This is a genomic window from Streptomyces sp. NPDC048483, from assembly GCF_040651455.1.
In the GTDB taxonomy this organism is placed as follows: Bacteria; Actinomycetota; Actinomycetes; order Streptomycetales; family Streptomycetaceae; genus Streptomyces.
Genome location: NZ_JBEZJZ010000047.1, coordinates 1 through 56,074 on the forward strand (window position 1 = coordinate 1; position 56,074 = coordinate 56,074).

General features: G+C 71.5%; 51 protein-coding genes and 3 tRNA genes (1 of these 54 cut by a window edge). 12 read left to right on the forward strand and 42 right to left on the reverse strand.

Annotated elements, in window-relative coordinates; all coding sequences use genetic code 11:
- The first annotated feature begins 71 nt into the window (after nt 1-71).
- Together AB0D04_RS22955 and AB0D04_RS22960 are read left to right on the forward strand one after the other, a co-directional pair.
- Nucleotides 72-143 (forward strand) — tRNA-Val (locus AB0D04_RS22955).
- Nucleotides 144-177: 34 nt separating this feature from the next.
- Nucleotides 178-249 (forward strand) — tRNA-Val (locus tag AB0D04_RS22960).
- Nucleotides 250-337: 88 nt separating this feature from the next.
- Here AB0D04_RS22960 and AB0D04_RS22965 read toward each other — a convergent pair.
- The 4 genes from AB0D04_RS22965 to AB0D04_RS22980 all read right to left on the reverse strand — a co-directional run bounded on the left by AB0D04_RS22965 (nt 338) and on the right by AB0D04_RS22980 (nt 2,527).
- Entirely contained in the window at nt 338-622 is a 285-nt protein-coding gene (locus AB0D04_RS22965) for a zf-TFIIB domain-containing protein (RefSeq protein ID WP_362706276.1), read from the reverse strand.
- Nucleotides 623-695: 73 nt separating this feature from the next.
- The gene (locus tag AB0D04_RS22970) at nt 696-1,679 is read right to left on the reverse strand and encodes a phosphotransferase (RefSeq protein ID WP_362706279.1); all 984 of its coding nucleotides are present in this window, start codon (nt 1,677-1,679) and stop codon (nt 696-698) included.
- 234 nt (nt 1,680-1,913) lie between these two features.
- Nucleotides 1,914-2,084: a hypothetical protein gene (locus AB0D04_RS22975; protein WP_362706282.1), complete on the reverse strand. Its 171-nt coding sequence runs from the start codon at nt 2,082-2,084 to the stop codon at nt 1,914-1,916.
- 185 nt (nt 2,085-2,269) lie between these two features.
- The gene (locus AB0D04_RS22980) at nt 2,270-2,527 is read right to left on the reverse strand and encodes a hypothetical protein (protein WP_362706284.1); all 258 of its coding nucleotides are present in this window, start codon (nt 2,525-2,527) and stop codon (nt 2,270-2,272) included.
- A gap of 230 nt (nt 2,528-2,757) precedes the next feature.
- Here AB0D04_RS22980 and AB0D04_RS22985 point away from each other — a divergent pair, with 230 nt between their 5' ends.
- The gene (locus tag AB0D04_RS22985) at nt 2,758-4,113 is read left to right on the forward strand and encodes a protein kinase (RefSeq protein WP_362706287.1); all 1,356 of its coding nucleotides are present in this window, start codon (nt 2,758-2,760) and stop codon (nt 4,111-4,113) included.
- Here the strand turns inward: AB0D04_RS22985 and AB0D04_RS22990 are convergent.
- The 10 genes from AB0D04_RS22990 to AB0D04_RS23035 all read right to left on the reverse strand — a co-directional run bounded on the left by AB0D04_RS22990 (nt 4,110) and on the right by AB0D04_RS23035 (nt 17,294).
- Nucleotides 4,110-4,832: a hypothetical protein gene (locus AB0D04_RS22990; RefSeq protein WP_362706290.1), complete on the reverse strand. Its 723-nt coding sequence runs from the start codon at nt 4,830-4,832 to the stop codon at nt 4,110-4,112. The genes AB0D04_RS22985 and AB0D04_RS22990 overlap by 4 nt on opposite strands.
- A gap of 62 nt (nt 4,833-4,894) precedes the next feature.
- Nucleotides 4,895-5,710: an RNA methyltransferase gene (locus AB0D04_RS22995; RefSeq protein WP_362706293.1), complete on the reverse strand. Its 816-nt coding sequence runs from the start codon at nt 5,708-5,710 to the stop codon at nt 4,895-4,897.
- A 53-nt stretch (nt 5,711-5,763) separates the two neighbouring features.
- Nucleotides 5,764-7,011 (reverse strand): uroporphyrinogen-III C-methyltransferase, encoded by a 1,248-nt coding sequence (gene cobA / locus AB0D04_RS23000; protein ID WP_362706295.1) that lies wholly within the window; start codon nt 7,009-7,011, stop codon nt 5,764-5,766.
- Nucleotides 7,012-7,192: 181 nt separating this feature from the next.
- Nucleotides 7,193-11,065, reverse strand: a complete 3,873-nt coding sequence (gene cobT / locus AB0D04_RS23005) for a nicotinate-nucleotide--dimethylbenzimidazole phosphoribosyltransferase (protein ID WP_362706298.1) — start codon at nt 11,063-11,065, stop codon at nt 7,193-7,195.
- Nucleotides 11,066-11,302: 237 nt separating this feature from the next.
- Nucleotides 11,303-12,523 (reverse strand): precorrin-6y C5,15-methyltransferase (decarboxylating) subunit CbiE, encoded by a 1,221-nt coding sequence (cbiE, locus tag AB0D04_RS23010; protein WP_362706300.1) that lies wholly within the window; start codon nt 12,521-12,523, stop codon nt 11,303-11,305.
- Between the two features lie 142 nt (nt 12,524-12,665).
- Nucleotides 12,666-13,301, reverse strand: a complete 636-nt coding sequence (locus AB0D04_RS23015; RefSeq protein ID WP_362706302.1) for a GNAT family N-acetyltransferase — start codon at nt 13,299-13,301, stop codon at nt 12,666-12,668.
- Nucleotides 13,302-13,500: 199 nt separating this feature from the next.
- Entirely contained in the window at nt 13,501-14,382 is an 882-nt protein-coding gene (locus AB0D04_RS23020; protein ID WP_362706304.1) for a MetQ/NlpA family ABC transporter substrate-binding protein, read from the reverse strand.
- Nucleotides 14,383-14,456: 74 nt separating this feature from the next.
- Complete coding sequence (locus AB0D04_RS23025; RefSeq protein WP_362706306.1) at nt 14,457-15,191, reverse strand: methionine ABC transporter permease; 735 nt, start codon at nt 15,189-15,191, stop codon at nt 14,457-14,459.
- Nucleotides 15,188-16,273: an ATP-binding cassette domain-containing protein gene (locus AB0D04_RS23030; RefSeq protein ID WP_362706309.1), complete on the reverse strand. Its 1,086-nt coding sequence runs from the start codon at nt 16,271-16,273 to the stop codon at nt 15,188-15,190. The genes AB0D04_RS23025 and AB0D04_RS23030 overlap by 4 nt, the downstream gene beginning before the upstream one ends.
- 373 nt (nt 16,274-16,646) lie before the next feature.
- Nucleotides 16,647-17,294 carry an HAD family hydrolase gene (locus tag AB0D04_RS23035; RefSeq protein ID WP_362706311.1) on the reverse strand — a complete coding sequence of 216 codons (648 nt, stop codon included), beginning with the start codon at nt 17,292-17,294 and terminating at the stop codon, nt 16,647-16,649.
- Between the two features lie 171 nt (nt 17,295-17,465).
- Here AB0D04_RS23035 and AB0D04_RS23040 point away from each other — a divergent pair, with 171 nt between their 5' ends.
- Both AB0D04_RS23040 and AB0D04_RS23045 read left to right on the forward strand, forming a co-directional pair.
- Nucleotides 17,466-17,834, forward strand: coding sequence for a hypothetical protein (locus tag AB0D04_RS23040; protein ID WP_362706314.1), 369 nt, complete (start codon nt 17,466-17,468; stop codon nt 17,832-17,834).
- Complete coding sequence (locus AB0D04_RS23045; RefSeq protein ID WP_362706317.1) at nt 17,827-18,276, forward strand: hypothetical protein; 450 nt, start codon at nt 17,827-17,829, stop codon at nt 18,274-18,276. Before AB0D04_RS23040 ends, AB0D04_RS23045 begins: the two co-directional genes overlap by 8 nt.
- A gap of 52 nt (nt 18,277-18,328) precedes the next feature.
- Here the strand turns inward: AB0D04_RS23045 and AB0D04_RS23050 are convergent, their stop codons facing one another.
- Both AB0D04_RS23050 and AB0D04_RS23055 read right to left on the reverse strand, forming a co-directional pair.
- Nucleotides 18,329-18,871: a GNAT family N-acetyltransferase gene (locus AB0D04_RS23050; protein ID WP_362706320.1), complete on the reverse strand. Its 543-nt coding sequence runs from the start codon at nt 18,869-18,871 to the stop codon at nt 18,329-18,331.
- A gap of 201 nt (nt 18,872-19,072) precedes the next feature.
- Nucleotides 19,073-20,215, reverse strand: coding sequence for a glycerophosphodiester phosphodiesterase (locus AB0D04_RS23055; protein WP_362706323.1), 1,143 nt, complete (start codon nt 20,213-20,215; stop codon nt 19,073-19,075).
- Nucleotides 20,216-20,540: 325 nt separating this feature from the next.
- Here AB0D04_RS23055 and AB0D04_RS23060 point away from each other — a divergent pair, with 325 nt between their 5' ends.
- Nucleotides 20,541-21,209: a lysophospholipid acyltransferase family protein gene (locus tag AB0D04_RS23060; RefSeq protein ID WP_362706326.1), complete on the forward strand. Its 669-nt coding sequence runs from the start codon at nt 20,541-20,543 to the stop codon at nt 21,207-21,209.
- Nucleotides 21,210-21,288: 79 nt separating this feature from the next.
- Here AB0D04_RS23060 and AB0D04_RS23065 read toward each other — a convergent pair whose 3' ends face one another.
- The 7 genes from AB0D04_RS23065 to AB0D04_RS23095 form a co-directional block, all read right to left on the reverse strand.
- Entirely contained in the window at nt 21,289-23,256 is a 1,968-nt protein-coding gene (locus AB0D04_RS23065; protein WP_362706329.1) for a bifunctional metallophosphatase/5'-nucleotidase, read from the reverse strand.
- Nucleotides 23,257-23,738: 482 nt separating this feature from the next.
- Nucleotides 23,739-24,632, reverse strand: coding sequence for a DUF1963 domain-containing protein (locus tag AB0D04_RS23070; protein ID WP_362706332.1), 894 nt, complete (start codon nt 24,630-24,632; stop codon nt 23,739-23,741).
- A gap of 58 nt (nt 24,633-24,690) precedes the next feature.
- Nucleotides 24,691-26,304 carry an MFS transporter gene (locus AB0D04_RS23075; RefSeq protein WP_362706335.1) on the reverse strand — a complete coding sequence of 538 codons (1,614 nt, stop codon included), beginning with the start codon at nt 26,302-26,304 and terminating at the stop codon, nt 24,691-24,693.
- The gene (locus AB0D04_RS23080; RefSeq protein WP_362706338.1) at nt 26,301-26,852 is read right to left on the reverse strand and encodes a helix-turn-helix domain-containing protein; all 552 of its coding nucleotides are present in this window, start codon (nt 26,850-26,852) and stop codon (nt 26,301-26,303) included. The genes AB0D04_RS23075 and AB0D04_RS23080 overlap by 4 nt, the downstream gene beginning before the upstream one ends.
- 162 nt (nt 26,853-27,014) lie before the next feature.
- Entirely contained in the window at nt 27,015-28,445 is a 1,431-nt protein-coding gene (gene argH, locus AB0D04_RS23085; protein WP_362706340.1) for an argininosuccinate lyase, read from the reverse strand.
- 89 nt (nt 28,446-28,534) lie between these two features.
- The gene (locus AB0D04_RS23090; protein WP_362706343.1) at nt 28,535-29,728 is read right to left on the reverse strand and encodes an argininosuccinate synthase; all 1,194 of its coding nucleotides are present in this window, start codon (nt 29,726-29,728) and stop codon (nt 28,535-28,537) included.
- A 117-nt stretch (nt 29,729-29,845) separates the two neighbouring features.
- Complete coding sequence (locus AB0D04_RS23095; RefSeq protein WP_362706346.1) at nt 29,846-30,214, reverse strand: DUF488 family protein; 369 nt, start codon at nt 30,212-30,214, stop codon at nt 29,846-29,848.
- 163 nt (nt 30,215-30,377) lie between these two features.
- On the opposite strand from AB0D04_RS23095, the gene AB0D04_RS23100 reads away from it, so the two are divergent.
- Nucleotides 30,378-30,451 (forward strand) — tRNA-Pro (locus AB0D04_RS23100).
- Between the two features lie 131 nt (nt 30,452-30,582).
- Here AB0D04_RS23100 and AB0D04_RS23105 read toward each other — a convergent pair.
- From AB0D04_RS23105 to argC, 15 genes are all read right to left on the reverse strand, one after another.
- Nucleotides 30,583-31,131 (reverse strand): CchlQ, encoded by a 549-nt coding sequence (locus tag AB0D04_RS23105; RefSeq protein WP_362706349.1) that lies wholly within the window; start codon nt 31,129-31,131, stop codon nt 30,583-30,585.
- A 95-nt stretch (nt 31,132-31,226) separates the two neighbouring features.
- Nucleotides 31,227-31,610: a hypothetical protein gene (locus tag AB0D04_RS23110; protein WP_362706351.1), complete on the reverse strand. Its 384-nt coding sequence runs from the start codon at nt 31,608-31,610 to the stop codon at nt 31,227-31,229.
- Nucleotides 31,611-31,646: 36 nt separating this feature from the next.
- Complete coding sequence (locus tag AB0D04_RS23115) at nt 31,647-33,647, reverse strand: TOMM precursor leader peptide-binding protein (protein ID WP_362706354.1); 2,001 nt, start codon at nt 33,645-33,647, stop codon at nt 31,647-31,649.
- Nucleotides 33,640-35,562: a hypothetical protein gene (locus AB0D04_RS23120; RefSeq protein ID WP_362706357.1), complete on the reverse strand. Its 1,923-nt coding sequence runs from the start codon at nt 35,560-35,562 to the stop codon at nt 33,640-33,642. The genes AB0D04_RS23115 and AB0D04_RS23120 overlap by 8 nt, the downstream gene beginning before the upstream one ends.
- 8 nt (nt 35,563-35,570) lie before the next feature.
- Nucleotides 35,571-36,953 (reverse strand): SagB family peptide dehydrogenase, encoded by a 1,383-nt coding sequence (locus AB0D04_RS23125; RefSeq protein ID WP_362706360.1) that lies wholly within the window; start codon nt 36,951-36,953, stop codon nt 35,571-35,573.
- On the reverse strand, nt 36,950-38,020 hold the full coding sequence (locus AB0D04_RS23130; RefSeq protein WP_362706363.1) for a thiopeptide maturation pyridine synthase: 1,071 nt from the start codon (nt 38,018-38,020) through the stop codon (nt 36,950-36,952). Before AB0D04_RS23130 ends, AB0D04_RS23125 begins: the two co-directional genes overlap by 4 nt.
- Before the next feature lie 5 nt (nt 38,021-38,025).
- Complete coding sequence (locus tag AB0D04_RS23135; protein WP_362706365.1) at nt 38,026-38,922, reverse strand: thiopeptide-type bacteriocin biosynthesis protein; 897 nt, start codon at nt 38,920-38,922, stop codon at nt 38,026-38,028.
- Nucleotides 38,915-41,563 carry a lantibiotic dehydratase gene (locus tag AB0D04_RS23140; RefSeq protein WP_362706368.1) on the reverse strand — a complete coding sequence of 883 codons (2,649 nt, stop codon included), beginning with the start codon at nt 41,561-41,563 and terminating at the stop codon, nt 38,915-38,917. The genes AB0D04_RS23135 and AB0D04_RS23140 overlap by 8 nt, the downstream gene beginning before the upstream one ends.
- 222 nt (nt 41,564-41,785) lie before the next feature.
- Nucleotides 41,786-41,965, reverse strand: a complete 180-nt coding sequence (locus AB0D04_RS23145) for a thiomuracin/GE37468 family thiazolyl RiPP peptide (protein WP_362706371.1) — start codon at nt 41,963-41,965, stop codon at nt 41,786-41,788.
- Between the two features lie 197 nt (nt 41,966-42,162).
- On the reverse strand, nt 42,163-43,299 hold the full coding sequence (gene pstS / locus AB0D04_RS23150; protein ID WP_362706373.1) for a phosphate ABC transporter substrate-binding protein PstS: 1,137 nt from the start codon (nt 43,297-43,299) through the stop codon (nt 42,163-42,165).
- Nucleotides 43,300-43,548: 249 nt separating this feature from the next.
- A complete protein-coding gene (locus AB0D04_RS23155) occupies nt 43,549-44,091 on the reverse strand; it encodes an arginine repressor (protein ID WP_362706375.1) in 543 nt (180 codons plus the stop codon).
- An 8-nt stretch (nt 44,092-44,099) separates the two neighbouring features.
- Complete coding sequence (locus AB0D04_RS23160) at nt 44,100-45,338, reverse strand: acetylornithine transaminase (protein WP_362706378.1); 1,239 nt, start codon at nt 45,336-45,338, stop codon at nt 44,100-44,102.
- Nucleotides 45,335-46,264 carry an acetylglutamate kinase gene (argB, locus tag AB0D04_RS23165; protein ID WP_362706380.1) on the reverse strand — a complete coding sequence of 310 codons (930 nt, stop codon included), beginning with the start codon at nt 46,262-46,264 and terminating at the stop codon, nt 45,335-45,337. The genes AB0D04_RS23160 and argB overlap by 4 nt, the downstream gene beginning before the upstream one ends.
- Entirely contained in the window at nt 46,261-47,433 is a 1,173-nt protein-coding gene (argJ, locus tag AB0D04_RS23170; RefSeq protein ID WP_362706383.1) for a bifunctional glutamate N-acetyltransferase/amino-acid acetyltransferase ArgJ, read from the reverse strand. The genes argB and argJ overlap by 4 nt, the downstream gene beginning before the upstream one ends.
- A gap of 76 nt (nt 47,434-47,509) precedes the next feature.
- A complete protein-coding gene (argC, locus tag AB0D04_RS23175) occupies nt 47,510-48,538 on the reverse strand; it encodes an N-acetyl-gamma-glutamyl-phosphate reductase (protein WP_362706386.1) in 1,029 nt (342 codons plus the stop codon).
- Nucleotides 48,539-48,803: 265 nt separating this feature from the next.
- Between argC and AB0D04_RS23180 the strand changes: the two genes are divergently transcribed.
- From AB0D04_RS23180 to AB0D04_RS23190, 3 genes are all read left to right on the forward strand, one after another.
- Nucleotides 48,804-49,907 (forward strand): methyltransferase domain-containing protein, encoded by a 1,104-nt coding sequence (locus AB0D04_RS23180; protein WP_362706389.1) that lies wholly within the window; start codon nt 48,804-48,806, stop codon nt 49,905-49,907.
- 85 nt (nt 49,908-49,992) lie between these two features.
- Nucleotides 49,993-50,742, forward strand: coding sequence for a LuxR C-terminal-related transcriptional regulator (locus tag AB0D04_RS23185; RefSeq protein WP_362706391.1), 750 nt, complete (start codon nt 49,993-49,995; stop codon nt 50,740-50,742).
- A 110-nt stretch (nt 50,743-50,852) separates the two neighbouring features.
- Nucleotides 50,853-51,326, forward strand: a complete 474-nt coding sequence (locus AB0D04_RS23190; protein ID WP_362706393.1) for a nuclear transport factor 2 family protein — start codon at nt 50,853-50,855, stop codon at nt 51,324-51,326.
- A 6-nt stretch (nt 51,327-51,332) separates the two neighbouring features.
- On the opposite strand, the gene AB0D04_RS23195 is transcribed toward AB0D04_RS23190, so the two are convergent.
- From AB0D04_RS23195 to AB0D04_RS23210, 4 genes are all read right to left on the reverse strand, one after another.
- Entirely contained in the window at nt 51,333-52,079 is a 747-nt protein-coding gene (locus tag AB0D04_RS23195; protein WP_362706396.1) for a hypothetical protein, read from the reverse strand.
- A 92-nt stretch (nt 52,080-52,171) separates the two neighbouring features.
- Nucleotides 52,172-52,741, reverse strand: a complete 570-nt coding sequence (locus AB0D04_RS23200) for a histidine phosphatase family protein (RefSeq protein WP_362706398.1) — start codon at nt 52,739-52,741, stop codon at nt 52,172-52,174.
- A 43-nt stretch (nt 52,742-52,784) separates the two neighbouring features.
- Nucleotides 52,785-53,237: a GNAT family N-acetyltransferase gene (locus AB0D04_RS23205; protein ID WP_362706401.1), complete on the reverse strand. Its 453-nt coding sequence runs from the start codon at nt 53,235-53,237 to the stop codon at nt 52,785-52,787.
- 111 nt (nt 53,238-53,348) lie between these two features.
- Nucleotides 53,349-54,809 (reverse strand): PLP-dependent aminotransferase family protein, encoded by a 1,461-nt coding sequence (locus tag AB0D04_RS23210; protein WP_362706403.1) that lies wholly within the window; start codon nt 54,807-54,809, stop codon nt 53,349-53,351.
- Between AB0D04_RS23210 and AB0D04_RS23215 the strand changes: the two genes are divergently transcribed.
- Together AB0D04_RS23215 and AB0D04_RS23220 are read left to right on the forward strand one after the other, a co-directional pair.
- Nucleotides 54,808-55,791: a DMT family transporter gene (locus AB0D04_RS23215; protein WP_362706406.1), complete on the forward strand. Its 984-nt coding sequence runs from the start codon at nt 54,808-54,810 to the stop codon at nt 55,789-55,791. The genes AB0D04_RS23210 and AB0D04_RS23215 overlap by 2 nt on opposite strands.
- Nucleotides 55,792-55,983: 192 nt before the next feature.
- A protein-coding gene (locus AB0D04_RS23220) for a DUF1918 domain-containing protein (protein ID WP_362706409.1) crosses the window boundary here: on the forward strand, nt 55,984-56,074 show its 5' portion. 116 nt of this gene lie beyond the right edge of the window; 91 of the gene's 207 nt are visible here — the first part of the coding sequence; it begins with the start codon at nt 55,984-55,986; its stop codon lies off the right edge, out of view.

The window sequence follows — 56,074 nt, forward strand, 5'->3', positions numbered from 1 at the left end:
CTTCCCTGACACGGAAGAGGTCACTGGTTCAATCCCAGTATCGTCCACTGGCCCGGTTTCAACGGGCCCCCGCGCGATTAGCTCAGCGGGAGAGCGCTTCCCTGACACGGAAGAGGTCACTGGTTCAATCCCAGTATCGCGCACGCAGCACGCCGCGGCTTCTTGCCGCGGTCCCGAGGACGATTAGCTCAGCGGGAGAGCGCTTCCCTGACACGGAAGAGGTCACTGGTTCAATCCCAGTATCGTCCACACATGAAGCCGAGGGCCGGAGCGATTGCTCCGGCCCTCGGTCGTTGTGCAGGCCGTTGTGCACGTTCTGGTGCCGGCGGTCGTTGTATCAGGAAGAGAACAGCATGCGGCCGAAGCTGCGCTGGTGATGGCCGTGGTGTCCGTGATGACCGTGCTGTCCCTGGTGCGGGGCGCCCCAGGCGGGGGCGGCGGGGTAGGCCTGCGGGGCGGGCGGCGGGGGCGGGGCCTGCTGCAGCCACTGCGACTCGAGGCGGCTCAGCGACTCCAGCTCACCGTAGTCCAGGAAGATCCCCCGGCAGCCGGCGCACTGCTCGATCTGGACGCCGTTGCGGTTGTAGGTATGCATCGGTGCATGGCACTTGGGGCACTGCATCGTCGGCTCAGCTCCTGTCACTGACGGCTGTTCGCTGCGGTGCCGCCGGAACGCGCTCCCGGCGGCGAGGTGTTCACCCTACGACGGGGACGGCGGGCGCCAACTGGGGTGGCAGGGACGTCATCCGGGCGCAGGCGTCGATGACCGCGGTCTCGATCTCGTCCAGCGGGCGGGATGCGGTGGCGGCCTTGGCGACGGCGAGGGCGGCGGTCTGTACGGTCAGGGCGCGGGCGGGGATCTCGAGGCGGGCCCACGGGTCGCCGTCGGGGTGTAGGGCGCGGCCGTCGGCGGCGCGGTAGGCGGCCAGGAAACGCCCCCAGATGTCCGGGGCGAGCAGGCCGGTGGCGAACCAGGCGGCGGGGCGGGCCAGATCCCAGGCACCGTCGCCCAGGCCGAGGTCGTCGATGTCGATCAGGAGCCATCGGCCGTCGGGGGCCGGGTGGCGGACGAGCTGGCCGAGGTGCAGATCGCCGTGGCAGAGGAGGTCCGTACGGGGCGGCGGGGCGGCGGCGCGGGCCCAGGGCGGGAGCAGGGTCCAGGCGCGGGCGACGGCGTCGGCGGCCGCGGAAAGGGACGCGGAGTGGCTGCCGGGGGCGAGTGCGGTGCGCATACGGGACAGCGCGCGGGCGGCCTTGGCGGGGCCGCGCATCGGCGGGACGGGGCCGGGGAGTTGGCGCACCTCCACGGAGTGCAGCCGGGCCAGCAGGCGGGCGGCGTCTTCCCAGGGCGCGGCATCGGGGTCGTCGGGGGCGACCGGGGTGCCGTAGGGCCAGCGCGTGAGGGCGCGGCCGTCCTCGGTGCGGGTGAGCAGGCCGTCGGGGGCGGTGACCGGGAGCGGGGGCAGCAGGGTGCCGTTCAGGAGGGGGTGGGCGGCGATACGGAGCCGGACGGCCAGGTCGTGCGGGTCGCAGTCGGGGGCGTGGGCCTTGGCGACCGTACGGCCGCTGCGGACGACCGTGCTGTCGGGGCGGTCGGCGAGGACCTCGGGGGCGGGCCCCGGGGAGGCCGGCGCGGAGAGGGCGGCGAGGCGGCGCAGCAGTGGTGTCGTGGTGGTCATGCGGCCCCCGAGTCCTGCGTGCGCGTGATGCCGGCGGTACGGGCCGTGGGCGGCCCGGCCTGGGATCGTACGCCCGGTTCCGCCCCGTACGGGAGTGACCTGCGCGGAAAAGCTTGATGGCCGGGCATCTCCCCAGATGCCCGGCCATTCCTGCCGTCCGCCGCACCCCCGTCCCCACGGGGTTTTGGCCGGAGGTCCCCGTCCCGGACCGCTCTCCCGGGACCGGGGCGCCGCTCAGCGCCCCAGAATTCCGACCACGGACGACGCCTGTGTGACGACGGCTTCCCAGCCGCCGAAGACCACGGTCAGGAGTATCGCCAGCGGCAGCACCATGGCCACGGCGACCAGGGGATGGCGGGTACCGGAGGACCGGCCCTCGGCCGTCCGTCCTGGGGTGTCCGCCATCGAGCCGCTCCTGTCGTGTGGGGCGGCGGGCGTCTGACCTCGGGGGACGAGTGCTGCGCCCGCCGCTTGGAGACCACAGTAGGCACGCGGCGGGCGCCCGGCGTCATGCCGTCGTACCGATTCCTGGCCTCCAGGAGGATGACGGGAGGGCGCCCGGCGTACTCCTCTGGGTGGAGAGCGCGGGACTAGGACCTGGGGACATCCCCGAGAGGACGCTCGGATTCGTCCGCCCGTGCCACCGGATGCTCGACCAGTGCGAGGACCCTGTTGGCCATGAACCGGGCCGTACGCACCACCGATCCCGCTCGGGTGACTTCGCTCACTTCGACCACTCCTCTGCGCACCGCCGTCTCCACCCTGCGCCCCGCCCGGCTCGCCACCACCTCGTAGGCCTTGGTGGTGTCCACGGCATCCACGACTATCTCGACCCGATCACCTTTCATGGCGTCAAACCCCCTTATGCGACGGATCATTGAGATCTCGCACGGGAAGTCGGGCCGCGCCGCGGCCGGTTCCCTCCCGCACTTGAAGGATCGCACCCGCCACTGACAATCCGGTTGCCGACGCATGCGCGGCCTCTGCGCACAGCGAGCCGTCAATCCGTAAGCTGTGCCACGTCAGACGGTTGGCAGCGGAGTGGGGCCTCCCCCACCGCAGGTAGGGGACGACGGACATGGCGATGATGCGGCTCCGACGCGAGGACCCGCGTGTCGTCGGGACGTTCCGGCTGCACCGCCGGCTCGGCGCGGGCGGGATGGGCGTGGTCTATCTGGGCTCGGACAAGCGCGGGCAGCGGGTGGCGCTGAAGGTGATCCGGCCGGATCTGGCGGAGGATCAGGAGTTCCGGTCGCGGTTCGCGCGCGAGGTGTCGGCGGCCCGGCGGATCCGCGGCGGCTGTACGGCACGGCTGGTGGCGGCCGATCTGGACGCGGACCGCCCCTGGTTCGCCACGCAGTACGTACCGGGGCCCTCGCTGCACGACAAGGTCAATGAGGAGGGGCCGCTGTCCCCGGCGCAGGTCGCCTCCGTGGGCGCGGCGCTGTCCGAGGGACTGCTGGCCGTCCATGACGCGGGCGTGGTGCACCGCGATCTGAAGCCGTCCAACATTCTGCTGTCGCCCAAGGGCCCCCGGATCATCGACTTCGGTATCGCCTGGGCGACCGGCGCCAGCACGCTGACGCATGTCGGTACGGCCGTCGGCTCGCCGGGCTTTCTGGCGCCGGAGCAGGTGCGCGGCGCCGCGGTGACGCCCGCGACGGACATCTTCGCGCTGGGCGCCACCCTCGCGTACGCCTGCACCGCGGACTCGCCCTTCGGGCAGGGCAGTTCGGAGGTCATGCTCTACCGGGTGGTCCATGAGGAGGCGCAGCTGGCCGGGGTGCCGGATGCGCTGGCGCCGCTGCTGGCGACCTGCCTCGCCAAGGACCCGGCGGACCGCCCGAGCACCCTGTCGCTGTCGCTGCGGCTCAAGGAGATCGCGGCCCGCGAGGCGCACGGGCTGTCGGGCGATCCCGCGGACAGCGGGGCGGGCTGGGAGCGGATGGAGCGCCGTCCGGCGGGGCGGCCCACGGGAGCGCGCGCCGAGGAGTACGCGCGGCAGCGCACCGAGCGGCGGACGGCGGGCACTCCCCCGCCGCATCCGCATGCCTCCCGGCCTCCGGCACCGCGCGAGTCGACGTCCCGGTCCTCCGGAACGGGACCGGCATCGGGCACGAAGGGCACCAAGGGCACGAACCCGCGGACCGGCGGACGCGGTGCGGGGCGGGTCCCGGCGGCGCGGCCCACGGGGCGAAACGGTTCACGCACCCCGGTCCGTACGGCGTCGGGCCGCCGCCCCGGTCCCGACCGCCGGCTGCTGCGGCAGCGGGTCATTGTGTTCGTGGTGGTGACGCTGCTGGTGGCGCTGGGTATCGCGGCGGCGCAGGGGTGCCAGGGGCCGGCCCGAGGCCTGGGCGGGGGACGGCAGGTGGCGGTGGCCACGTACGGGGACGCGGACGCTCCCCCGGGGTCGGTCGCACGGAACCGTTAGGGGAGCGCGGTCTCCCCGCCCTGGGCCGGCGCGGTCGGGGATCCGTCCGTCGGGGCGGATGCGACCGGCGCGGCGCGGTGCGGCAGGCGGCGGGCAAGCGGCAGGACCGCCGCGCCGAGCAGGGAGCCGTAGACGACCACCAGGCCGTGACCGTTGTCCTGGGCCAGCCACATCGCCAGACCGGCTGCGGGCACGCTCAGCGCCAGCAGGCGCTCCTTGGTCTTGTCGCTGGTCAGCAGGAGTGCCGCCGCGAGTGTGGCGGCCAGGAAGTACGTCGCGCCGGAGCTGCCGGCGAAGTTGCGCGGGTCGGTGCTGCGGGCGGTTTCGCCGAACAGCGCGTCGATGTGCTGGGGAAGCAGGATCCCGGCGGCGAAGAGTGCCAGCATGGACGGGCCGCGCCAGAACCACTGCGCCAGCGCGGCGACGACCGCGAGGGTGACGATGTTCCAGGCGGCGCCGAAGAGTCCGCCGTTCTGCAGGAAGACCGAGGTCGCCACCCGCCACCAGCCGGTCTTGCGCGGGTCGCCGTCGAGCGCGTCCATCGCCCCGGACCAGGTGTGCTGAAGCACCACCCCGCCGACCGCCACGGCCGTGAGGGCGACGGCCGCCCAGGGGACCGGCCGCCGGCGGACGGTGCCCTCACCGATGAGCGCCAGGCCACTCTTGAACATCAGCACCATCAACGCTGCGGTCGTCAGGTTGAACAGTATTGCGGCCACGCCGATCGGTCCCCCGTTGAATGGTCATCTTTCCAGGTCGGCGAGCACCATAGCGCCACCGCCTATGCGGCCCGGCCGGCCGCCACCGCGTAGAAGGCGACCGCGGCGGCCGCTCCGACGTTCAGTGAGTCCACGCCGTGTGCCATCGGGATGCGCACCCATTCGTCGGCGGCCCGCAGGGCGCCCGTCGTGAGGCCGCCGCCCTCCGCGCCGAGCATCAGGGCGGCCCGCTCCAGGGTGTGCGGGGCGGCCTCGTCGATGGCGGTGGCCTTGTCGGACGGGGTGAGCGCGAGGAGCTTGAAGCCGGCTCCCCGGACGGTGGCGAGGTCGCGGGGCCAGCTCTCGAGGCGGGCGTAGGGGACGGAGAACACCGCGCCCATGGAGACCTTCACCGAGCGGCGGTAGAGCGGATCGGCGCAGTCCGGGGAGAGCAGCACCGCGTCCATGCCGAGCGCCGCGGCGCTGCGGAAGATCGCGCCGATGTTGGTGTGGTCGTTGACGGCTTCCATGACCACGATGCGGCGCGCCCCGGCGAGGAGTTCGGCGGGCGCGGGCAGCGGCTTGCGCTGCATGGAGGCCAGGGCGCCGCGGTGGACGTGATAGCCCGTCACCCGCTCGGCGAGGTCGGGGCTCACGGCGTAGACCGGGGCCGGGACTTCGTCGATGACATCCCGCATGACGTCGACCCACTTGGCCGACAGCAGCATGGACCGCATCTCGTACCCGGCGTGCTTGGCGCGCCGGATGACCTTCTCGCCCTCGGCGATGAAGAGCCCTTCGGCGGGCTCGCGCCGGCGCCGCAGCTCGACATCGGTCAGGCCGGTGTAGTCGGCCAGCCGCGGGTCGTCCGGGTCATCGACGGTGATGATTTCTGCCACGGGGAGATAGTGCCTTGTCGGTGTGGAGGTGCCAATGCCGGGGAGAGAGTCTGTTACCCGGGGTTACCTGCGGTGGGTGCGGTGCCCACGGTGACGACGTCGCCGATGACGATCACCGCCGGGGGGCGTACGCCTTCGGCCCGTACGGTCTCGCCGAGGGTGGCCAGGGTGGCGTCGACGCGGCGCTGGGTTGCGGTGGTGCCCTCCTGGATGACGGCCGCGGGGGTGTCGGCGGGGCGGCCGTGGGCGATGAGCTTGGCGGCAATGGCGCCGCTGTTCTCCACGCCCATCAGGACGACGAGGGTGCCGCGCAGCTTCGCGAGCGAGGGCCAGTCGACCAGCGAGCGCTCGTCGTCGGGGGCGACATGGCCGCTGACGACGGTGAATTCATGGGCGACGCCCCGGTGGGTGACGGGGATGCCGGCGGCGCCGGGGACCGAGATGGTGCTGGAGATGCCGGGCACGACCGTGCAGGGGATGCCGGCCGCGGCGAGCGCCTGGGCCTCTTCCATGCCGCGGCCGAAGACGAACGGGTCGCCGCCCTTGAGGCGGACCACGGCCTTGCCGGCCTTGGCGTGCTCGATCAGGGCGTGGTTGATCGCTTCCTGGGCCATGAAGCGGCCGTAGGGGATCTTGGCGGCGTCGATGACCTCGACATGTGGCGGCAGCTCGGCGAGGAGGTCGCGGGGGCCGAGGCGGTCGGCGATGACGACATCGGCCTCGGCGAGGAGGCGGCGGCCGCGGACGGTGATCAGGTCGGGGTCGCCGGGCCCGCCGCCGACCAGGGCGACGCCGGGGGTGTGCGGGCGACGGTGGTGCGGGGCGGCGAGGCTGCCGTCGCGCAGGCCCTCGACGATGGCGTCGCGTACGGCGGCCGAGCGGCGCGGGTCCTGGCCGGTGAGGACCGCGACGGTGACGCCCTCGCTGCGGCCGGTGGCCGGGGTCCAGGCGGTGGCGGCCGCGGCGTCGTCGGAGCGTACGCACCACACCCGGCGGGCCTCGGCCTCCTGGGAGGCGGCGGCGTTGGCCTCGGGGTCGTCGGTGGAGATCAGCGCGTACCAGGCGTCGGCGAGGTCGCCGTCCTGGTAGCGGCGGCGCTCCCAGCGGATCTCGCCGGTGTCGGCCATCGCCTCGACGGAGGGGGTGGCGGACGGGGAGATCAGGACGATGTCCGCACCCGCGGCGATCAGCGAGGGGAGGCGGCGCTGGGCGACCTGGCCGGCCCCCAGGACAACCACACGGCGGCCGGACAGCCGCAGTCCGACGGGGTAGGCGGCGTGTTCGGCGACATGCTCAGCCATGGTGATACGGCTCCTTGTGCGGGTGGTGCGTATTCGGCGACGAGCTGCCGCTGCGGCTCTGGAGCGGCTGGTGGTACGGCCAGGGGCACCGGGTGAGGGGTAGTGCCCCGGCCCACAGCCTATGGGGCTGCGGGCCGGGGGTCATGCGGAGGTCGTGCCCTGATCAGGTCTTCTCCGTCACTCAGCTCTTCTCCGTGACTCCGGCGGAGTCGAAGGTGGCGACCTCGTGCATGGCGCGGGCGGCGCTCTGCACCAGCGGGAGCGCGAGCAGGGCGCCGGTGCCCTCGCCGAGGCGCAGGTCCAGGTCGACCAGCGGGCGCAGGCCGAGCTTGGTCAGGGCCGCGACATGGCCGGGCTCGGCGCTGCGGTGGCCGGCGATGCAGGCGGCCAGCGCCTCGGGGGCGATGGCGCGGGCCACCAGGGCGGCGGCGCCGGCGCTGACACCGTCCAGGATCACCGGCGTACGCAGGGAGGCGCCACCGAGGATCAGGCCGACGAGGGCGGCGTGCTCCAGGCCGCCGACCGCGGTGAGGACGCCGATGGGGTCGGCCGGGTCGGGCTGGTGGAGTTCCAGCGCGCGGCGGACGACATCGACCTTGCGGGCGTGCGTCTCGTCGTTGATGCCGGTGCCGCGGCCGGTGACCTCGACCGGGTCGGCGCCGGTGTAGACGGAGATCAGGGCGGCCGAGGTGGTGGTGTTGGCGATGCCCATCTCGCCGGTCAGCAGCGCCTTGTTGCCCGCCGCGACGAGGTCGCGGGCGGTCTCGATGCCGACCTCGATGGCCTTGAAGACGTCCTCCTGGGTCATCGCCGGGCCCGCGGTGAAGTCGGCGGTGCCGGGCCGCACCTTGCGCGGCAGCAGGCCCGGGGTGGCGGGGAGTTCCCCGGCCACGCCGACGTCCACGACGCAGACCTCGGCGCCGACCTGGTTGGCGAAGGCGTTGCAGACCGCGCCGCCGCCCAGGAAGTTGGCGACCATCTGGCCGGTGACCTCCTGGGGCCAGGGGGTCACGCCCTGGGCGTGCACGCCGTGGTCGCCCGCGAAGACCGCCACGGCGGCGGGCTCGGGGATCGGCGGCGGGCACTTGCGGGACAGCCCGCACAGCTGGGCGGAGATGATCTCCAGCATGCCCAGCGCCCCGGCGGGCTTGGTCATCCGCTTCTGCCGCTCCCAGGCCTCGCCGAGCGCCTTGGCGTCCAGCGGGCGGATGCCCTGCAGGGTCTCCTGGAGGAGGTCGTGCGGGTCCTCGCCGGGCAGCGCACGGCGGCCGTACGTCTCCTCGTGGACGACCCAGGACAGCGGGCGGCGCTTGGACCAGCCGGCCTGCAGCAGCTCGGGCTCGTCGGGGAACTCGTCGACGAAACCGACGCAGAGGTAGGCGACGACCTCGAGGTGCTCGGGCAGGCCCAGTTCGCGGACCATCTCGCGCTCGTCGAAGAAGCTGACCCAGCCCACGCCCAGGCCCTCGGCGCGGGCGGCGAGCCAGAGGTTCTCGACGGCGAGCGCGGAGGAGTACGGGGCCATCTGCGGCTGGGTGTGCCGGCCGAGGGTGTGCCGGCCGCCGCGGGTCGGGTCGGCGGTGACGACGATGTTCACCGGCGTCTCGAGGATCGCCTCGATCTTCAGCTCGCGGAACTGCTTGGCGCGGGCCTTGGGCAGCGACTTGGCGTAGGCGTCGCGCTGCGCCGTCGCGAGCTGGTGCATCCGCTCGCGGGTCTCGTCCGAGCGGATGACGACGAAGTCCCAGGGCTGGGAGTGGCCGACGCTGGGGGCGGTGTGGGCCGCCTCCAGGACGCGCAGCAGGACGTCGTTGGGGATCGGGTCGCTGCGGAAGCCGTTGCGGATGTCGCGGCGCTCGCGCATCACGCGGTGGACCGCGGCGCGCTCGGAGTCGTCGTATCCGGCGGCGGGGGCGCCCTGGGGTGCCGGGTCGGCGTCGGCCTCGGGGGCCTCGGGCGCGGCCTCGGCTTCGTCCGCCGCAACCTGCGGCTGGTCGTCCTCCTGGCCCTCGCCGAGCTGTACGAGTTCGGCGGCGTCCTGCTGGTGGGGACGGCCCTCGGAGGGCTCGGCCGCGGCCGGCTGGGTGTCCGGGGCCGGTTCGACGGCGGCCTGGGCCGGGATGTGGACGGCGGCGGGCTGCAGTTCGACGGGCTCGGGCCCGGTGTCCGCGACAGGCTCGGCGGGCTCGGTGGCCTGTGCCGCCGCGGCCGTGTCCGTGCCCTCGGCGCCGGGGTCGTTCGCCATGCCGAGGTCGTCGGCGGCGGGCGGTGCGGGCTGCGCTGCCGGGGTGTCGGCGGCGGGCTCGGCGGGAGTTTCCTGGCCCTGCGGCGCGGCCTGTTCGCCGGCCGGGGGCTCCTCGGCCTCGGCGGGCTGCGGGAGTCCGGCGGCCGGGAGCTGCTCCTCGGGCTGCTCTATGAGGGGCTCCTCCGGGGGCGTGGCGCTCGCCGGGGCGGGCAGGGCGATCGGGCCCTGCGGAGCGTCGACGGGCATCGGGGCGGCGTCGGCCACGGGAGCCGCCTCGGGCCCGGGCTCGGCTGCCTCAGCGGGCTGCGGCTGTTCGACGGGCTCGGGCCGGGCCTCGGCCTGCGGCGCCTGGTCGGCTTCGGGGGCGTCCGCTTCGGGAGCGGCAGGCGCTTCCGGGACATCCGCTACCGGAACGTCCGCTTCGGGGGCGGCGTCCGCTTCCGTTACGGCTTCGCTCACGGCTTCCGCTTCGGGGGCGGCGACCGGCTGTGCCTCGACAGGGACTTCCGCAGGGGCTTCGACGGGCGCTTCGGCCGGGGTCTCCTGGACGGCCTCCACGGCCTCCACGGCAGCCACGGCGTCCGCCGTGACCTCGACCGCCTCGGCAGGCTCCGCAGCCTGGACGGCCTCGACCTGCTCGGCCGGTGCCACGGCCTCCTGCGGCTCCTCGGCGGGCGCCTCGGCCTGCGGGGTCTGCTGGACGGGCTCGAAAGCCTCCGGAGCTGCCTCGGTCGTCCCGACCTCGGGTCCCGGCGCCTCGGCTGTCGCCGCGTCAGCCACCGGACCGTCAGCTGCCGCAGACTCGTCCGCCGCCACGTCCTGCGCCGTCACCTGGACAGCATCGGCATCAGCAGCGGCATCGGCAGGGGTGTCCAGCGCGACGGCAGCGTCCGCGACGACCGCCACCGGCTCCGGGGCCTCCTGCTCCGCGACCGGCATCGGCAGCGGCTGGGCCGGCGGCTGTTCGACGGGCAGCGGGGCCTCCTGGGCGGACGCCACGGGCTCGGCCGGTGCGGCAACCGGGGCCGCGGCGGCCTGCGCCGAAGCCTCGTTCCACGGCGGCATCTGCGACGGGATCTCGCCCAGCTGGGGACCCGGCAGCGGGCCCTGGCCGGCGGCGCCGTACGACTGCTCGGCGTAGAGCTGGCCGTCGTAGGGCTGCTCACCGTACGGGGGCATCGCGACGGACTGCGCCGCCTGCGCTGCCTCCACCAACGGCTGCTCGGCGACGGGAGTCGCCGGCTGGGCGTCGGGGTGTTCGGGCCCGGTGGCCGGCGGTCCCGCATGGCGGCCGACGGTCTGTGACGGTGTGTCGGCGGGGCCGCGGTCGGCGAGCGAGCGGACCACTCCGCCGGTCGGCGGGTCCGGGACGGGCGGGCCCATGTGCAGCGGGCGGCGCGCGGGCTGCGCGGCCGCAGGCGCCTGCTCCTGCTGGGGTGCGGCGGGCTGCGGGATGCGTACGGCGCTGACGTCGACCGCACCGGAGTCCCGGCCGCCGCTCTCATGGTCACCGGCCGGTACGGGCATCGGCGCGCTCTGGCCGGGTGCGGCCTGCTGCTGCGGCATCGGCTGTGCCTGCTGCTCGCTCCAGGCGCCCTGGGCGCCCGGCATCAGCAGCAGATCGTCGTCCTCGACGGCGGCGTCGGCCCCTTCGAGGTAGGAGTACGCGTCGGGCTGCGGGGCGATGCCCTGCTGCTGCGTCGGTCCGGCGTCGGCAGGGGAAGGAACGGCCGCCGGCTGCGGCTGCCCGGGATGTCCGCCTGCGTTCTCCGGCTGTCCCTCGCCCGGGACCTGGCCGGTGTCGGTCATGCGTACCCCTCGCCCATTTGCTAGTGCTCCTTCCAACCGCTCGTGCGACGCGCTCGACCGGGACGCGCCGACGCCCCGATAGCTAGAACGAGCGAGCGCGCCGCGCGGCACGTCCGCCCCCTAGAGCTGTATTTTCCGCCAAAACCACGGCATTTTCCGGATATTGGCGTACTAACCCGAACGCGGAACAGCGGCGCAACGATCCGCCAGCCTACCTTCTGCGGGTTGCCTTCCAGGTCATGGGTGAGGAACGCGATACCCACTGAGCAGAAAGACCACGGAACGTTCACGTTCGACCCAGGCCATGGTGTCGAGGTCGACGGACTGCAGGAGGGCGCACTCGACTTCATAGCCGCCGTCGGCCAGTGCCCGGCCGAGCGCTTCGGCCTCGTCTCGGGTGGCGGCGTGGGTGACGATCCGTTCGGGGCGGCGGTCCGCGCAGGCGGTGACGACGGCCGCTCCCCCGCCGCCGATGCGCACCACGTCCGGCTCGGGCAGGTCCTCCAGGATCTGCGGCGCGCGGCCCTGGACGACCTGGAGTTGGACTCCGTGGCGGCGGGCGACGGCGGCGGCGCGCCCGCAGGCGTCCGGGTCGGCGTCCACCGCGATGACGGCGGCGCCGAAGCGCGCGGCCTCCACCGCGGCCGCGCCGCTGCCCGTACCGATGTCCCAGACCAGGTCGCCCACCCGGGGCCCGAGGCGGGCCAGTTGGGCGGTGCGCAGCTGGATGGACTCCCCTTCGTCGAGGGCGCCGCCGTAGGCGCCGTCCGGGAGTCCCCAGCCGCGCGGTCCGGCCGGGTGCCCGACCTCGTGGGCGGCGATCCAGCCGGTGCCCTGGGCGGCGGCGCCGGCGGGTGAGCCGCCGACGACGATGACGACATTGGGGTCGCGCCAGACATGGTCGGCGACCTTGTCGGATGTGAGGACCGTCACCCGCTCCCGGTCGGTTCCCAGGGCCTCGCAGATGACGAAGGTGCGGTGGACGCCGGCGAGGAGCAGGGCGAGTTCGGCGGGCCCGGCGCCGGGTGAGGTGAGGACGGCGACCTTGGTGTGGGCGCGGCAGACGTTGACGGCGCGGCGCAGGTCGCGGCTGTGGGCGACCACGACCTGGGCGTCGTCCCAGGGCATGCCGGCCCGGGCGAAGGCGGTCGCGACGGAGGAGACGGCGGGCACCACCTCGACCTCGAGGCCGTGCTCGGGGGCGCGGAGGGTGCGGACGACGCCGAAGAAGCCGGGGTCACCGTCGGCGAGGACGACGGCGGTGCCGCGGTGCTGGGCGATGCGTCGGGCGGCGAGGGTGACACTGCCGAGCCGGATGCGTTCGGCGGTCGGCGGGACCTCGGGCAGTGCGAGGTGGTGGGCGGCGCCGGCCACGAGCGTCGCGGCGCCGAGGGCGGAGCGGGCGGGGGCGGTCAGCGCGGAGCCGTCCCATCCGATCACCGTGACCCGGTCGGCCATGCTCGTCAGTCTCCTGGGGCTGCTGTGGGTTGGCGGGCGGGGCGGCGGGGGTGCCGGGCCGTGGTGGGGTCCTCGCTGGTGGCGAGGGCTGCGGCAGGCCGAGGGTACCCCGCCGGGTGGGAACCGCGGCGCGGGTGCCGGGTCAGTTCCACTCGGGGTAGGCGAATCCGTTGGCGTCGGCCATCCGGCCGGGGAGTCCTTCGAGGTCCTCGGGCAGCAGGCTCCATACGATCAGGTCGGTGCGGATGTCCGTCCAGCCGCCGTCCTCCGTGCGGCTGCGGGCTATCCAGGCGTTGCGCAGCACTCCCTCGCTGATGCAGCCGACCTTCTGGGCGACCTGCTGGGAGGCGGTGTTGTCGGCGGCGGTGCGCAGCTCGATGCGTTCGAATCTCTGGTCCCGGAAGAGCCATTGCGCGAGGGCGAGGACGGACTCGCAGGCGTAGCCCTCGCCGCGGGCCCAGGGGGCGGTGACACAGCCGATCTCGGTGCTGCGGATGCGCCAGTCGGTGCGGTCGAGGTGGACGGCACCGACCAGGCGCTGGGTGAGGAATTCGGTGACGGCCAGGGCGATGCCGCGGCCTTCGGTGCGTACGGCGGCGGCCTTGCCGGTGGCCCAGGCGTGGGCGTCGGCGCGGGTGTAGGGGTGGGGCAGGGCGGTCCAGGCGGTGACGAGTTCGTCGGTCATCATGTCGGCGAGGGCGGGTACGTCGCCCTCCTCGAAGGGGCGCAGCACCAACCGTTCCGTGCTGATGGAGATGTCCGGAAAGGTCGATGTCATGCCGCTGCTCCAACGCCGTTGACTTGTCGTGCCCGGGGACGTCACGGGCCGTTCCTGCATGAGATCACGTGAGGTCACGGGCCGTCTTGACCGTCTTTGAGTGCACCAGCATGCAGCATCTGCCTGGGAATGTGCCACGCACGTGGGCCCCGGCCCGCACGCTGCGCGGATCCGGGGCCCATCGGCACGTGGACGGGTGTCAGCTCTTGGCGGGGCCGAAGGCCGGGATGACCGAGCCGTCCGTGTACTTGTCCTCGATGAACTTCTTGACCTCGGGGGCGTTCAGGAGCTTGGCGAGCTTCTTGACCCGCGGGTCGTTCTCGTTGCCCTTCTTGACGGCGAGGAAGTTGGCGTAGGGGTTGCCCTTCGCCGTCTCCAGGGCCAGCGCGTCCTTGGACGGCTTGAGGTGGGCGCCGATGGCGAAGTTGCCGTTGATGATCGCGGCGTCGACGTCGTCGATGCGCGGCGCGGTCTGGGCGGCCTCCAGCTCGGTGATCTTGATGCCCTTGTCGTCCTTGACGTCGGTCAGCTTGGCCTCCGAGCCGACGCCGGGCTTGAGGGTGATCACGCCGTTGTCGGCGAGCAGCTTGAGCGCACGGCCCTCGTTGGACGGGTCGTTGGGGACCGAGACGGTGCTGCCGGACTTGAGGTCCGAGAGCTTGTCGAGCTTCTTGGAGTAGACGCCCAGCGGCTCGATCAGCACGTTCTGGACGGGCACGATGTGCGTGCCGTTCTCCTTGTTGAAGGTGTCCAGGAACGGCTTGTGCTGGAAGAAGTTGGCGTCGACCTGGCCGTCGTCGGTGACCTTGTTGGGGATCTTGTAGTCGTTGAACGGCTTGACGACCAGCTTGAGCCCGGCCTTCTCGGCCAGCTTGTTCTTGACGAAGTCGAGGATGGCGCCGTGCGGGGTGGGGCTGGCGGCGACGACGAGCGGGGCGTTCTTGTCGCTCTTGTCGGTGCTGGCCGTGGTGTCGGAGGGCGCGCTGCAGGCGGAGGCCCCGAGGGCGACGGCGGAGGCGGCGGCGACGGCCGCGGTGATCTTGAAGGTGTTGCGCACGAAGAGTGCCTCTTTCTTGTTCACGGGCCGGTGGCGCGTGGTGGTCCGCCCGGCAAAGGGTCCGGGCTCACGGGGGTGATGCAGGGTGGTGCGGGTGGTCAGGCAGCCTCGCCCACGGCGGCGGGCTCCTGGGTACGGGCGCGGCGCAGGCCGAGGCGTACGGAGGAGGCGCGGGTGCCGCGGCCGGCGAGGCGGCGGACGACGAGGTCGCCCAGCAGCTGCACGAGGGTGACCAGGACGATCAGCTCCACGACGGTGGCGATCATCAGGGCGGTCTCGTACTGCTGGTAGCCATAGGTGTAGGCGAGATTGCCGAGGCCGCCGCCGCCGACCGCGCCGGCGATCGCGGAGTAGCCGATCAGCGTGATGACGGTGGTGGTGACCGCCGCGACCAGCGCGGGCAGTGCCTGCGGGAGCAGCACCTTGAGGACGATGGTCCAGGTGCCGCCGCCCATGGCCTGGGCGGCCTCGACCAGGCCCTTGTCCACCTCGCGCAGTGCGGCCTCGACGAGGCGGGCGAAGAAGGGGATGGCGGCGATGGCGAGCGGGACGACCGCGCCGGTGGGGCCGATGGAGACGCCGACGAGGAGACGGGTGAAGGGGATCAGGACGACGATCAGGATCAGGAACGGGAAGGACCGTCCGATGTTCACGACCGCGCCGAGGACCTTGTTCACCACGGCGTTCTGCAGCAGGGCGCCGCGTTCGGTCAGATGCAGCAGCACGCCGGCGGGTATGCCGATGAGCACGGCGTAGAACGTCGCCCACCACACCATGAAGAGGGTGTCGAGCGTGTTGTCGTAGAGCAGCGGCTGCATCTCGTTCCAGCTCACTTGGCACCTTCCTTCTGGAGCGGGGCGGCGGGCGCCGGGATCGCCGGGTCGGGTACGGGGTCGGCCTCGGCGGCATCGACGGTGTCTGCGACATCGACCTGCAGCCCCTGCTCGCGCAGGAAGCCGATGGGGACGACGTTCTCCTCGAAGCGGCCGGGCAGTTCGATCCGCATCCGGCCGATCTGCTTGCCGCCGACGGTGTCCATGGCGGCACCGAGGATGGAGATGTCGACGTTGTAGGTGCGGGCCAGCTCGGAGATCACCGGGCGGGTGGCGGCCGAGCCGTGGAAGGTGATGTCGACGACGGTCCGGTCCTCGCCGGAGGGCTCGCCGCCGACCGGGAACAGCTCGCGGGCGAGCTCGGAGCCGGGCGTGGCCAGCAGTTCGGCGACCGTGCCCTGCTCAACGACGCGGCCGTTCTTCATCAGCGCGGCGGAGTCGCAGATCGTCTTGACGACGTCCATCTCGTGCGTGATGAGCACGATGGTCAGGCCCAGCTGGCGGTTGAGGTCGCGCAGCAGCTGGAGGATGGAGCGGGTGGTCTCGGGGTCCAGGGCGCTGGTGGCCTCGTCGGAGAGCAGCACCTTGGGGTCGCCGGCCAGGGCGCGGGCGATGCCGACGCGCTGCTTCTGGCCGCCGGAGAGCTGGGCGGGGTAGGCCTGGGCCTTATCGGCGAGGCCGACCAGGTCCAGCAGTTCGAGGGCCTTGCGGGAGCGCTCACGGCGGTCGACCTTGAGGATTTCCAGGGGCAGTTCGACGTTGTCCTGGACGGTGCGCGAGGACAGCAGGTTGAAGTGCTGGAAGACCATGCCGATGTGGCTGCGGGCGGCCCGCAGCGCGGCGTTGGCGCGCTGTCCGCGCCCGGCGAGCGCGGTCAGGTCCTGGCCGGCGACGGTGACCGTGCCGGAGGTGGGGCGCTCGAGGAGGTTCAGGCAGCGGATGAGGGTGGATTTACCGGCGCCGCTCTGGCCGATGACGCCGTACACCTCGCCCTCGCGGACGTGCAGATCGACGCCGTCCAGGGCGGTGACTTCGCGGTCTCCTGAACGGTAGACCTTGGTCAGGCCCGTTGTGGTGATCACAGGGAATTCCGTCACTGTCGAGTGCCCGGCGGCTCGCCCACCGGGTACGGGGCATTCTTGCGAGTGCGGCAGAGAGGAACCCGGGGGCATGGGGACCGGCTTCGGGTTCCGGTGACGCGGGGCGGCCGGTGCGTCGTCGATGACGTACGGCTCGTGGCACAGCAGGGTCTCGCTTCGGGGCGCGAGGCTCAGGCGGGGGCCCTCAGCGGTCACACATTCGACACACGCAACGAGCACCGGGCGTCGTGATCGCCTCGGTCGCAGGGGTGCGGTAGCTCGTCGTGGTCATGGCGGCAAGTAAACCAGACAGCGGTACGGCCGGATCAAGCCTGTCCGGATACCGGACAGGCTTGACCGGTCCGTGGACAGCCCCTCACCCGCCGACGGTGATCTCCACCGTTGCGCCCGTGGCCTGCACGGATACCGCCGACAGATCGGCGACGACGACATCCGCGGCCAGCTCCTCCGCACGGTGTGTTGTGGTCAACGCCACGGTCGTCATCCCGGCCGCGCGGCCCGCCCTCAGCCCGGCCGGCGCGTCCTCGAAGACCACACAGCGGGCCGGGTCCACGCCGAGCCGCTCGGCAGCGAGCAGAAACGGCTCCGGGTCGGGCTTGCCGCGGCTGATGTCATCGGCGGCTATCAGGTTCTTGGGGCGTATCCCGGCCTCGGCCAGCCGGGCCTCGGCCAGCCGCCGGGTGGCGGAGGTGACCACGGCCCACTTCTCGGCGGGCAGGCCCGCCAGCAGCGCGAGCGTGCCCGGCAGCGCGACGACCCCGCCCGCGACGTCCTCGACCTCCAGCTGGTCGATACGGGCCAGCGCCTCGGGCACCCGGTCGGCAGGCAGCAGATCGGCCACGATCTCGGCCGCCGGCCGGCCGTGCAGCTCGACCCGCGCGAAGTCGGCCCGCGTGATGCCGTATTCCTGCGCCCAGCGGGTCCAGCACCTCTGCACGGACTCCAGGGAGGAGACAAGGGTGCCGTCATTGTCGAAAAGGAGCGCATCAGCGGAGATCTTCATGTTTGAGGAGCGTACGTGCCACGGTGGGGCCGGACGTGCCCGCCCGTCGCCCGCCACCACCCCGGACCGAATCGTTTCACGATGCACCTATTGGATTCCACCCGCCGCCGATTAGCATCGGCCCATGCCTCACAATCCCTCGGCGCACCACCGCGCCGCGCGGAGGTCCCGGTGATCGACGCGCTGACCCTTGTGGTCGCCGTGACCGCACTCGCACTGGCCGCCTGGTGCGGCTGGGCCACCTACCGCGACCAGCCCACCAAGGACTGGCACTTCATCGGCATGGCCGTGGTGTCGCTGCTCGGCATCGCCCAACTGGTCACAGGTTTCGCGCAGTTGGCGCGCGGCCAGTCGCCGGACGAGGGCACCGCGATCTTTGTGGCCTATCTGCTGGGGGCCGCGGCCTGCGTTCCGGCGACCGGGTTCATGTCCCTCTCGGAGCGCACCCGCTGGGGTTCGGCCACCGTCACGGCGGGCGCCATCGTGCTGGCGGTGCTGGAGGTCCGGCTGTTCGACATCTGGGGAGGCGGCAGTGCCTGAGACCACGTCCACCGCGACGACACAGGACGGCACGGCCGCCCCCGCGAGGCGCTCCCTGGGCACCGGCCCCGGCCGCCTCCTGGTGACCGTCTACGGGGTCTTCACTGTTGCCGCCGCATCCCGCTCCCTCTACCAGCTGATCGCGCAGTTCCAGGTGGCCCCGCTGGCGTACGGCCTCTCGGCGGTCTCCGCCGCCGTCTACGGCTTCATCACCTTCTCGCTGGTCCGCGGCGGCGAGGGCGCCCGCAAGGCGGCGGTCGTCTCCTGCGCGCTGGAGCTGATCGGGGTTCTGGGCATCGGCACCTGGACGCTGGCCGACCCGTCCGCCTTCCCCGACGCCACCGTGTGGTCGGACTACGGGCTGGACTACCTCTTCATCCCCGTCATCCTCCCCGTCACCGGCATGGTGTGGCTGCGCCGGTCCCGTACGACGACGGCATGAAATACGGTGCGTGGGCCCGCCCCCACAGCGGGCCCACGCACCGGTCCTTGGGCTACGCCCCGGCCACGGACACCTCGGCCGCCGCCAGGTCCTTCCCGAGCCCGCTCCCGAGCTCCTTCCCCAGGTCCTTCTCCAGGGTGATCTCGCTCAGCCTGCGGCTGAGGCTCGCGGTACCGACCGGCACATAGCCATGGCTGCGGTAGAGCCGCAGACTGCCCTCGCTGCGGTGGCCGGCGAAGAGGCGGTAGCGCTTTGCGGAGCACTCTGCGGCGAGCCGCTCCTCGACCGCGCCGAGCAGCCGGCCGCCCAGCCCGTGCCGCTGCATCCGCGGGTGCACGATGAGCTTGGCGATCCGCGCGGTGCCGTCCGCGTCGACCGTGCCGCGTACGGACCCGACGACCTCCCCGCCGAGCCGGGCCACCACCACGCACCCCTCTTGCAGTTCGGCGCGCAGGGCGTCCAGGCTCTGGGTGAGCGGCTCAATGCCGTAGTCGTCGTACAGCGCGGCCTCCGGCTGGTAGCAGAGGTACTGCAGTTTGAGGATCTGCTCGGCATCCTGGTCGGTCGCCGCAGAGATGGTCACACTCGTGCCCATGCCCGTATGCCTCCCCTTTTCGTTTGCTGCGTGCTTCCGGGTTCCCCGGAATGTGGCAGTGGCAATCTCCGCCAACGGGCATTGTGCGCGGACATATGGGATATGGGGAGCGGACCGACCCAAGCTCCTCTGTGACATTCCCAACTCAGATGAGATTCCGGGAGGTCCGGGGAGGCCGGGGCCGGTCCGACGCGACCGTTCTCAGCGCTTGCGGAACTCCGCGGCGGCGAGCAGCGCGGTGTCCGGGTTGTCGGAGAACATGCCGTCGAGGCCGGTGGCCAGGCACGCCCGGAAATAACCCAGCGCGTCCCCATAGGCGTTGGGGTCGGTGCCGCGGCGGTAGTCGGTGGGCAGGAAGGTGTTCTCGTTGCGGCCCGTGTACGGGTGCAGGACCAGGCCGGCGGCGTGCGCGTCCTTGACGAGAGAGGTGGGCGCACCGGACTTGCCCGACTCGTCCCTGGGGATGATCTGGTCCAGCGCGGGGCCGATGCCCTGGGCGAATTCCGCGATCCACTTCAGGCCGGAGGGCTTGATGAGATCGGCGACGGTGCGGGGGTCACCGGCCTCGACGAAGTCCCACGGCCGCGTGTCGGGGGCGTCCAGCAGGACGACCTTGGGGCAGCCGACGAGCTTGCCCAGCCGCTGGATACTGCCCGGCTCGAAGGACTGCAGGAAGTTCGGGGAGTTGCGTCGGTGCCGGCCGTGTGCGCGCAGCGCCTTGGCCAGCCGCTCCTCCAGCCCCAGCCCGAGCTTGCGGAAGTAGGTGGGGTGCTTGGTCTCGATGTGCAGCCAGACCGGACGGCCGCGCTTGCGGCCCTGGCGCTCGGCCCACCGGAGGACCTCCTCGAAGGTCGGCACCTCCCACTGCCCGTCGTAGAGGGTGTTGTGCTGGCGGGTGCCCGGAATGCGCTCCTTGGCCCGCAGCGTTTTGAGCTCGGCGAGCGTGAAGTCCTCGGTGAACCAGCCGGTGAGCTTGGTTCCGTCGACGGTCTTGGTGGTCTTGCGGCCGGCGAACTCGGGGTGCGCGGAGACGTCGGTGGTGGCCGTGATGTCGTTCTCGTGCCGGCAGACCAGGTGGCCGTCCTTGGTGGGGACGAGGTCCTGCTCGATGACGTCCGCGCCCATGTCGAGGGCGAGCTGGTAGGAGCCGAAGGTGTGCTCGGGACGGTATCCGCTGGCGCCGCGGTGGCCGACGATCAGCGGCACCGGCAGCTCCTGCGGCGCGCCGCCGCCGCTCACGGTGCGGGCGCTCGCCTGACCGGCGCCGCCGAACACCGCCGCTCCCACACCCAGGGCCGCGGCCCCCAGCAGTGTCCGGCGTCCTGGCTGCTGCCGCTTGTGCATGTGTGCGCGCTCCTTGGTAGGTGAGTCCGGGGTTTCCGGGAGGCGGTGGGGTCGGGGCCGGGGTGTCCGGCCTGGTCCGGGGGACTCACCTCCCCTGACCCGCACCTGCCAAACCACCCGCCGATCGTAAACATGTACGGGCGGCTTGGGGCAGACACACGTCAACATCGGAGGGAACACGGCGGTAACACACATCAACTGTGCGTCAACTCTCCGTATCGACCTTGTGAACCCGATGTGCGTGCGCAGGTGACCCGCGAGTATCGTCCTGGGCTGCAGAGTTCCCTGCTGTCTCGACGTTGACCGCCACAACCCGGAGGACCCGTTGTCCCGCATTGTGCTGAAGGCGATTCTCGGATTCGTCATGCGTGTCCTTTACCGCCCGAAGGTCGAGGGCATGGAGCGCATTCCGGAGACCGGGCCCGTGATTCTGGCCGGCAACCACGTCACCTTCATCGACTCGCTGTTCCTGGGCCTGCTCGTCAAGCGTCCCGTCTACTTCATCGGCAAGGACGAGTACGTCACCGGCAAGGGCCTCAAGGGCCGGCTGATGGCCTGGTTCTTCACCAGCTCCGGCATGATCCCGGTGGACCGGGACGGCGGGCACGGCGGCGTGGCGGCGCTGATGACCGGCCGCCGGATCCTGGAGGAGGGCAGCGTCTTCGGCATCTACCCCGAGGGCACCCGCTCCCCCGACGGCCGCCTCTACCGCGGCCGTACCGGCATCGCCCGGCTCACCCTGATGACCGGCGCCCCCGTCGTTCCGTTCGCGATGATCGGCACCGACAAGGTGCAGCCCGGCGGCAAGGGCCTGCCGCGCATCGCGCCGGTGACGGTGCGCTTCGGCGAGGCGCTGGACTTCTCCCGCTACGACGGTATGGACCGCGACCGCTATGTGCTGCGGGCCGTCACCGACGAGGTGATGAGCGACGTCATGGAGCTGTCCGGCCAGGAGTACGTCGACATGTACGCCACCAAGGCCAGGGCCGCCTGACCCGCCCCCTGACCCGTACGAACCGTACGCCGGGCCCCGTCCGCACCTTGGACGGGGCCCGTTGCGTTCTGCCGCGCCGTCAGCACGGCACCCGGAAGCCGCCGGGCGCACGCTGGCCCTCGGGACCGCCGGTCAGCGCCGTGCGCAGCGCCGCCTCGGGCCGCGGGATCTTGCTGCCGTCGGACTGCAGCTGCGGCCGTTCGGTGACGCCGCCGATCCGGGCGCCCGGCACCCCCGCGTTCTTCACCGCGACCCGGTTCAGCGGGGCGGGCGTCAGCTGCTGCCGGGTGCGGACGAATTCCACGAAACTCTCGAAGTCGCGGGTGTGCCGTACGGGCGCGGTGAAGCCGGAGAAGGCGCTGTAGCCGTCCTGGTTGATGAGGGTGTACGAGGGGGCGGCGAGACGGTAGCTGCGGGCCGGGTCGAGTGCGGTGCCGTTGATGCGGACATCGGCGGGGTCGACGCGCCGGCCGACCGGGCCGGCGGCGTCGAAGGTGTAGCGGACGTTGGCGGAGACGGCCAGCGGCGCGAAGCCCAGGCCGCCGCCGGCAGTGGGCGCCCACTGCTCCTCCAGCGCGTCGTGGATCTGGGCGCCGGTGACGGTCACCGTCATGATCGGGTCGCCGAAGCCGACGGTGCGCCAGGCCGTACCGAGGGTGATGGTGCCGCCGGACGCCTCGTCACGTACCAGGTCGCCGGCGATGATGGCCTGCCCGACGCGCGGCGCGACCGCGATGACGGAGAGTTCGGCGGGGGTGTTGGGGTGGCCGCCGGCGTCGTCCATCGGGCCGTGCGGCTGCCCGCCCGCCCACAGCGCCCAGTCGGCGACGAGGTCGCCCATGGTGCTCTCGCCCGCGGCGTTGCGCCGGCGGGTGAAGGAGGCGGTCTGTTTGCCGAGCGGGGTGGCGGCGCGCCGGGTGCCGTAGCCGGCCCAGTAGTCGGCGATCGACCGCAGCTCGGGGTGCTGGGTCACATCGCGGGTGTTGGGGTGGTTGGTGGCCGTGGTCAGCGGCCGGATCACCTGGCCGGTGACGGGGTCGAGGCGCAGGTTGATCTCGTTGATCAGCTGGCCGTAGCAGCCCGCTTCGACGAACGGGCGGGGGTTGCCCTTGGGGTCCGGGAGCATCATGGTGAAGGCGCAGTGCCAGTGGCCGGTGACGATGGCGTCGATGTCCGAGGAGACCCGGAGCGCCAGTTCGTAGGCGGGGCCCGAGGGGTTGCTGCCACTGGAGAAGTCACCGCCGGCGACCGCGCCGTCGTGCATGCTGAGCACGATCGCGTTGACGCCGCGGGACTTCAGTTCGGCGGCGCAGCGGTTGGCGGTTTCCAGTTCGTCGAGGGTGCGCAGGCCCGGCTGGTAGGAGCCGGGGAACGATTCGGTGCCGAGGGCGGTGAGGTGGATGAAGCCGATGGGCAGTTTGTGGCCGCGGCCGGAGTCCACGTAGGCGATGTTGTAGGGCGGGAGGACGGTCTCGCCGCTCTCGTGCCACACCATGTTGGCGCTGAAGTACGAGAAGTTCGCGCCGTGGAAGCGCTTGCCGGTCGAGTCGTCGAAGGAGTCGTCGCGGCCGACGGCGGGGTAGCTGACGCCCTTTTCCATGTGCGAGGTGAGGAACGTCGCCGACTTGTCGAATTCGTGGTTTCCGGCGGAGGCGAAGTCCAGGCGCATGGCGTTCAGGGCCTCGATGGTGGGCTCGTCGGCGAAGGAGGAGGCGTCGAATTCCCAGCCGGAGAAGAGGTCTCCGGGTGCGAAGAAGAGGGAGTTGCGGCGGTCGGCCCGCAGCCGCTCCAAATGGGCCGCCATGTAGGCGACGCCGCCCACGGTGTATGCCTTGCCGCCCGCCCCCGTAATGACGGAATTGCCGCCCGGGGCGCCCTGGAGATATCCGTGCAGGTCGGTGATATTGAGCAACTGGACATCGACATATTCGTCCGCGGTGGCCGCGTCGCGGGCGTGTCCGCTGGCGTAGGCGTTGCTGCCGATGGCGGTCGCGGTGGCCATGGCCCCCGCCGCGGTGAAGAAGAACCGTCGTCCGATGTCGCGCACTGCGTCACTCTCCTGAACGGGCCGACCGTAGGGGGACGACGGGAGAGTCAAGCGAGCCGTGCGGGACGGCCGGCCATCAGGACGCATCCGGGCGTGAACGGCCGGGGACAGTCGCCCCCAGGGCGTGTCGTGTGGATCATGGCGGGTGCACGGCGCGGCGCTTCGTAGGACACGCCCGTCAGGCGCCTGTCATGACCCGGATGTCTCCGGACGGAGGCGCCGCAGGGGCGGCCCGGCCGGGTGCGAGGACCTGCTCTTCCGGCGGCACGGGTTCTGTGGATTCCGTGCATTGCCGCGGATTCGGCCTTGGCGTCGCTTCCCTTTCAGTTCGTCAATTGCCCGGTGCGTCACGGTCATGGAGCCGTCACGGTCATGGATCCGTGAGGGTTCATGGATCCGCGAGGGTTCATGGATCCATGACGGTTCATGGATACCGCCCCCACTGACCTCCGGCGGCCCCGCACCCGCACGCCGCGCCCGGGTCAGTGGACGCCGTCCCCCTCGTACACCACACGGGCGAATGCGCCGTTCCGCAGCGCGCTCGTGGGGACCATGACGCGGTCGAATGCGTCCCCGTAGGGCCAGAGGACGTCCCGCGAGAGCGTGAGGAGGTGGGTGTATTCCTCTTCCCTCTCCTCCATCAGCCAGCTGTCGATGTACGGCCAGCCGAATGCCTGGTCGGAGACGGACCAGCCGTCCTCTCTCCGGAATCCCAGGTCATGCCGGCAGTAGTCCCGCCACGCCTCGCTGAAGCGGTCCCGTATGAGCCGTTCGTACGGAGGGAACAGGTCGTTCTCGTCGAACTCGGGGTCGGCGCGGTAGTCGAGGGTCTCCAGGACCGGGTCCACCAGGTCGCCGTCGAAGGAGGGCAGGGTCAGGACCGGGGCGGCGTGCAGGGGGCGCCGGCCGAAGACTGTGGCGGGGGCCGGGGCCGGTATCTCCACCGCGCGCGCCGGATCGGCGAGGACGATGCGGCGGTCCGAATCGTCGTCGTACCCGTAGAGCGCCGGGAATTTCCCCGTCTTCTGCGCGAACCGGGGATCGTCCGCGTACTGCGGATCCGGCTGCGTGATGAAGATGTTGACCAGGCCGAGCGGGGTGGGCAGTTCCTCGCCGAGCCATGGGGCGAGTTCGTCGGTGTCCAGGACCGCGATCAGGCTCAGGGGTATGCCCGTCCCGTTTTCCGGCCAGGGCGTTCCAGGCTCCAGGAGGGCCGGGCCGCCCGCCCGGCAGCGGCCGGTCGGCGGGGCGTCGTCGCTCGCGGGCTTGAGCATGAACCCGCGTCTGGCCAGCGCGGCCAGCTGCGGGCCCAGATGCTCGCCCACGTGCTCGACGGCCAGCCTGCGGAGGTCCGCGAGCGCACTCTCGTAGTCCATGGGTCCATCTCAGCAGACGCCACTGACAACGCCCCCAAGTCCGGGTCCGGGCCGGACCTCAGGCGCCCCCGCCCGTCGGTTCGGGCGCCGGCTCCGGGCGGGCCTCCGGCTCCGCACCGGGCTTGGACGGGCTGGTGCCCAGTTCCTGGCCCCGCAGGAGCACCCATGCGGCGACGGCGGCGCCCAGCAGCACCACGGCGCTGACGCCCACGGCGATGTCGAAGCCGTTGACGAAGGCCTGCTGAGCGGCCTTCATCAGGGCCGAGGCCTGGCCGGCGGGGAGGTCCTTGGCGACTTCGACGGCGCCGCCGAGTGATTCGCGGGCGGCGTGGGCGGCATCCGCGGGGATCCCGGCGGGCACCTCGAAGCCACGGTAGATGCCGGTGACGATGGAGCCGAGCAGCGCGATGCCGAGCGCGGAGCCGAGTTCGTACGCCGTCTCGGAGACCGCGGAGGCGGCGCCCGCCTCTTCCTTGGGGACGCTGGAGAGGATCACATCGGCGGTGACGGTGAAGGAGAATCCGGCGCCGACGCCGACGACGAAGAGGATCAGGCCGATCGAGGCGGTGCCGGTGTCGGCGTGCAGGGTCGTGGAGCCGACGAGCGAGAGGCCAACCACCGCGAGGCCGCCGGCCACCACGAGGCGTACGGAGAGTCTGCGGGCGACAAAGCCGGCGGCGAGGCCGGCGCCCACCGCGCCGACCGCGGCGGGCAGTTCGGTGAGTCCGGCGTTCAGCGGCGAGCGGACCTGCACCATCTGCAGGAACTGGGAGAGGAAGAACACCAGCCCGGACAGACCGAGGATGGTCAGCAGATCGGCCAGTACCGCCCCGGAGAAGCCCCTGTGGTGGAAGAGCTTCATGTTGAGCAGGGGTGAGGCGAGGGTGAGCTGGCGGCGGACGAAGACGATGAGCGCGAGTGCGCCGATGAGGCCGGCGGCCAGGATGTCCCAGCGGTAGCCGTGTACCGCCGCTTCCTTGATGGCGTAGACGAGGCCGACGATGCCCACCAGGGACAGCGCGACGCTGGGGATGTCCCAGGGGCCGGGATCCGGATTACGTGATTCCGGGATCACCTTGATGCCGATGACCACCAGGAGCGCCATCACGGGCAGGTTGATGAGGAAGACCGAGCCCCACCAGAAGTGGCCGAGCAGAAAACCGCCGAGGACCGGGCCGACGGCGGTGCCCGCCGAGGCCATCGCGCCCCATATGCCGACCGCGAGACTGCGTTCCTTGGGGTCGTGGAACAGGTTGCGGATCAGCGCCAGGGTGGACGGCATCAGCGTCGCACCGGCCACGCCGAGCAGGGCGCGGGCGGCGATCATCATCTCCGGACTGGTGGAGTACGCGCAGACCGCCGACATCGCGCCGAACGCGAGGGAGCCGATCAGCAGGAGCTTCTTGCGGCCGATGCGGTCGCCGAGGCTGCCCATGGACACCAGCAGACCGGCGATGACGAAGGAGTAGATGTCACCGATCCACAGCAGCTGCGTGCCGGAGGGGCGCAGGTCCTCGCTGAGGAAGGGCGTGGCCAGGCCGAGGACCGTGGCGTCGACGCCGACCAGCAGGACGGCGAGGACGAGGACGGCGAGAGCGAGCCAGCGACCCGGGCGGGGCTGGTCGTCCACATGGGCCGAACCGGCCGGTCCTGACGCTATGGTCTCGGTCATTTCTCCATGCTCCGTCGGATGCCGCCGAGCAGCAGCTCGGCGATCGAGTGGTTGAGGTCGTTGCGGGCGACGCGCCCTTCGTGGACGGCCCAGGCGCCGGCGCCCATCAGGCCGTAGAAGGCCTCGGTGAGCCAGGCGGCGCTGAGGTCGATGCGGAAGTCGCCCTGTTCCTGGCCGCGGCGGAAGAGTGCATGGATACGGGCATCCAGGCGAGCCCAGCCCGCGTTGACCTCCTCGCCCTCGAAGAGCTGGTTCTCGGTGAACAGGAAGGCCAGCACGCCGGCGACCTGTTCGGCCTCGGTGATCAGTCGGCGCAGTGCGTCGCCGGCGGCGCCGCCGTCGAGCCGGGCCGCGTCCATCGCCCGGGTGAGCTGCTCGATGCCGAGCTGTTCGAGGGCTCGGATCAGCGCGTCGCGTCCCGCGAAGTGCCGGTGCAGGGTTGCCCGGCTGATGCCGGCGGCTCGGGCGATCTCGTCCATCGACGTCGTCGCCCGGCGGCTGAGCAGCGCGGCGGCTTGGGTGAGTACCTGTTCACGATCCAGGGCCATGAGACACAGAGTACCCGAATGAGACATCAATGTCTCACGTCCTGCTCTCAGGGCGAGCCGCCGGCCGGCCGGCTGCACCTCACCGGCACCGTTGAGCGACGGAGCACGACGACGGCGGCCCCCGCCCGTTCCCGGGCAGGGGCCGCCGTTCGCGTCCGTGCGCTACTTCTGCTTGGCCGTGGCCCAGGCCTGCTGCACCGCCAGGTCGGACTTCAGCTCGGCGAGCTGCGCCGCCACCGCGGAGGGGGCGGTGCCGCCGCGGCCGCTGCGCGAGGCCAGCGCGCCGGGCACGTTGAGGACGCTGCGGACCTCGGGCGTCAGATGCGGGGAGATCTTGGCGAACTGGTCATCGGTGAGCTGGTCCAGCTCGATGCCGTGCGCCTCGCACTCCTTGACGCACTCCCCCGCGACCTCGTGCGCCACCCGGAACGGCACGCCCTGCTTGACCAGCCATTCCGCGATGTCGGTGGCCAGCGAGAACCCGGCCGGAGCCAGCTCCTCCATGCGCTCCCGGTTGACGGTCAGCGTGGCCATCATGCCGGTGAACGCCGGAAGAAGTACCTCCAGTTGGTCGCAGGAGTCGAAGACCGGCTCCTTGTCCTCCTGGAGGTCGCGGTTGTAGGCGAGCGGGAGGGCCTTGAGGGTCGCCATCAGGCCCGTCAGATTGCCGATCAGGCGTCCCGACTTGCCCCGGGCCAGTTCCGCGATGTCCGGGTTCTTCTTCTGCGGCATGATCGACGAGCCGGTGGAGAAGGCATCGTGCAGCGTCACGAAGGAGAACTCCTTCGTGTTCCAGATGATGATCTCCTCGGCGATACGGGAGAGATTCACGCCGATCATCGCCGTGATGAAGGCGAATTCGGCGACGAAGTCCCGCGAGGCCGTGCCGTCGATGGAGTTACCGGCGGAACCGTGCTCGAAGCCGAGGTCCGCGGCGACCGCCTCCGGGTCGAGGCCGAGCGAGGAGCCGGCCAGCGCGCCCGAGCCGTACGGCGACACGGCGGTGCGGTCGTCCCACTGGCGCAGCCGCTCCGCGTCCCGGGAGAGGGACTGGACGTGGGCCAGCACATGGTGCGCGAACAGCACCGGCTGCGCGTGCTGAAGGTGCGTGCGGCCCGGCATCGCCACGTCCGGGTGCGCCTCGGCCAGGCCGATCAGCGCCTCCTGGAGGTCGGCGATCAGACCGCCGATGATCCGGGCATGGTCGCGCAGATACATCCGGAAGAGCGTGGCCACCTGGTCGTTACGGGACCGGCCGGCCCGCAGCTTGCCGCCGAGGTCCGGGCCGAGCCGCTCCAGCAGCCCGCGCTCCAGGGCGGTGTGCACGTCCTCGTCGGCAACGGTGCCGGTGAACGAGCCGTCGGCGACATCGGCCTCGAGCCGGTCGAGCCCGGAGATCATCCGCTCGAGTTCGTCCGCCGTCAGCAGCCCGGCCTTGTGCAGCACCCGGGCGTGCGCGCGGGAGCCGGCGATGTCGTACGGGGCCAGCCGCCAGTCGAAGTGGACGGACGCCGACAGTTGGGCCAGGGCCTCTGCCGGGCCGGCGGCGAAACGGCCGCCCCAGAGCCGGACGTCACCGCTGTTGCTGCTCACTGCTGCTCCTCGGAGGGGTGGTGATGTGCCACCGCCTCGTCACCGAGAGGGCGAGGAGGCGGTCGTCGTACGAAGGTAACGAGAGGGGCTCAGGCCAGGTCGCGCTTGGCCGCAATCTTGCTGGACATGCCGAAGAGCTCGATGAAGCCCTTCGAGAGCGACTGGTCGAAGGTGTCGCCGGTGTCGTACGTCGCCAGGTTGAAGTCGTACAGCGACTGGTCGGACTTCCGGCCGGTGACGACCGCACGGCCACCGTGCAGGGTCATCCGGATGTCGCCGGAGACGGCCTGGTTCGCCTCGTTGATGAAGCCCTCCAGGGCCCGCTTGAGCGGGGAGAACCACAGGCCGTCGTAGACCAGCTCGCCCCAGCGCTGCTCGACCTGCCGCTTGTAGCGGGCCAGTTCGCGCTCGACGGTGACGTTCTCCAGCTCCTGGTGCGCGGTGATCAGCGCAATGGCGCCGGGCGCCTCGTACACCTCGCGGGACTTGATGCCGACGAGGCGGTCCTCGACCATGTCGATCCGGCCGATGCCCTGGGCGCCGGCCCGCTGGTTGAGCTCCTGGATGGCCTCCAGGACGGTGACCTTCTTGCCGTCGATGGCGACCGGGACACCCTGCTCGAAGCTGATGACGACCTCGTCGGCCTCGCGCTGCGTGGCCGGGTTCTGGGTGTACTCGTAGACGTCCTCGATCGGGGCGTTCCAGATGTCCTCGAGGAAGCCCGTCTCGACGGCACGCCCGAAGACGTTCTGGTCGATGGAGTACGGCGACTTCTTGGTGGTCGCGATCGGGAGGTTGTTGGCCTCGCAGAAGGCGATGGCCTTGTCCCGGGTCATGGCGTAGTCACGGACCGGAGCGATGCACTTCAGGTCGGGGGCGAGGGAGGAAATACCGGCCTCGAACCGGACCTGGTCGTTGCCCTTGCCGGTGCAGCCGTGGGCGACGGTGGTGGCGCCGTGCTTCTTGGCGGCGGCGACGAGGTGCTTGACGATCGTCGGCCGCGAGAGCGCGGAGACCAGCGGGTAGCGGTCCATGTACAGCGCATTGGCCTTGATCGCCGGGAGGCAGTACTCATCGGCGAACTCGTCCTTGGCGTCCGCGACCTCGGCTTCCACGGCACCACAGGCGAGGGCGCGCTCGCGGATGACCTCCAGGTCCTCGCCGCCCTGGCCGACGTCCACGGCAACGGCGATGACCTCGGCGCCCGTCTCCTCGGCGATCCAGCCGATGCAGACAGAGGTGTCCAGTCCCCCCGAATAGGCGAGTACGACGCGCTCGGTCACGGGATTCTCCTTACAGTGCATACGCTGATGAGCATAAGTATGCACTCCACCGTATGTTTCGTCAACGCTTCGACGAATGCCCAGGTCAGCGACGTACGGGCAAGGCGTTGCGGAAGCTCAGTCGCCCGTACGGAGGACATCGACGAGCACGGTCACATGACTCAGCCCCACCTCCTTCGTCGCGGTGAGCAGCGTCAGCGGGCCGTCCGCCGCCAGCTCCCGCAGCCGCGCCAGCGCGGCCTGCGCCGCCTCCTGCGCCAGCTCGCCCCGATAGCGCTCGGCGAACCGTTCGAAGCGCTCGCCCTCGTGGCGGTACCAGCGCCGCAGCTCCGACGAGGGGGCCGCGTCCTTGCACCACTCGGTCAGCAGCGCGTCCGCCTTGGACAGCCCGCGCGGCCACAGCCGGTCCACCAGCACCCGGGCACCGTCGGCCGGCTCCGGAGGTTCGTACACCCGGCGCACCCGGATATCGGCATGTGGGAACATTCCGGCCATACTCCATCCAAACACGGGCGAGACGGGCCTGCTCGGACGCCCGGAAGCGGCCGGAAAGCGGCCGGAAGGGGACCCGCTTTGGATTCATGGCCGGGGACAGGGTATTTTTCTTCTGCACGCCCCGACCGGGAAGTTTCCGGCCGGTACGGGCAACCGGGACGTGGCGCAGCTTGGTAGCGCACTTGACTGGGGGTCAAGGGGTCGCAGGTTCAAATCCTGTCGTCCCGACAACGAAAAGTCGGATATCAGCCCAGGTCAGGGGCCCTGTTTCGCTTCGGCGAGGCAGGGCCCCTGGTCGTTTGTACGGGCCGTTGTGCCGGCCTCTGGGGCACCACCCGCCGTGGATCATGCCCACGGCTTCACGTTCCCGCGGTGACCTCCGCCTGGCAGAGCGGGCACCGGTCCTTGCCGTCCCACTCGTCCCATCCGAACGCCGCGGGGGAAAAGGACTGGCCCTCCAGCTCTTTGCGTACCGCGACCCGGTAGGTCCAGACCGTGCCGAGGTAGGGGTGATAGGCATGGTGGAAGGCCGGTGAGGTGGGCGAGGCACCTGCGGCGACGGCGCGTTGCAGGGCGCGGAGTTGCTCGAACATCGCCTGCCCGGCGCCGGCGACGGAGGTGGTGGCGTCGATGAACAGCCTTTCGCGCACTTCGTAGATCCCGGCATCGCTCAGTGCCGCGCGGGTGGCCGCCTCGAGGTCGGCTTCGGCGTCCGGAGCCTGGGCGATCTGACGTAACCGGGTGTGGCAGGCCCCTGCGGCCGCGATGAACTCGATGTACACCGCCCGTCGCCGTGCCTCCACCCCGTGGTCCTGCTCGCGGCGATTGCGCAGGTAGTCGGCCAGGACGGTGCCGGTGATGGCGATGGAGCCACCACTGACCGTCGCGACGAGCGTCCCCCAGTCCACGTCTTCCTCCCGTAGCGATCGTGTCGGGTAATGATCGTGTCCGGCGACGATCGCGATGTCGACGTCGGGAATTGCCGACGTCCGGAATTGAGGGGTCACTGGCCCGGAAGGACAGGGAAGTGCGGTTCCGGCCCTCCTTGTTGGGTGCCCTCCCAGGCCAGTCCCACCTGTGCCAGCGACTCCCACGCGCTCGCCCCCTCGGCCACGGCCTCGACGTCGAAGACGCTGATCGACGGTGTGTACCCGATGACTTCCAGCGCTTTCTTCGGATCGCCCAGTCGGCGCTGCATCGCCTCGAGGGAGTCCCAGAGATAGACAGCGCCCCAGATCTGGCGTTCCGGATGGGAGAACCACACTTTCCAGCGCATGCCCTCGACACCTTGGAACGCGTCGATCGCCGTGCGCCTGAGGTAGTCGCGCAGGCTCTCCACGGACTGCTCCGAACTGGTCAGATTCCAGACGGCGAACATGACGTACATGGCTCTCCCGGGGCAGTGCGGATCCGGCCAGGACCGTTACGGAAAGGGATGCGGATGGGGGTTGATCTCGTCCGGTCGGAGCGGTCCTGCCCGGTAACCCAGGCGGTGGGGGACCTCGAGGAGGCGGCGCAGCCCGTGGACGCGGCGGTATGCGTGGCCGAAGGTCATCGACAAGGTGCCGGGAATCAGTGTTTTGACGCAGCGGTAGCCGCCGACCGCGTGCTCCGGGGTGGTCTGGTCGACCACGACGACGTCAAGTCCCGAGGAGACAAAGCGTCCCGCCAGCTCCGCCAGATCGTCGGTCAGGTCGTCGTTGCGGATCCGGGCGCCGGGAAAGCAGTCGGCAAAGGCGCGGTGTTCGTCCGAGGCCAGCAGGAAATCGAAGCGGTCGAAGACGTCCGGATGCCCGTAGAGCAGTTCGTGGTGTGCCATCTCCGTCACCTGCCAGGGGTCCCGGGCCATGAGTGCCGCCCGGTCCCGCTCCACGCCCTGGCGCGCAATGCTGGAGACGATCATGGGTCCGAGCTCGGCGAGCGCATTCGCCACCGCCCGTTCCGGATCGAGATGCGCTCCGGCCGCGCAGATCGCCCGCGGATGTCCGGGGCGTTGTGCGGTGTCCACCGCCATGGCCCAGACACTGGGCACGCCCTCTTCCAGAGTGGTGTCGAACGCCATGACCTGATAGCCGGTTTCCGCCGCTATCACCTCGGCGAGCAACGGCACCTGCGGGTCCCGCGCGGTGGCGAGATCCAGCCGGGGCACGGGCATCTGTGCGTACCAGGTCAGAAGGAAGGCGTCGCGTTCGGCCACTTCGAGGATGCCGTGCAGGACTGCCTCCTCCAGGCTCGCGCCCAGGGCACAGCCGTTGGAGATTTCATAGACGAATCCCGGGTCCGGGGAGCGGTACCGCGTCCGGTAATACGCACACGATTCGGGGACGAGGACGGGGCCCTGCCGCCGGAAGGAATAGCCCCAGACCCAGTCGTACGGCGTGTCCGGGGTGAACGGGCGGAGCCGGAAATCGGGCCGGCGGTAATGGGCCTTCGGGTGCAGCCCGAGGGTGCGCGGGTCGAGGGCCCGGTCGGCGATCTCGCGGTAGGCGGCGCGGACCGCGGTGCGGACGCCGCCGGGGAGCCCACCGCCGTATCGCTCCAGTGCTTCAAGGACCGCCGTCGTCCGGCTCGTCCGGTAGTTGCGGCTCCGGCCGAAGCCGTTCTCGGGAGCCTGCGATCCGCGGACGCCCAGCGGAGCGACCGCGGTGGCCACGCCGCCGTCCGACCCGGTGCGCAGAGCACGGATCAGGCCGGCCTCGCCGTCCACGTAGGTCTCGGCCAGCGCGTCCAGGTCGACCTCGCCGAGGCGGTAGGTACCGGGGGCGGGTTTGGGACGGGGCACGAATCCGAGCGTGCCGCGCTCTGCGGAGTCGTCGGGCAGTCGGCCGCAGACACCGCACCAGGGGTCGGGGAGGAAGCGATGGGCGGATACGGCCAAGGTGTCGAGCGGGATGCGCAGCAACGCGCCGTGGGTCCGGCCGCTCCCGCCGTCCCGCGCGCTGTCCGCCTCGTCGGCGACGAGAGCGGCCGCCACCTCGCAGGCGAGCGGGGTCAGCAAGGGCGAGCTCCGTACGGCGAGTGCCTCCGCGTGCCGTTCCCGTACGGCCCGGTGGCCTTCCGCGTGGTCACGGGCGCGGTCGCGGCGGATTTCCGCGCACCGCACACACGCCTGCTCGCCCGGCCGCTCCAGCGGGCCGATGATCACCGTGTCGTATTCGGTGCGGACCGGCAGCCAGGGCACGGCCCGTCCGGTGCATGCGGCGCGTACGGCGTCGTAGGAACGCGTGTCCCAGCCGTCGGTCGCGACAACGACGAGATCGGTGAGATCGGTGAGATCGGTGAGATCGCTCCGGGGAAGGGAAGTGCCCGGCAGGGACGCGATGTTGACGACCTCGTGCTGCGGTGTGCCGGTCCGGAGGGCCTGCCCGACGGCGTCGGCCAGGCTTCCCTCGCCCACCAGGGCCACGGTCATCGGGCTAGTCATGAGTGAGTACCACGTGCAGAAGATGGGGCATGGTACGGGCTGCCTCCCTGTCATGGTCGAGCGGGACGGCCACGGCCCTCAGGCCGTACCCGCGCAGGTTCTTCACCACCGTGTCCAGGGGGACCGCCGGCCGGATCGACGCGGTACGGCTGCTGTCGCGGAGCCTCGGCGGCAGCGCGGGAACCGGGGCGGGGGCGCACTCGGGGCGTGCGCTGACCCGCGCCTGATGGTCCAGCAGCAGCTGCGCCAGGCCATCGGCCAGTGCGCGGTCGGGCGTGAGGGAGCCGGCGTACGCGATCGTGCGGTCACCCGAGCCGAACGCGTAACTGGGCACGCCCAGAGGGCCGGTGAGGTCGTGGATCCAGCAGGGTTCGCCGATGACCGTCAGCAGGCGGTGGTACCTGCGGGCGGCTTCGGAGGGGCCCTCGCCGGTGCCGGTGAGGAGGGAGGTGAGGTCGAGCCGTGGGAACGCCGTCGTCCCCGTCAGCGCGTTCCCGACGGTGCGTTCCCCGCAGCTGCCGGCGAGGCCCGTTTCGAGCGCCTCCTGCCAGCTCAGACCGGCGGCCACCCCTGCGGGCACCCGGAAGGGGGCGGGCGTGCGACGGAGGGCCGGGAAGACCCGCTCCGCCGCCACCCGGTGCACGCTGCCGTCGCCGAGGTCGTACCCCAGGAGCTCCCCGTCCCGGGCACGCCGGGGGTCGAACACGAGTGACCCGTAGGCGGCGAATCCGCGGCGCGCCGCATCGAGGCGTGCGGCGGCGAAATCCGGTCCCGTACCTGTGACGACAAGGGGCTCTGCCCCGAGCAGGCCGCAGGGGTCGCGGACCGTCGATTGGGCCACGCGCAGGGGGAGTTGGGGGAGATCCCCTTCGGATACGTCGCCGAGCATCCCGGTCACGGGATCCACGCCGGCCACCGCGCGCCGGGAGAACTCGTCCTCCGTCAGGGCACCGGAATCGCGCCGCCGTGCGACGGCTGCGAGCAGGTCTGCCGGGGTGTCCGGTGCGGCGGGGGTGGCGTAGGGGTGAGGGACGTAGCGATGGGCGGTGGCCTCCAGTGTCGTCGGGTCGATCCGGACGAGGGGGGCCGGTGCGGCGCCGGCCGGGGAGTCGGGGCCGTCTGCGGCCGGGGAGTCCGGTCCGTCCCCGGCCGGTGGCTCGGCGAGGAAGGCGGTCACGTCCCTGGCCAGCTGCGCCGCGGCGAGTGTGCGGACGGCGCCGCGCAGGGACACCTCCTCCAGGCGCTCGACGGGGTGCGGCGGCCACTCGTGCGGAAGCTCCACCCGCCACCACGCCGCGGCCCATGCCCCGGCGGCCGCCGGTACCGCGGTGGGGGCCCGCCAGACCGCGCCCCGGTCCGCCACCAGGCATGCCATGGGGACGGCAGCCCCCGCGCACCACCCTTCCAGCGCACGGATCCGCTCCGGATCCGGACGGTCGGCCACGTACACCACCGCGTGGGTGCCGTCCGGCGGCCGGGCGGCGTCCTCCCCGTCGTCGACGCCCTCCTCGGCGTCGGCGTCATCGTCGGCGTCGGCGTCATCGTCGGCGTCGGCGTCATCGCCGGTGCGTACCTCGAAGCCGGCGCAGGTGAGCATGCGTACGGCGGCTTCGTACAGGGCGCCCGAGCCCGCCAGCAGACACACCGGCTTCTCGGGCGGCCGGTGCCCGGCGGGCTCGTCCACGCGGACGGCGAGTCCTCTGGCGAGCAGGGCCCGTGCCAGCTGTTCCACCAGGGCGCGGCGCTGCTCCGGCATCCCTGCGGTCAGTTCCGCGAGCGTACGCGTCCCGTCCAGACGGGGCGCCAGGCGCTCGATCCACTGGTGGACGGACGCACCGGCGAAGCGGACCGGCCCGTCGGGTGTCAGCGCGAAGGCGCCGTCGGGCACCGGTGCGACATACACGTCGTCCCGCATACGCAGCCTCATCTTTGCGCCGCCTCCCGGCTGCCCAGCAGGAATTCTCCGACGCTGGATTCGGCGAACATGTCGAGTCCCGTCGCGGCCGTGAAGGCCTCGGAGTCGCCGGCGCCCAGGGCGCACGGTGCGAGCCCCATAGCGGTGGCCACGGAATACATCACCTGGGTGAGAACGCCGACGTGTTTGAGCGCCAGGGCATACGCCATGGCCTCGTACTTGGCCATGAGCCGTCCGAATCGCGCGGACATCACCAGAAGGACCTGGGGCGGCTCCTGCATTCCCCCCGACCGGGCCCCCGTGGCCAGCATGCGCTGCACCTCGGGGGTCATGCCGGACAGCGATTCCAGTTGATGCGCGAAAGGGTCGTAGTGGTACAGCCCCGCCGCCAGCCCTTTCATATGCCGTACGACGGGATAGATCTCGAGTTCATATCGCGCACCGCCCGCCGGGTACGGGCGGAATGCCGGGCCGGCCCCCTCGCGCTTTCGGACGCCGGCACACCGGTAGAGGAATTCTCCGAGCTGGTCGACGGAGAGCGGGGCGGCATCGTCGTGCGTCCGCAGGGTTCGCCGGTCTTCCAGGACTGCGGTGAGCGTGCGATCGGTGTTCCGGAGTGTGTCGAGAGCGGGGCGGGGGAGGGATATGCGCGGCCCCGGGAAAGGGGGGTGCTGTTCGGGCGGTTCGTCGAATTTCCCGTGGCTCCACCAGGTTCCGCCGAATCCGGCCGCGGAATCCGGCCGGCCGCCCAGCCTGCTGCGGGTGTGGAACCACAGTTCGTGGGGGCTCCACTGCCGCAGGCGCAGGTCGGTCTCTTCCGGGTCCTGGTCCCCCACCAGGAATCCCTGCCGCCACAGTTCGTCGGCGAGCGGACCTGGGGCTCGGCTGCCGGACAGCACCGCGAACAGTGCGCTCCGGCCGCCGTCGTGCACCCGCACCGTGCAGGAGGACCGTGGCGACTCCAGCAGCAGGTCCCCCTCCTCGTGGCGCAGCACGGCGAAGCGCGAGAGGACCGGCCGGTCCGGGCGGGCCGCCGGCTGCGGGGTGTCCGGTCGGCCGGTGGGGCACACCGTCCAGAGCGGGCGTTCGCCTTCGCAGGCGGTACGCCGCAGCCAGCCGTCCGCCAGCAGCAGGTTCAGCAGCCTGGTGACGGGTTCCGGTGCGTCGGTGCCGTCGTACGAGCGGGCCCGGTCGATCAGGTCGGCGCGGCGTGCGGGTCCGTCGGCCAGGCGCTCGATGACCGCGAGGTGGCCCGGACGCAGCCGGCCGAGGCGGCGGCTACGCGGCCAGGCCACCAGGTGATGCGTGCCGCGCGAGTCCTCGGCGCGATGGACGCCGCCCCGTAACGACAGCAGCTCGTCCGGTGACGCGGCGCGTTCCGTGTCGGTCACCGGGCCACCTTCCGCACCCAGGCACGGACCAGTTCCTCCGATGAGATTCCGGAGAATTCCTCGCCGGCACTCGCGGCCAGATGGCAGAGGAGAAAGCGCTCTTCGGGACTGACGCCCAGGCGGGTCAGCTGGAGATAGGTGAGATTGAGCAGCAGCCGGTAGCGGGTGAATCCCGGTGCCCGCAGCAGAGCGAGTGCGTCGTCCGGCTCCAGCGTGCGATGGAACGGGCTCTGTGCGGGGAGCAGCGGGCCGTACAGATCGCGGCCCGCCGCTTCGAACAGCGGCGCTTCGGCGGCGGCCAGGTCCCCTGCATGAGCGGCATACGGTGTCAGCAGGTCCACCCATGCGCGGACGAACGGAACGGTGTCCCGTTCGCCGTCCACCGTGGCGATGACCTCACGCAGACGGGCGTTCAACGGTGCCGCGTGGCGCCGGTAATGGCGTTCCCAGCTCTCGCGGCGCCCGGCGCCCTCCGCCCCGTTGGTGAGAAATGCCTCGGCGTGGGAGCGAAAGGAAACGAATCCCGCGGCGCCCGCTCCGGACAGTCCATGGGCCGTGGCCACCATGAGATCAAAGGCGACGCCGAGCCGCTGCCCGCCCTGGCGTACCTGCTCGGTCATCGAGAACGCCGACGGAGTGGCGGCGACATGGAATTCCGTCAGCACCTCTGCCAGCTCTTTCGACCGGAGCACATCGGCTCGTAGGTCGTAGGGCGCCACACACAGCGAATTGTCGGACCGCCAAGGCTCCAACGGACCCTGCTCGCCTTCCAGTTCCGCCAGTCGCCGGTGCATCGGGAGAAAGGCCGCCGGATCCAGACGGGTCGTGGAGGGATGCTTTTCCAGGAACCCGCCCATCACCTCGAGTGCGGTGGGCAACACCGTCCGGGAGAAAAGCTCCTTGGACGTACGGAAGTTGAGCCGCAGATGCGGGCCGAGTCGCCAATGCGGCATGTAGTACGCCGCGCCGTGTGCTCGCACCCTGTCGAAGAGCGGCCGGACGGCGTCCAGTACCAGCCGGTCCTTGACGGGGTCGTTGTAACGGACGTGCACGCTGTACCAGTCCATGGGGCTCACACTCCTTCCGGCGCCCGTGCCGCCTCGGATATCGCGCGCACCGCGAGATACCGGACATAGGTTTCCTGCTCCAGCTGCACTCCGAGCCGGTTGCACAGCAAATGGGCGCAGGCATCCAGAACCCGCCAGGGGGCCGTTACGGAGTCATTCAGCCTGCGTACCGAATGGGCCCAGCGCCCCAGCGTTCCTTGTTCCGGTACCTCGTCCCGGCGCAGGACAAGCGAGCGCATCGACCGCAGAAGTCCGGTGAGTGCTGCCCGCTGCCGTTCATAGCGGTCCGCGTGGTCCGGCCCGTACCGGTCGGCCCCGTCGCTCAACTGCTCTTTTTCCAGCCGGGCCGGGTCGCTTTCGCAGGTGAACCAGGCGAGCAGCAGCATGCAGTACGCGGCGGTCTGCCGTTCCTTTGGGCTTGCCCCCGCCCGCAGCACCGTCAGCGCGATCTGGCTCGATTCGGCGAAATGCCGCTCGACCGCTGCCATGTTCCGGCCGGAACCGTAACGCCGGTATTCGGGGCGATAAGCCAGGAACTGCACCGAGTCGAGCGGGTACATACGCGGCTCGTAGGCCGTCATCCTTTCCCGCGCGGCCAAAATCGTTGCCTGCTCGGCATAGTGCCGCTCGTCAAGGAACGGTTCCGACGGGTGCCGGCGGAACCAGGCCTCGCATGCGCCGGTTATTTCGCCGCGCACCTCTTCCCGGCGCTCCGGGTCCGGCACCGCCACCCGCAGCCGTATATGCGGTCCGCCGTCCCAGTAGCGCAGGAAGAACGACGCATCGGCCGGCCCGCTGCTCGCCCGCAGGCGCTCGGTCAGCGGGTGGAGTGCGTCCAGGATCAGTGCGTCCGTATCCCCCTGGTGGAAGATGTGGGCGCTGACCCAACGGGTCTCAGCCACGGTCTCCCTCTCCGTCGTTCCGCCGCGTCAGTTCCACCGCGAATTCCGTCACGCGCGCCGATTCCCCCTCCGTGCGCAGTGCGTCCTCGGGCGCGGGTCGCGGCTCCTCGAAAACCATTACTCCACGGCAGCCCGTGGCCATCCGCGTGAAGGTCCGGACGTGGAGCGCGGACGCGAAATCCACATAGACCGGTTTGTGTCCGCCCTGCAGCAGCCAGCGCGCCACCTCGCCCTCGCCCTCGGACGGCGGGTCCAGCGCTCGTACGAAACCACGAGGGGGAATTCCCTCGTCCCGCAGCCAGCCGGCGAGCCGCAGCAGATAGCGGCCGGGGGTCTCCCCTTTCGCGGGGAGCGGCACGTCGTCCGCAGCCACGACCCACCGCGCGCGGCGAATAGTGACCCTGCCGACTTCCAGACGGGGAAGAAAACTCACTCCTTCCGGCTGAGACGCCCCCGGTTCCCCCGCTCCGGATTCGGTGGGAAGGAGAAAGGAAACGCCCGGTACGAGGACGGCATGGGCACCGAAGCCGTTGGCCAGCAGCCGTGCCACCGGAGGAAGGAACGGCTCGGCGACCAGCCCCAGATGGACGGGGTGGACGCGCTTTCCGAGCCGCTGCGAGTACAGATGCAGCAGACCGGCCGCCGGGGCCGTGGGGTCTGCCGGGTCTGCCGGGTCCGGTGCGGCGACCAGGTCCCCGATGTCGAGCTGCCGGTCGGATGGCCGGTCACTGAGCGCACCGGGATAGCAGATCTCGTACGGGAGACTCGGCCGGCGCACATTCAGCCCGCTCCCGAAAGCGGCGCCGATTTCGGCGAGCAGGGGTTCTGTACCTGGTTCCGCCCCCGGTTCGTCGGCCATTTCGGCGGGCAGTGGGGCCGCTCCCGCCTGCTCGCCGATCGCCGCGAGTCTCGCCCGCGTACGGCCGTGTCCGGTCATCGCCCCGTTCACGACGAGGCGCAGGCCGACGCGTTCGTCTCTCCCTTCGCCGTCACCTTCGGCGAGAATTTGCACATAGCACGTCATGGATTCCGGTTCCTGAATCCACGACGGAAGCCGCTCGACGAATTCCCGCAGGGCCTGGGGGTCGGTCCTGACGACCGTGCCGCCGGCGGTGTCCCCGGTGACCATCGCCACCGATTCATCGATGAGCCGGCCGAGTTCCTGGATACGCGGCAGCGGACAGTCGGCGAGCGCGGACCGCAACGCATGCCAGCGGGGTTTGAGGAGCGCCTGGAGATCCACGTCTTTCAGATAGGTGGGTTCGGCGAGCTCTTCCTGTACGGCACGGTGCAATTGCAGAACCGGAACTCGGGATCCCGGCTCGAAGCGCCGGTGGTACAGCTCGGACAACACGATACGCAAAGGCAGTGCGGGGTCGAAGAGGCCCAGCCAGCGCCGGAGAACGTCCAGGTCGTCGAGAGCGGACCGCCAGGCATCGACGGCCACTTCCGCCACCGTCCCGGTATACACCGCATTCTCGTGAAACAGGACCTTGTCCGGTATCGACTCCGACCGCCAGAGAGGCCGGAGCTGCTCCCCCAGGTCATCAAGTGCACCACGCATTGCGGCACGTTGGCGCCGGCCGCTGCCGGTATCGGCGGGGTCCAACGGGATGCGCACCTCGCCCCGCAGCCGGGCCAGGCTCTTCACCAGTCCGGCCGAGTCGTCCGGAGTCTTTTCGCCGAGCCATTCCGCAATATCGCCGAAGGGGTCCGTGGACTGATCGGGAACCGGCACATGAAGTTCGAGAAGCCCCGCATGTGAGAGCTTCGTCAGGAACGTGCGGATGGTCTCCGGCGGACGCCCGGAACGCCGCTCCAGCTCCCCCCACAGTGCCTTGAGGGAGCAGGGGGCCGTCTCCCGGACGATGCGCAGGCATTCCGCAAGCGTCGGAGTTTCCGGCAGCGAGACGATGGGCTCACCGGAGCCACCGCTCAGAAAGCTGACCGTCCCGGAATCCATGGTCGCACTGGGATTGACCCGGACGAGGTGTTCCGGCATCAACAGCGGGTCCCGGGCCAGCGATTCCTTGACGCTCCCCAGGACCGCGCCGCTGAGATCGACGACGCTGCGCACATCTCCCGGGTCCAGGAACCGTACGGCGGCGCCTGCAGGCGCCCAGGAGCCGAACCCGCTGATGGTGAACGTGCTGTAAGGACTGGTCCGGGTGGCCGCCCTCGTCAGATATTCGGCAAGGCGGGCAAGGGTCTGGGGGCGCAGCCTCAGCTCGGGGTCGGCAAGCCACTTCTCCAGTTCCTTCGAAAGGACCGGGCTGGCGAGGGACAGCGCGTGCCGATAGTTCTCGTCGTGTACCGCGGCGCGTAATTCTTGTGTCCGTGCCCGCTGTTCGGCCGGCAGCAGTTCCTCGAGTTCGGCGGTCATGCGCTGCTGACGCACCAGGGTGTCGAGAAAGGCGATGACCCGTTCGCGGGTGGCGGCGGCCAGAAAGCCGGAAACGGCGTCGTTCCAGGCCCGCTCGGCGGGAATGCGCTGCTTGTAGAGATCTCTCCGGAGTGCCACCAGGCCGGGCCTCAGCGCGGCAGCCCCGTCATCGATCTTTCCGATCTCTTCGTGCAGCAGATCCGAGAGCGCGGCGCTCTCCGTTGTCAGCCGGTCGCGCTGGTCCAGGATTCTGTGCACCAGATCCCAGGACCGTGAGCATCGCAGACTGTCCAGTACCGCCACCGGTACACCGGCGACCCGAAGAACAGGCGCCGGATTCAGCCGATATCCCGAGCCGGCCGCAGAGAGTTCCCCCACAGAAATTCCCCTCGTCCCCGAGTTTCGGACAATCCGTCTGCACGGACTGTCCCGTAATGCGGCACTGCCGTCGGGACATGTCCCGACGGCAGCGGAACTGCATCAGACGGAACAGCCACTGCAGTTGGTGCCGACGGAAGAACCGCACGGGCTGGAGGCCCCGGTCTCGGTCATGCCGTGACCCGCCGTCAGGGATTCGATGGTGATGCCGCTGTCGGTCAGTTCGAAGACGTCCATGGGCAGGTCGTCGAAGTCGTAATCGACAGTGTCGGGCTTGTTCATGGGTCGTCCATCCTTGTGGTTGGAGTTACAGAACGTGCCTTGCGTGACCTATCCCACAGTGGATGCACCAGAGACTCCAGGCGCCGATCCGCCATAAAGATCGTTCCGCCCATTGCGTCATTTTGTAGATATCTACACATGACATGGAATGAGCATGTCAGTTCCTCGCGAACGGCTGCGCGATGACCGCGCCGTCGTCAGGACAGCTTGGCGATCTCCTCGCGGACCGTGTTGACGACCTTGGCCGGGAGCGTCGCATAGCCCTGGAACGTCAGGTTCTCCTGGCCCTTCCGGCTGGCCATGTAGGTCAAGAACGTCTTGGTGGCGGGCCAGGTCGCCGGCTTGTTGCCCTTGTTGCAGACGATCTCGTAGGTGACCACATCGATCGGGTAGGCGCCGGGGGCCTTGGTGCCGTAGTCGAGCCCGAGAATGACGTCGTTGCCGGTGTTGGCGACCTTGGCGCCGGCAATCGCCTGGGACGCCGCGATCACATTGGCGTCGACGGGGGCGGGCGCGCCGGTGTCGACCGAGACGGTGCGGATCATGCGGGACACCGCGTACGGCAGCTCGAAGTAGCCGATGGCGCCCGGGGTCTGCTTCACCTGTGCGGCGAGATCCGAGGAGCCCTTTGCGGACCGGCCGCCCTTGGCCGGCCACTCCTTGGCATGCGGATACGGCCAGGCGTCCGGTGCGGTGGCGTTGAGGTAGGCGGTGAAGTTGTCCGTCGTACCGGAGGAGTCGGAGCGGTGGAACACCTGGATCGGCGTCGAGGGCAGCTTGGCGCCCTTGTTGAGCGCGGCGATCGCGGGATCGTTCCACTTCGTGATCTGTGCGTTGAAGATCTTGGCGAGGGTGGGCGCGTCCAGCACCAGCCGGTCGACGCCCGGGAGATGGAATCCGACCGCGATCGGTCCGCCGACCATCGGCAGGTGAACGGCGTGCCCGCCGTCGGCGCAGACCTTCTTGGACCGGGTGACCTGATCGGTGGTCAGCGGGGAGTCCGAACCCGCGAAGGCGGTGGTGCCGGCCAGGAAGTCGTCCTGGCCGGCACCGGAGCCGTTGTCCTTGTAGGCGATCTTGGTGCCGGAACAGGCCCGGGTGTAGTTCTTGACCCAGTACTTCATCGCGTACTGCTGTGCCGTCGAGCCGGAGGCGTTCACGGTGGCCGGCTTGCCGCAGGCGATTCCGCCGGCGCCGGTACTGGCCCCGGTGGACGAGCCGCCGGAGGGGCTGGAGTCGGCGCTCGAACCGCACGCTGTGAGAACCAGGGCGCCGCAGAGGGTCGCCGCCCCGACCACCCCGGTACGCGGCCCGCCCTTCCGCTGAAGCTTCACCTTTCAGTGCTCCTTCCTGCGGGCCGGGCCCGGCCGACGCAGCAGAGGGTGATGCCACCGCGCGGGCGCGCGGCGGACGGCCGTGCGGCGGCATCTCACACAGCGATGCGCGCGCGGCCACACCCTCCGTGACTATATGCACTTATATGCGTACTGGCGGTGATTACGCCGATCGGTGAGTCCCGCAGGGATCCGCCGGGCTCGCCGGGCCCCGGCAAGGCCCGGCAGGTCCCGGCGTTTCCCGTGGGATCAGTGCGCCTTCTGCGCCAGCCGCAGCAGATGGTCGGCGAGGGCCTGGCCGCCCGCCGGATCGCGGCTGATCAGCATCAGGGTGTCGTCGCCGGCGATGGTGCCGAGGATGTCGTGCAGCTCCGCCTGGTCGATGGCCGAGGCCAGGAACTGGGCGGCGCCGGGCGGGGTGCGCAGGACGACGAGGTTGGCGGAGGCCTCGGCGGAGATGAGGAGTTCGCTGGAGAGGCGGCGCATGCGCTCCTCCTTGGCGGACTCGCCCAGGGGGGCCCGCGGCTTGCGGTCCCCGCCCTCGCTGGGCACCGCGTAGATCAGCTCCCCGCCGGTGTTCCGGATCTTGACCGCGCCCAGTTCGTCGAGGTCGCGGGAGAGCGTCGCCTGGGTGACGGACAGCCCGTCGTCGGCGAGCAGCTTGGCGAGCTGGCTCTGGGAGCGGACCGGCTGCCGGTTGAGGATGTCCACGATCCGGCGATGGCGGGCGGTGCGGGTCTGCGGTACCGACGGGCCGCCGTTGTGCGACTCCGTCTCCTGCGGCTCGGTCATCGTTGTCGTCAGTCTCCGGATCGTTGTTCCCCGTCGGCCCCTTGGCGGGCCGTGTTGAGGACGGCGGGGAGCTTGTGGAGGAACGTGTCCGCCTGCTCGTCGGAGACGATCAGCGGCGGGGCGAGCCGGATGACGTCCGGCGCGACCGCGTTCACCAGGAGGCCCGCGTCCTGAGCCGCCTGCTGCACCCGAGGCGCGAGGGACTCGGTCAAGACGATACCCAGGAGGAGGCCCGCACCGCGGACCTGGCCGACCAATGGGTGCCCCAGCGCCTCGATTCCGTTCCGCAGCCGCTCGCCGACCCGCTTGACGTGGTCGAGGATGCCGTCCGCCTCGATGGTGTCCAGGACGGCGAGGGCGCCGGCGCAGACGACCGGGTTGCCGCTGAACGTCGAGCCGTGCGAGCCGGGCGTGAGCAGGTCGGCGGCCGGGCCGAAGGCCAGCGTCGCGCCGATCGGCAGACCGCCGCCCAGCCCCTTGGCGAGGGTGATGATGTCCGCCTCGACGCCCTGCGCCTGGGACTCCAGCCAGTGGCCGGTGCGGCCGATGCCGGTCTGGATCTCGTCGAGGACGAGCAGGGTGCCGGTGGCGGCGGTGATCTCGCGGGCGGCCTGGAGGTAGCCGGGCGGCGGGACGACGACGCCGTTCTCGCCCTGGACGGGCTCGAGGATGACGAACGCGGTGTCGGTGGTGACCGCCGCGCGGAGGGCCTCGACATCCCCGTACGGGACGTGGTCGACGTCGCCGGGCAGCGGGGCGAACGGGGCCTGTTTGGCGGGCTGGCCGGTCAGCGCGAGGGCGCCCATGGTGCGGCCGTGGAAGCCGCCGGCCGTGGAGACCATGTGGCTGCGCCCGGTCAGCCGGCCGATCTTGAAGGCGGCTTCGTTGGCCTCGGCGCCGGAGTTGGAGAAGTAGACCCGGCCGGGGCGGCCGCCGGCCAGCGCGAGCAGCCGCTCGGCCAGCGCCACGGTGGGCTCGGCGATGAAGAAGTTGGAGACATGACCGAGGGTGGCGACCTGGTCGGACACGGCCCGGACAACGGCGGGGTGGGCGTGGCCCAGGGCATTGACCGCGATGCCGCCGAGGAAGTCGAGGTACTCCTTGCCGTCGGCGTCCCACACCACGGCGCCCTCACCGCGTACCAGCGGGATGCGCGGGGTGCCGAAGTTGTCCATCATCGCGCCCTGCCAGCGCCCGGTGAGACCCGCGTTGTCCGTCGGTCCCCCGGTGTGTGCCGCCCGACTCATGTCGCCCCCTCGATCGTGTTCGTGTCCGGCACGACCATCGTGCCGATTCCTTCGTCGGTGAAGATCTCCAGCAGGATCGAGTGCTGGACCCGCCCGTCGATGACCCGCGCGGTGTGCACTCCGTTGCGTACGGCGTGCAGACAGCCCTGCATCTTGGGGACCATGCCGCTGGCCAGGTCGGGCAGCAGCTTCTCCAGTTGGGTGGCGGTGAGGCGGGAGATCACCTCGTCGCTGTGGGGCCAGTCCTCGTAGAGGCCCTCGACATCGGTGAGGACCATCAGCGTCTCGGCACCGAGCGCGGCGGCCAGCGCGGCCGCGGCGGTGTCGGCGTTGACGTTGAAGACGGCTGATCCCCCAGAGGCGGCATCACCCTCGTCGTTGCTGCGGGCGATGGAGGAGATGACCGGGATCCGGCCGTCGTCCAGCAGCGCCTGTACCGCGCCCGGGTCGATGGCGGTGATCTCGCCGACCCGGCCGATGTCCACCCGCGCGCCGTCGATGTCGGCGTAGTGCTTGGTCGCCGTCATGAGGTGGGCGTCCTCGCCGGTCATGCCGACGGCGAAGGGCCCGTGCTCATTGAGCAGGCCGACCAGTTCGCGCTGCACCTGCCCCGCCAGCACCATCCGTACGACGTTCATCGCCTCGGGCGTGGTGACCCGCAGGCCGCCCTTGAACTCCGACTCCAGGCCGAGCAGGTCCAGCTGCGCGCTGATCTGCGGGCCGCCGCCGTGTACGACGACGGGGCGCAGACCGGCGTGCCGCAGGAAGACCACGTCCTGGGCGAAGGCGCGCTTGAGCTCCTCGTCGATCATGGCGTTGCCGCCGAACTTGATGACGACGGTCTTGCCGTGATGACGGGTCAGCCAGGGCAGCGCCTCAATGAGGGTGCGGGCCTTGGGGAGCGCGGTGTGCTTACGAGTGCTCATGAGGAGTACGCACTGTTCTCGTGGACGTAATCGGCGGTGAGGTCATTGGCCCAGATGACCGCGGACTCGGCACCGGCGGCCAGGTCGGCGGTGATCCGTACCTCCCGGAAGCGCATGTCGACCAGGTCGCGGTCCTCGCCGACCGAGCCGTTCTTGCAGACCCAGACGTCGTTGATGGCGACGTTGAGCTGGTCGGGATCGAAGGCGGCGGAGGTGGTGCCGATGGCGGAGAGCACCCGGCCCCAGTTGGGGTCCTCGCCGTGGATGGCGCACTTGAGGAGGTTGTTCCGGGCGATGGAGCGGCCGACCTCGACGGCATCGTCCTCGCTCGCGGCGTGGATCACCTCGATGCGGATGTCCTTGCTCGCACCCTCGGCGTCGCCGATGAGCTGGCGGGCGAGGTCGTCGCAGACGGTCCGTACGGCCTCGGCGAAGGCGTCCTGGTCGGGGACGAGGCCGGAGGCGCCGGAGGCCAGCAGCAGGACGGTGTCGTTGGTGGACATACAGCCGTCGGAGTCGACCCGGTCGAAGGTGGTACGGGTCGCGGCCCGCAGCGCCGCATCGAGACCGGCGGCCGGCACATCGGCGTCGGTGGTCAGCACGACGAGCATGGTGGCCAGCCCGGGGGCGAGCATGCCCGCGCCCTTGGCCATCCCGCCGACCGTCCAGCCGTCGACGGCGACCTGGGCCGTCTTGTGCACGCTGTCGGTGGTCTTGATGGCGATGGCGGCCTTCTCGCCGCCGTGCTCGGTGAGTTCGGCCGCGGCCTGCCCGACTCCCGGCAGCAGCTTGTCCATCGGGAGCCGGATGCCGATCAGCCCGGTGGAGGCGACCGCCACCTCGCCGGCACTGTGCCCCTCCAGCACCTCCGCAACCTTCTCCGCGGTCGCATGGGTGTCCTGGAAGCCCAGCGGGCCCGTGCAGGCGTTGGCGCCACCGGAGTTGAGGATGACGGCGGAGACCCGGCCGCCCTTGAGGACCTGCTCGGACCAGACGACCGGCGCGGCCTTGACGCGGTTGGAGGTGAAGACACCGGCGGCGGCCAGGCGCGGCCCGTTGTTCACCACGAGGGCGAGATCCGGGTTGCCGCCGCTCCCATTGGCAAGAGGGGCCTTGATACCGGCGGCGATGCCCGCCGCCGTGAATCCCTTGGCTGCCGTCACGCTCATGCCTTGGCCTCGCTCCGCTCGGCGCGAACGCATGAGCGTCGCGCGCACCCTTCCATGGTTCCCTCGCTGCGCTCGCTCACGGTGCGACTCCGATCGTGGAAAGTCCGGTGGTCTCCTCGAGACCGAGGGCGATGTTCATGGACTGGACGGCGCCGCCCGCGGTGCCCTTGGTGAGGTTGTCGAGGGCGCAGATCACGATGATCCGGCCGGCCGCGGCGTCCAGCGTCACCTGGAGGTGCGCGGCGTTGGAACCGTGGACGGCGCCGGTCGCCGGCCACTGGCCCTCGGGCAGCAGCCGGACGAACGGCTCGTCGGCCAGCGCCTTCTCGTACGCGGCGCGTACGGCGGCGGCGTCCACGCCGGGCCGGGCCTTGGCCGAGCAGGTGGCGAGGATGCCGCGGGGCATCGGCGCGAGGGTCGGGGTGAAGGAGACGCCGACGCGCTCGCCCGCCACCGCGCTCAGGTTCTGGATCATCTCCGGGGTGTGCCGGTGGCCGCCGCCGACGCCGTACGGGCTCATCGAGCCCATCACCTCGGAGCCCAGCAGATGCGGCTTGGCGGCCTTGCCCGCGCCGGAGGTGCCGGAGGCCGCGACGATGACGGCCTCGGGCTCGGCGAGGGCGGCCTGGTAGGCCGGGAAGAGGGCGAGCGAGACGGCGGTGGGGTAGCAGCCCGGCACCGCGATGCGCTTGGCCCCCTGGAGCGCGGCGCGCGCCCCGGGCAGCTCCGGCAGGCCGTACGGCCAGGTGCCCGCGTGGGCCGAGCCGTAGAACGCCTCCCAGTCGGCGGCGTCCGTCAGCCGGAAGTCGGCGCCGCAGTCGACGATGAGGACATCGGGCCCGAGCTGTTCGGCGACCTCCGCGGACTGGCCGTGCGGCAGCGCGAGAAAGACGACGTCGTGACCGGCCAGCACCTCGACGGAGGTCGGCTGGACCTCCCGGTCGGCCAGCGGGAGCAGGTGCGGCTGCAGGGAACCCAGGCGCTGACCGGCGTTGGAGTGCCCGGTCACCGCGCCGATCTCGACCTCGGGGTGCGCCAGAAGCAGACGCAGGACTTCACCCCCCGCGTATCCGCTCGCTCCGGCCACTGCTGCTCGTATCGTCATGGACCCTCCTCCTCGATGGCATGACTATACGGACAGCGGCAGTTTTATGCAACGCCGTCGCCTGCGGGGCACCGGCCCCCGAGCACGCCGAAACCGCCGCCCCGCGTCAGGGGCGACGACATGCCTGCCACTTCCTCCCCTCCAGTGTCGGTCCGGTATGTCGCGGATGTCAGCACCGGCGGTCCGGCCGCTCCATACGGGGAATCCCGTATGGCGCCGGGGCCCGCCTCCTTGGTGGAGTGGGAGCGTACGAGGAGGTGAGGGCATGGCCACGTCCGCCGATGTCACCCACGGCGCCGCGCCGGGCACGGACCGGACGGACGAGGACCGGATGCGGGAGTTCCTGGAGCAGGTGATCACCGACGGCGGGGCCGCGGTGGCCGGCCTGTGCACCTCCCTCGGCGACCGGCTCGGCCTCTACACGGCGATGGCCGGGGCCGGTCCGCTCACCTCCGCCCAGCTCGCCGTCCGCACCGGGCTGGTCGAGCGGTACGTCCGCGAATGGCTGGCCGCCCAGGTGGCCGGCGGCTATGTGACATACGCGCCCGCGACCGACACCTACGAGCTGCCCGACGAGCACGCCGCCGTACTGGCCGACCCGAATTCGCCCCACTACGCGGCGGGCTTCTTCACCATGCTGCAGGCCCTCTACGCCACCGAGGACGCCCTCATGGACGCCTTCCGCACCGGCGAGGGCGTGAGCTGGGAGGAGCACGGGCCGGCGCTGTTCACGGGCACCGCGAAGTTCTTCCGGCCCGGCTATACGGCCGCGCTGGTCCCCGAGTGGCTGGCCGCGCTGGACGGCATGGTGGAGAAGCTGGCGCGCGGCGCGCGGGTCGCGGACGTCGGATGCGGTTACGGCTGGTCCACGGTGCTGATGGCCCGCGCCTTCCCCGCATCCCGCTTCCACGGCTTCGACTTCCACCGGCCCTCCGTCCGGGCGGCCCGCGGCATCGCGGCCGAGCAGGGGCTGGCCGACCGGGTGCGCTTCGAAGTCGCCGGCGCCCAGGACTTCCCGGGCAAGAACTACGACCTGATCACCTTCTTCGACTGCCTGCACGACACCGGCGACCCCGGCGGCGCGCTCCGCTGCGCCGAACAGGCGCTGGCCGACGACGGCATCTGCATGATCGTGGAGCCGAACGGTTCGGCCGACGTCCAGGAGAATGCCACCCCGATCGGCCGGGCGCTGACCGCCGCCTCGGTCGCCGTGTGCCTGCCCTCCGCGCTGGCCCAGCACGGTCCGCAGGCACTGGGAAATCACGCGGGAGAGGAGGCGATGCGAACCATCGCCGCCGACGCCGGGCTGCGCCACTGGAAGCTTGTGGCCGAGAGCCCGGTCAACCGCGTCTACGCCGTCGGCCGCTAACCGCGGCCGACGCCCCCGGCCGGTCTTCCCCCGGCCGGCCGGGCGGCAGCTTGACGCGTTCCGGCCCGCTGGCCACGCTGGAGGCATGAGCGCGGCCGCGGAGGCCGGCCTGCGGCGCATCTTCGCCGTCGTGGACCTCCTGATCGACGCCGTCGACGAGGAAGCCCTTGTTCCGGCGCTGCTTCCCCTGCTGCTGGGCGCCGTACCCGGCGACAGCATCGTCTGGACGCCCCGCCCCGACCCGGCGCACCGGGCGCTCACCCTGCCCGCCGACCTCCTCACCCGCGACGCGTGGGACGCCTTCGCCCGCGACGCACCGGCCGACCCCCTGGTCACCCACACCACCTTCGGCACCGGCACCCCCATGCGCCGCTCGACCCTCCAGACCGACCTCGCCTACCACGCACTGGCCGCCTACAGCGACGTCTACCGCCCCCTCGGCGCCGAGCACCAGCTCGCCATGTCCTTCCCCGGCGGCTATGTGAACGGGCAGCCCCGCAGCATCTGCCTGGCCGTCAACCGCAGCGGCCCCGACTTCACCGACCACGACGTCCTCGCCGCCGCCCTGCTGCGCACCCGCCTCACCCACGTCCTGGACCGCCTCGCCCCGCCCCCGCCGGTACGCTCCCAGGTCACCCGCCGCGAGTCCGCCGTCCTCGCCCTGCTCGCGCACGGGCTGACCAACCAGCAGATCGCCCGCCGCCTGGCGATCAGCCCCCGTACGGTCGACAAACACCTGGAGCACGCCTACGCCAAGCTCCGCGTCGGCGGCCGCGTGGCGGCGGCGAACGCCTGGCTGACCCGGACGCCGACGGAGGCGCGGCCGGTGCGGTAGGCGGGCGGGCGCGCGCGCCGCTCGCCACCGATGAGTTCCGCGGCCCGTCGCCGTCTACCCGTCGGACACGATTCAGGGCGCCGCCGCGCCGGGCAACGGAAGAACTTCTCATGACCACCACCGACCACGCCGAGAACACGGGCACCGAACGAAAGACGGACGAGGCAGCGATCCGGGAGCTGCTGCAGGACCGCGCGACGGCGACCGCGGAGCGGGACGCCGAGCGGTTCCTCGGACACTGCGCGCCGGAGATCGTGGACTTCGGCCTCGCTCCCCCGCTCCGGCTGACCGGCCCGGAGGCGCTCGACCGGCAGGCCGTCGAGGCCTGGTACGCGACCTGGGAGGGGCCCGTCGAGGTGACCTCGACCCAGATCGAGATCACGGTCGGCGACGGGGTCGCCTTCGCCCACAGCATCAACCGGATGCACGGCGCCAAGGCGTGCGACTCCGAGGTGCAGCTGTGGTTCCGGGCGACCGTCGGTCTGCGGAAGATCGACGGGGTCTGGCGGATCACCCACGTCCATGAATCGGTGCCGTTCCGGATGGACGGGTCGGGGCTGGCGGCGCTCGATCTGACGCCGTAGCGGGTCTCAGCCGCGGCCACCCCTGGGGCGCCGGAGGAAGGCGACGACGCCCCAGCCGACCGCGCCGGCCAGCAGCGCGCCGCCGACCACCGTCACGGTCGTGCCGACCCCAGAGCCGCCGCCGAGGCCGGTGTGAGCGCCGCCCTTGGGGACGGCCTCGCCCGGGCCGGCGTCGGTGCCGGCGTCGCTGCCCGCCCCAGGCCCGCCCTCGGGGCCGACATCGGAGTTGGCCTCGGAGTTGGCCTCGGAGTCGACGTCGACCTCGGCCTCGGCGGAGACGGTGAGGGTGCCGGTGAAGGTGTGCCGGCCGCCCGCCGGGTCCCCCTGCGCCTCGCTCTCCGCCTCCCCCTGGGTCCCGAATTCACCGGCCCTATCGGCTTTGTCACCCTTATCGGCGTTATCGGCCGTATCGGCCTTGCCGCCGCCGCAGGTGACGGTGACGGTGTACTCGCCCGGCTCGGTGCCGGGCGGAACGGTGGCGGTGCCGCCGACCTGGTTCCGCAGCATGGACAGCTTCAGCTTCGGGATGTCCGTACCGCCGAACGTGGCCGCACCGGTCCCGCCGGTGCAGTTGCCGCCGTCGAAGACGGAGAATTCGCCGCCGGGCGCCACCGGGTCGGGCTGGACGATCACCGGGTTCGTCCCGTCCGCGGCAGTGGCGACGCCCGAGCCGCACAGCGCGAAGGACGCCATCACGGCGCCGGCCAGGGGGACGCGACGGCGGACGGGGCGGAGGGCAGCGTGTGTGTCCATGCCCCGAGCCAAACGTCCCCGTGCGCCGCGCGCACGTCGGTGGCGGGTCCGGCTGGGCTTTCCGGGTGGTCTTTGCTGCGCACCCGCGCGGCTCACGCCTCCAGCGCCAGGCTCCAGTTGCCCGCGCGCCCGGTCAGGGTCGTCACCGAGAGCGGCTGGACATCGATCCGCCAGTACGTGTGCGGGGGCGCCTGGAGCGCATAGACCAGGGCCGCGCGGACGACCCCGGGCTCGGCGATCGCCACCAGTCCGGCACCCTCCCCGACCGGCCGGGTGTCCAGCCAGCTGCCGATGCGGGTGATGAAGGCCAGCAGCGACTCCCCGCCGTGCGGCGCGGACCGGGGGTCGGCCAGCCACGCATCCACCGCCTGGGGCTCGGCCGCGGTCACCTCGGCCAGGGTCCGGCCGCGCCAGCGCCCCATGTCGCAGTCCCGCAGACCCGGCTGGGCGAGCGGGGTGAGGCCGAGCGCCTCACCGGTCTCCCGGCAGCGCGCGGACGGCGAGCAGTAGCGCAGCTCGGCGGCGGCGAGCCGGCACAGGACGGGCGCGGCGCGCTCGGCCTCGTGCCATCCGGCGGCGTCGAGCGGGCGGTCGTCGTCGAACCGGGTCTCGAGCAGCGCGGAGCTGCGGGCGGCGGCGAGCAGCTTGAGGCGACCATGCATGCGCCGAATGGTACGAGTACCACCGCCCCGGCCAACCCTCTGGTCAGAAGTCGATGGGTCCGGGGTCCATCAGCCCCAGCGTCATCCACTGCTCCGGCGACACCAGGCTGCGGAAGCCGATCTTCTCGTAGACGCCGTGCGCGTCCTGGGTGGCGAGCGTGATCCGGGTCAGCCCGCAGGGCGTCAGATGGTCGGCGACGGCCTGGACGAGGGCGGTGCCCAGGCCCTTGCCGCGGTCCTCGCGCGCGACGTAGACATCGCAGAGCCAGGCGAAGGTGGCGTGGTCGGTGACGACCCGGGCGTACGCGGCCTGGCGCCCCGAACCGGACGCGTACAGGCCGAAGTTGAGCGATCCGGCGACGGCTCGGTCGTGCCGCTCGCGGGTGCGGCCGACGGCCCAGTAGGCGTCGGTGGACAGCCAGTCGTGGACCAGATCGCCGTCCAGGCGGGCCGGGTCGGTGGAGATCTCGTAGCCCTCGAGCGCGTGATCGTTCATGCGGGGAGGTTCGCAGAAGCGCGGGGCCCGCGTCGAACCCGTATCCGAAGGAACGGCGTATCTCCGGAACGGCGTATCTCCGGGGACGGCACATCTCCGGGTACGGCGGCCTCAGTCCACCGGGATCCCCAGCTCGTCGCACGCCGCCCGCAGCCTCCGCACCCCTTCGGTGAGTTCCCCGGTCCCGGACGCGGAGGCGAAGCTCAGGCGCAGATGCGGGGCCGGCGCCTCGGCGGCGAAGTAGGGGCGGCCGGCCGCCACCGCGACGCCCGCGCGCAGCGCCCCGCCGGTCAGCGCCGCCTCGTCCGTACCGTCCGGCAGCCGCACCCACAGTTGATAGCCGCCGGGCGGGACGTACAGGCCGCTCCCCGCGAGGGCGGGGAGATCGTGGCGCAGGGCGGCGACCATGGTGTCCCGGCGGGCCGCCAACTCGCCGGAGATCAGGCGGAGATGACGGGTCCAGGCGGGCGAGCCGACCAGTTCGACGGCGGTTTCCTGGAGCGGTCCGGCGACGAAGAAGCTGTCGACGACCTGGATGGCGCGCAGCCGGTCGAGGACCGGGCCGCGGGCGGCCAGGGCACCCACCCGCAGGCTGGGCGAGGTGGGCTTGGTCAGGGAGCAGAGATGGACGACGGTGCCGTCCCGGTCGTCCGCCATCAGGGTAGGCGGGAGGGCGGGCGCGCCGTCGTGGACCAGCCGCCGGGCGAAGTCGTCCTCGACCACGAACGCCCCGGCCGCGCGGGCCACCCGGAGCACCTCGCGCCGCCGCTCCTCCGCGAGCACCGCGCCCGTCGGGTTCTGGAACAGCGGCTGGCAGACGAACAGCCGTGCGCCGCTGGCCCGGAACGCGTCGGCGAGCAGGTCGGTGCGGACGCCGTCTGCGTCGACGGGGACGGGGACCGGGCGCAGGCCGGAGGCGCGGGCGGCGGCCAGCATGCCCGGGTAGGTGGGGGATTCGACCAGGACCGGCGCGCCGGGGGCGGCGACCGCGCGCAGGGCGGTGGTCAGCGCACTCTGGCCGCCGGCGGTGACCAGCACATCGCTTGCGGCGAGCGTGCCGCCGGGGCCGCCGATCTCCCGCGCGAACCAGGCCCGCAGCTGCAAGATGCCTTCGAGCGGCGGCCGCCCCCAGGCACCCGGCCGCCGCCCGGCGCGGGCCAGCGCCCCGGCGAGGGCGCGTTCGGGCTGGAGGTCGGGGTGCAGATAGCCACCGTGGAGTTCGATGACGCCGGGCGCGGGCGTGGCGAGGGTGGCCACCACGCCCGAGGCGTCGACGCTGCGGGGCACCTGGTCGCCGGCCGGCTCGGCGCTCAGGGCGATCGTCTGCCAGGAGGTGTCGGCGGGGCGCGGGGTCTCGGTGCGCGGTACGGCCCGGAAGGCCCCGGCGCCGGGCCGGGTGACGACCAGGCCCTCGGCGACGAGCTCGGCAAGGGCGCGGGAGACGGTCACCGGGCTCACCCGGTGCTGTTCGATCAGGGCGCGACTCGATGGCAGCTTCTCTCCGGGAGAGTAGCGGTTCAACTCTGCACGGAGGACTTTAGCCAGTTCAGCGACACTGCTACGCTCTTGCATGAGCAACAACGATAGCACTATCGCGCCAAGCGGGATAGCGGTCACCACCCCGGAGCGGCCCGCCGAGGTCCGCGGCGCCACTGGTGGCGGTGGCGCGGCGGACGGCGCCGCCCGCCGCGACACCGCCACCGGGCGCGGCTCCCTCCTCGCCGCGCTGGGCGTCGCCTCCTTCTCCCTCACGTTCCCTGCCACAGCCTGGGCCCTCGAGGGCATGGGCCCGTGGACCGTGGTCATGCTGCGCAGTGTGCTCGCGGCCGCGCTCGCCGGCGGCGCCCTGCTCGCCCTGCGGGTCCGCGTCCCCGAGCGGCGCCACTGGGCCGGCATCGCGGTCGTGACGGCCGGAGTGGTCCTCGGCTTCCCGATCCTGACCACCCTGGCCCTGCAGACCTCCACCACCTCGCACGCGGCCGTCGTGGTGGGCCTGCTGCCGCTGACCACCGCCGCCTACTCCGCCGTACGGACCGGAGCGCGGCCCTCGCGCACCTTCTGGACCGCCTCGCTGGCCGGCGCCGCCGTCGTCATCGGCTTCACGGTGCAGCAGAGCGGCGGCGCGCTCAGCACCGGCGATCTGTTCCTGTTCGCGGCGCTGCTGGTGTGCGCGGCCGGGTACGCCGAGGGCGGCCGGCTGGCCCGCCATATGCCCGGCTGGCAGGTGATCGGCTGGGCCCTGGTGCTGGCCCTGCCGCTGACGGCCACGGGGGCGGTCTTCGCGCTGTCCACCGAGCCGCTGCGGCTGACCGGGCACGCGGTCGGCGGGCTGCTGTGGCTGGCGTTCGGCCCGTCGTTCCTGGGCATGGTCGTCTGGTACCGCGGAATGGCCGCCATCGGCGTCTCGCGGGCCAGCCAGCTGCAGCTCGCCCAGCCGCTGCTGACGCTGGTGTGGTCCGTCCTGCTGCTCGGCGAGCAGCTGCCGCCGGCCGCTCCGGTCGCGGCGGTCGCGGTCCTGGTGTGTATCGCGATCACCCAGCGGACCCGCGGCTGACGCAGCGCAGCCGCCCGCCGCTTGCCAGGTGCGAGGACCGGCGGTGGACGTAAACTTGCCGCGATGGCGCCTACCGCCGTCCGGGCCGTCCCCCGGTCCGTACCAGGCAAACCGTTGGCCGTTCCATCGCCCGGCCGCAGCAGAGCGCCGGCCGGGCCGGTCGCGCGGCCGCCCGAAGCGGGAGGACCTCTGATGCACGCAAGCAGGGGCGACCGGCTGGTGGTCCACGGCAGAACCGTCGGGCATCACGACCACGTCGTCGAGATCGTCGAGGTATTGGGTA

Bases quoted from the DNA above. Each gene is read 5' to 3' on its own strand.
- AB0D04_RS23050 (WP_362706320.1), bottom strand. From the start codon at position 18,871: ATGGGCACGAGTGTGACCATCTCTGCGGCGACCGACCAGGATGCCGAG.
- AB0D04_RS23160 (WP_362706378.1), bottom strand. From the start codon at position 45,338: ATGAGTCGGGCGGCACACACCGGGGGACCGACGGACAACGCGGGTCTC.
- AB0D04_RS23205 (WP_362706401.1), bottom strand. From the start codon at position 53,237: ATGAACGATCACGCGCTCGAGGGCTACGAGATCTCCACCGACCCGGCC.
- cbiE (WP_362706300.1), bottom strand. From the start codon at position 12,523: ATGGCCGACCGGGTCACGGTGATCGGATGGGACGGCTCCGCGCTGACC.
- AB0D04_RS22965 (WP_362706276.1), bottom strand. From the start codon at position 622: ATGCAGTGCCCCAAGTGCCATGCACCGATGCATACCTACAACCGCAAC.
- AB0D04_RS23110 (WP_362706351.1), bottom strand. From the start codon at position 31,610: ATGTACGTCATGTTCGCCGTCTGGAATCTGACCAGTTCGGAGCAGTCC.
- cobT (WP_362706298.1), bottom strand. From the start codon at position 11,065: ATGACCGACACCGGCCAGGTCCCGGGCGAGGGACAGCCGGAGAACGCA.
- AB0D04_RS23200 (WP_362706398.1), bottom strand. From the start codon at position 52,741: ATGCATGGTCGCCTCAAGCTGCTCGCCGCCGCCCGCAGCTCCGCGCTG.
- AB0D04_RS23155 (WP_362706375.1), bottom strand. From the start codon at position 44,091: ATGACCGAGCCGCAGGAGACGGAGTCGCACAACGGCGGCCCGTCGGTA.
- AB0D04_RS23075 (WP_362706335.1), bottom strand. From the start codon at position 26,304: ATGACCGAGACCATAGCGTCAGGACCGGCCGGTTCGGCCCATGTGGAC.
- AB0D04_RS23190 (WP_362706393.1), top strand. From the start codon at position 50,853: ATGACCACCACCGACCACGCCGAGAACACGGGCACCGAACGAAAGACG.
- argC (WP_362706386.1), bottom strand. From the start codon at position 48,538: ATGACGATACGAGCAGCAGTGGCCGGAGCGAGCGGATACGCGGGGGGT.
- AB0D04_RS23145 (WP_362706371.1), bottom strand. From the start codon at position 41,965: ATGAACAAGCCCGACACTGTCGATTACGACTTCGACGACCTGCCCATG.
- AB0D04_RS22975 (WP_362706282.1), bottom strand. From the start codon at position 2,084: ATGGCGGACACCCCAGGACGGACGGCCGAGGGCCGGTCCTCCGGTACC.
- AB0D04_RS23210 (WP_362706403.1), bottom strand. From the start codon at position 54,809: ATGCAAGAGCGTAGCAGTGTCGCTGAACTGGCTAAAGTCCTCCGTGCA.
- AB0D04_RS23095 (WP_362706346.1), bottom strand. From the start codon at position 30,214: ATGTTCCCACATGCCGATATCCGGGTGCGCCGGGTGTACGAACCTCCG.
- AB0D04_RS23180 (WP_362706389.1), top strand. From the start codon at position 48,804: ATGGCCACGTCCGCCGATGTCACCCACGGCGCCGCGCCGGGCACGGAC.
- AB0D04_RS23080 (WP_362706338.1), bottom strand. From the start codon at position 26,852: ATGGCCCTGGATCGTGAACAGGTACTCACCCAAGCCGCCGCGCTGCTC.
- AB0D04_RS23195 (WP_362706396.1), bottom strand. From the start codon at position 52,079: ATGGACACACACGCTGCCCTCCGCCCCGTCCGCCGTCGCGTCCCCCTG.
- AB0D04_RS22980 (WP_362706284.1), bottom strand. From the start codon at position 2,527: ATGAAAGGTGATCGGGTCGAGATAGTCGTGGATGCCGTGGACACCACC.
- AB0D04_RS23185 (WP_362706391.1), top strand. From the start codon at position 49,993: ATGAGCGCGGCCGCGGAGGCCGGCCTGCGGCGCATCTTCGCCGTCGTG.
- AB0D04_RS23055 (WP_362706323.1), bottom strand. From the start codon at position 20,215: ATGCACAAGCGGCAGCAGCCAGGACGCCGGACACTGCTGGGGGCCGCG.
- AB0D04_RS23015 (WP_362706302.1), bottom strand. From the start codon at position 13,301: ATGACATCGACCTTTCCGGACATCTCCATCAGCACGGAACGGTTGGTG.
- cobA (WP_362706295.1), bottom strand. From the start codon at position 7,011: ATGGCTGAGCATGTCGCCGAACACGCCGCCTACCCCGTCGGACTGCGG.
- AB0D04_RS22985 (WP_362706287.1), top strand. From the start codon at position 2,758: ATGGCGATGATGCGGCTCCGACGCGAGGACCCGCGTGTCGTCGGGACG.
- AB0D04_RS23070 (WP_362706332.1), bottom strand. From the start codon at position 24,632: ATGGACTACGAGAGTGCGCTCGCGGACCTCCGCAGGCTGGCCGTCGAG.
- AB0D04_RS23115 (WP_362706354.1), bottom strand. From the start codon at position 33,647: ATGACTAGCCCGATGACCGTGGCCCTGGTGGGCGAGGGAAGCCTGGCC.
- argB (WP_362706380.1), bottom strand. From the start codon at position 46,264: ATGAGCACTCGTAAGCACACCGCGCTCCCCAAGGCCCGCACCCTCATT.
- AB0D04_RS23035 (WP_362706311.1), bottom strand. From the start codon at position 17,294: ATGAAGATCTCCGCTGATGCGCTCCTTTTCGACAATGACGGCACCCTT.
- AB0D04_RS23215 (WP_362706406.1), top strand. From the start codon at position 54,808: ATGAGCAACAACGATAGCACTATCGCGCCAAGCGGGATAGCGGTCACC.
- AB0D04_RS22970 (WP_362706279.1), bottom strand. From the start codon at position 1,679: ATGACCACCACGACACCACTGCTGCGCCGCCTCGCCGCCCTCTCCGCG.
- argJ (WP_362706383.1), bottom strand. From the start codon at position 47,433: ATGAGCGTGACGGCAGCCAAGGGATTCACGGCGGCGGGCATCGCCGCC.
- AB0D04_RS23130 (WP_362706363.1), bottom strand. From the start codon at position 38,020: ATGGACTGGTACAGCGTGCACGTCCGTTACAACGACCCCGTCAAGGAC.
- AB0D04_RS23120 (WP_362706357.1), bottom strand. From the start codon at position 35,562: ATGCGGGACGACGTGTATGTCGCACCGGTGCCCGACGGCGCCTTCGCG.